Origin of the sequence: Billgrantia desiderata, from assembly GCF_900108215.1 — a bacterium.
Taxonomy (GTDB): Bacteria; Pseudomonadota; Gammaproteobacteria; order Pseudomonadales; family Halomonadaceae; genus Halomonas; species Halomonas desiderata.
On the sequence record NZ_FNVC01000030.1, the window covers coordinates 1 to 53,968 of the forward strand.

Consider the following 53,968-nt stretch of genomic DNA (forward strand, 5'->3'; position numbering starts at 1 on the left):
CCCAGCACCGAGGGGAACAGCCCTTCGGGGTCGGCGCCGGAGAGGGTGAAGGCGTCGGTGTGGCACACGCTGGTGGCCTTGATCCGTACCAGCACCTCACCGGCCCTGGGATCCTGGACGTCGATCTCGGTGAGTTCGAGGGGTTGGCCCGCGGCCATGGCAACGGCGGCGCGAGATTTCATCGGCAGGTCTCCCTGGTTTGTTGTGATATGGGGCGCTGAGGCGCCCGTCATGGGATGACGCTGATGTCAGTCTAGGTGAGCCGAGGCGAGGCGATTGTGGCGCAGTGGCATAACAGAGTTGCTGGTGGGCAACATTCTCGTAACAAGTGTTACGGGTGGGCTGCGCTCGGGTCATGCAGCCACCAGCGCTGCGCCAGGCGACCCTCGACGATGGCGCGGGCCATTGCCGTGAGTTCGTCGCCATGCAGTGAGGTCAGGGCCTGGCTTTCGGCTTCCCACGGCAGGGGCTGCCAGGCATCCGCCTGTGGCTGGCGGCGCAGCGCCTGCCACAGGCGGCTCAGGGCCTCGGCATGGGTTTCGGGCGGGCCGGCGGCGGCAAGCAGGGCGCGTTTGCGGTTTGCCATCGCCGTTTCGTCGAGGCGCGCCAGCGCTTCGCCCTGGTGGGCCAGGAATTCGCCGATGGCCTGGCGTAACGCGTCCACCCCCGTGCCTGGCGACTGCACCACGTAGCCCAGCCGCGGGTAGCCCGCCGCTTCGCGGTAGCGTACCGCCGCCACGTAGCCGAGCCCACGTTGCTGGCGCATCTCCTGATGAAAGGCGGCATCGTGACACTGGGCCAGCAACTGCAGCAGCCAGCGGCTTTGGGGCGTGTCGTCCGGGCCGGCAATCTCGAGCATCACGGCATGGTCGTCTGCCTGCGCTGTGAGCCAGTGTGTCTCTGCGGTTGCCTCGTGCGCTGTGTCGTCGTTCCGTCGGCGTGCCGCCAGCCGCCGCAGCAGGGTCTCGGCTGCCTGGGTGTCGGTGTCCCCGTACACCCAGGCGAGCGGCTGGCGGCTCTGCTGGCCGGGCGTGCCGGGCGGTGGCAGGGTTTCCAGACGTGCCAGCATACGCTGGGCCAGCAGTCCCTTGGGCGCTTCGTCGCGGGGCCGCGTCACCGTCTCGGGCCAGCATGCGACGGCCAGCTCGACCAGGGCGTCCAGCCGTTCGGCCGGGCCCGTGGCGATCAGCCAGTCGCCGCGAACGTCGCCGTCGCAGCGGAGCTGCAGGCCATTGGCGGCGGCGGCCTGACGCAGCGGCAGGGCATTCTGCCGCCACTGGGCCAGGCGTGCGGTCTGGCGTGCGAGCGAGGCGGACCAGCCCAGGCAGAACCAAGCCGGCGGTGCGCCGGGCAGCTGCAGCGGATCGCCGGCCCAGAGCTGAAATCCCACGCCCTGATTCAGCAGATGTGGGTCGGGTTCATCAGCGCTCGGTCGTAGGGTGCGGGCCGGCAGCGCGGGGGCCGCGCGCCAGGGCAACGGCAGCTCTGCCTCTGACAGCGGCTGCGGGTGCCAGACCGTGCCGGTTTCGGTCAGGCGCTTCCAACTGCCGGGGGCATGGGGAGATTGCCACAGCAGCCGGCACTGCTCGGTGGCGAGCCAGGGCAGCAGGGCTTCCGGCGGCGCTGCCTGGTCATCGCTGCCACGGTCGCTGCTGCTGCCCGAACCGGCCAGACGGCAGGCGCACCGGCGGGGCCAGACATCCAGCTCGACGGCGGCGGGGGGGCGTGTGGCCAACGGCGAGACGAGGGCCCGCTCGAGCGCCGTGCGGCAGGCGGCGAGCAGCGTCTGCACGCTCTCTTCGTCGGGTGCCGGTGCCAGGCGCAGCGCCAGGGCCGCTCCGGTGCCTTGTGGGGTGAGCGTCACGTCGAAACTGTTGAGCTCCACGGCGGCCTGCAGCGTGGCGGCCAGCCGTCCGTCGGCCAGTCGCGCGGCCACGCTGGAGAGCCAGTCGCTGTGGCTGGCATCGAGCTCGCCGGGCAGTGGCCAGAACAGCTCCAGCGCCGACGTGCCGGGCGTGGCCTGGGGCGAATGCCAGGCCACGCCGCCAGGCTCGCCCCAGCGCCAGGTGCGATGAAGCGGTGAGGGGTCGCCTATGGGTAGCGCCGCGCCGTGGCGCGCGAGCAGCTCGAGCTGTGCTGCGAGCGGCAGCGGCCCCAGCATGGCCAGCGCCATGCGGCCGCTGCGGTAGTGACGAGCGTGAAAGTCGCTGAGCCGGGAGACCAGGTGAGCCGCATCGTCGCCCAGGCTCTTGTGGTTGCCGGCGTGGCAGAGCCGGGCGGGGTGGCCTTCACGACAGAGCCGGCCGAGTGCCGCCAACCGGTGCAGGTCGGGGTCTGCCAGCCGGGCGCGGAACTCGGCGTCGAGTACCTCTACCTCCCGGGCGATGGGTTCGGGAACCAGCCGGGGCCGGGCCAGCATGTCCACCAGTCGGGCGAGGCCCTCATCGGTCTCGTCCGGCGGCAGGTGCAGGTGTACGTCGGTAACGGTGTCGTCGGTACGCGCATTGTAGCGCCCGCTCCGCTCGCCGACCCAGCGCGCCAGCTCGCCTGCCTCGGGATAGCGGGTAGAACCCAGGAACAGGGCATGCTCGAGCAGGTGGGCCAGGCCGCGGCAGTCGTCGGGCTCGTCCAGGTAGCCCACCCCCACCGCGCCGACCAGGCGCTGCAGGCGCGCGCTGGGCACTTCCGCCGCAGCGATCCACAGCCCGCTTGGCAGTTGTACCTCCTGCAAGCGGCTGCCCGGCGGCAGCCCCGCGCGGCGGGCCGCGTCGTCGTCGAGAGGGGGCGGGGCGTTCATTGGCGGCAGAACACTCGCGACTCATGCACGTTGCGCAGGGTCAGCGCCTCGATGGCGCGGGTGGCTGTGTCGGCCTCGCGGCGGGCGGCTTCGATCAAATGATGATCCGGCGACAGCGAGCAGACCGGGTCGGTGGCCGCGGCATCGCCGGTGAGCAGGTAGGCCTGGCAGCGGCAGCCGCCGACGTCCTTGTGGCGCTCGTCACAGCTGCGACAGGGCTCCTGCATCCAGGCATCGCCGCGGTAGCGGTTGAACGGCTCGCTGTCGTACCAGATCTCCCTGAGACCCTGGTCGCGCACGTTGGGAAACGTCATCGGCAGCATGCGCGCGCTGTGACAGGGCAGCACCGCGCCGTCCGGGGCCACGGTCATGAAGATCGAGCCCCAGCCGCCCATGCACGCCTTGGGGCGCTCGCCGTAGTAGTCGGGCACCACGAACAGCAGGCGCATGTCACGACCGCGCTCGGCCAGACGCTCGCGCCAGCGCGCGGTGGTGGCCTCGGCGGCCTCGAGCTGGGCGCGGCTCGGCAGCAGGCCCTCGCGGTTGAGGTGGGCCCAGCCGTACATCTGGCAGTTGGCCAGCTCCACCGCGTCGGCACCCAGCTCGTCGCACAGGGCGATGATCTCGTCGATGCGGTCGATGTTGTGCCGGTGCAGCACCACGTTGAGCACCATGGGGTAGCCGGCGGCCTTGACCGCCCGCGCCATGGCCAGCTTCTTGGCATGGGCCTTGGGCGAGCCGGCCACGGCTGCCGCCACGTCCGGGTCGGCGGCCTGCAGGCTGATCTGGATATGGTCGAGCCCGGCCTCGCGCAGCGCCTCGATGCGCGCCTCGTCGAGACCGAGCCCGGAGGTGATCAGGTTGGTATAGAAGCCGAGCCGGCGTGCCTCGGCCACCAGCTCTTCCAGGTCGCGACGCACCAGCGGTTCGCCGCCGGAAAACCCCATCTGCACCGCGCCCATGGCGCGGGCCTGGCGCAGCACCTCGATCCACTCCGCAGTGGTGAGCTCCTCCTGCACCGCGGCGAAGTCCAGCGGGTTGGAGCAGTAGGCGCACTGCAGCGGGCAGCGGTAGGTGAGCTCGGCGAGCAGCCACAGCGGCGCGCCGGTGGCGCCGTTGACGGCGGCGGTATCGGTTCGATCAGTCATGCTGGATCCACCCTTGTCGGGCGGCATCGAGCAGGAACTCGTGTACGTCCTGTTCGATCGCCGCGGCGGGGGCATCGGGGAACTGCGCCTGCAGGTTGGCCACCAGGCTGGCCACGTCGCGCTGGCCGTCGAGCTGATTCAGGATGGCACCGGCGCTGTCGTTGAGCTGCACCATGCCTTCGGGATAGAGCAGCACGTGGCGGCCCTGGGCCTGTTCCCACTGCAGGCGCCAGCCGGGGCGCAGACGATAAACGGTGGCGGAGTCGATCGTGGCCATCACAGCCCCCTGTGGTAGACGCGTCGGTCGGTGACCGAGTGGTAGGGCGGCCGCTCGAGCTGGTAGGCCAGGGTCATGGCGTCGAGCATCGACCACAGCACGTCGAGCTTGAACTGCAGGATCTCCAGCGCGCGCTGCTGGGCAGCGGCGGTGGTGCACACGGCCAGCGCCACCTCCAGGCCGTGGTCGACGTCGCGGCGGGCCTCCTTCAAGCGCTTGCGGAAGTAGCCGTAGCCGGCCTCGTCGATCCAGGGATAGTGGGTCGGCCAGGTGTCGAGCCGGCTCTGGTGTGCCTGAGGGGCGAACAGCTCGGTGAGCGAGGAGATCGCCGCTTCCTGCCAGCTCGCCCGACGCACGAAGTTGACGTAGGCATCCACCGCGAAGCGCACGCCGGGCAGCACGTGTTCCTGAGTCCAGAGCTCGTCGCGGGAGAGGCCCACCGCCTCGCCGAGGGTCAGCCAGGCCTCGATGCCGCCGCCGTCGTCGTCATGGCCGTCGTGATCGAGCAGGCGCTGGATCCAGCGGCGGCGGGTGGCGGCGTCGGGACAGTTGGCCAGCAGCGCGGCGTCCTTCTGCGGAATCATCACCTGGTAATAGAAGCGATTGGCCACCCAGCCGCGGATCTGTTCCGGCGTGGCGCGGCCCTCGGCCATGTCGACCTGGTAAGGGTGATGGACGTGGTAATAGGCGCCCTTGGCCAGCAGGGCCTCGCGGAACGCCTCGGGGGAAAGCGCCGGAGTGCCGGGTTCCACCGTCGAGGCGGCGAAGGGGGATGCGATCGAATGCATGGAGCGCTTCCTTCTGCCAGTCAGACGTGCATGTATCGTTATTGTAGTGATGCCGTCGGCGTGTTGCGGTTCATATTGCCAGGCGCATGCCGTCGAAAGCGACTTCAATGCCGGTTTCGCTGAGCGTAGCACGCTCCGGGGAGCGCTCGTCGAGGATCGGGTTGGTGTTGTTGATATGGATCAGCACCCGGCGGGTGGAAGGCGGCAAGCGCCCCAGCTCCTCCAGCAGACCGCCCGGCCCGGCTAGGGCCAGGTGGCCCATGTCAGCGCCGGTCGACTTGCCCACCCCGGCGCGCAGAAGTTCGTCGTCGTGCCACAGAGTGCCGTCGACCAGCACGCAGTCCGCTTGGCTGAGGTAGCCGCGCACTCGCTCGTCGAGCCGACCGAGCCCTGGGGCATAGAACAGCCGCGTGCCGCGGGCCCGGTCTTCCACCATCAGGCCGATGTTGTCGCCCGGGGTCGGTGCGCCGCGGCGTGGCGAATAGGGCGGTGCGTTGCTGTCGAGTGCCACCGCGGTGAAAGACAGGCCCGGACAGGCAGGCACCTCGAAGGTGGCCTCCAGATGCGCTTCATCGATACCGATGGGCCGCCAGTGCAGCCCGCCCCAGTGTTCGAGCATGGTGAACAGCGGAAAGCCGCTGCTCAGGTCCTGCTGCACGTTGGGCGTGCACCACACGTCGAAGGGGCAGCCTTCGCGCAGCGACAGCAGGCCGGTGGTGTGGTCGATCTGGGCATCCATCAACAGCACGCCCGAGATACCGCTGTCGCGGGGTATGCGCCGCGGGTGCAGCTCGGGGTTGGCGGCCAGTTGGGTACGGATGTCGGGCGAGGCGTTGCACAGCAGCCAGCGCTCACCGTCGGCGCTGATGGCAATGGATGACTGGGTACGAGGGGTTGCCTCGATGCTGCCGCTGCGCAGGCCATGGCAGAGCGAACAGTTGCAGTTCCACTGGGGATAGCCACCGCCGGCGGCGGCGCCGAGGACCAGTACGTGCATTCAGGACTCCGTGGCGAAGGTGAACCCGATAAAACGACCGGCTGACGCCCGCGAAGAGCGTCAGCCGGTCGAGTCCGTGCCGAAGGGATGGTTCAGCGATTGGAGATATATAGCGTCACTTCGAAGCCCAGACGCAGGTCGGTATAAGCAGGTTTGGTCCACATAAGAACTCCTCCACATGGGTGGATCGATGGGCATGCCCCATTCAGTAAAGCAGCTAATGGCTGCGCTACCTTGCGACCTAAGTCTAGTAAGGGCAAAGAAGATCCGTCAAAAGCCCTCGAATGAGGAGACATAGGCTCTTGAAACGCCGCGATGGCAGGGGGTTAGCACGGGTAACGCAGGATTGTTGCCCAGAGGCAATAGTCTTTTGATTGCCAGCTAAACCTAAATTAACTGATCTGACCATGCGCTTGCCGAAGTTGTGCTAGACCTGAATCTTGTCAATACCTGAAACACAACTACACAAGATGTGCCGCTTTCCCCAGGCACACCTTCAGTGAGACGGAGACAACGCCATGCTTAGGGAGACCGGTTATGCCGTAACGGCCATTAGCTTGTTGGCTGTGTCGGTGGCGCATGCCAACCAGAATCAACTCGAACTCCAGCAGAACCCGGAATACTGGGCCACTCAGCTGGGCAACTACCAGGGCAACCGCTTCAGCGAACTGGACCAGATCAACCGCGACAACGTGAGCGAGCTGCGCTCGGTGTGGCAGTTCTCCACTGGCGTGCTGCGCGGCCACGAAGGCGGTCCCCTCTATGTCGGCGATGGCCGGCTATATATCCACACCCCCTTCCCCAACAAGGTCTTCGCCCTCGATCTGGAGGACGAAGGACGTGTGGTCTGGAGCTACGAGCCGGATCAGGATTCCCGCGTCATTCCGGTGATGTGCTGCGACACGGTCAACCGTGGCCTGGCCTATGCCGACGGACGCCTGTTCCTCGGTCAGGCCGACAATACGCTGATCGCGCTGGATGCCGAGAGCGGCGAGCTGCTGTGGGACGTCAGCAACGGCGACCATACCGTTGGCGAGACCAACACCATGTCGCCGCTGGTGGTGCATGACATGGTGATCGTCGGTATCAGCGGCGGCGAATACGGTATCCGCGGTCACATGACCGCCTACAACGTCGAGACCGGCGAGATGGTCTGGCGCGGTTACTCCACCGGGCCGGACGACGAAGTGCTGATCGACCCCGAGACCACCCTGATGCTGGGCGAGCCCATCGGTGAGGCCGATCTCGGCGTCTCCACCTGGCCGGAAGATGAGTGGGAGCGCGGCGGCGGGGCGCCCTGGGGCTGGGTCACCTACGATCCCGACCTCGACCTGATCTACTACGGTACCGGCAACCCCGGCACCTGGAACCCCGATCAGCGCGCCGTCGACGGCGAGCCGGCCGACAACAAGTGGGCCATCACCGTGTTTGCCCGCGATCCCAATGACGGCTCGGTCAAGTGGGTGTATCAGAAGGTGCCGTTCGATGAGTGGGACTACGACGGCGTCAACGAGAACCAGCTGATCGACGTGGAATTCGAGGGTGAGGAGCGCAAGGGCCTGGCGATCATCGACCGCACCGGCTTCGGTTTCCTGCTCGACCGTGAAACCGGTGAGCTGCTGGTGGCCGAGAAGTTCGCTCCCGAGACCAACTGGGCCGACAGCTACGACATGGAGACCGGGCGGCCCAACGTCAACGAGGATTACAGCACCTTCCGTCAGGGGGTGAACGTCAACACCACCGACATCTGTCCTACCGCGATGGGCGCCAAGAACATGCAGCCGAGCGCCTACTCGCCGCGTACCGGCCTGATCTATGCCGGGATCAACCGCATCTGCATGAACTACGAGCCCTACGAGACCGAGTACGTGGCCGGCCAGCCCTATGTGGGCGCGACCCTGACCATGATGCCGGCGCCCACCGAGAACGGCCAGATGGAAGGCCGCATGGGCAGCTTCATCGCCTGGGACCCGGTTGCCGGCGAGACCGTGTGGGAAGTCGACGAGCGCTTTGCGGTGTGGAGCGGGGCGCTGGCCACTGCAGGTGACCTGGCCTTCTACGGCACGCTCGAAGGTCACGTGAAGGCGGTGGACATCGAGAACGGTGAGGAGCTGTGGCGCTTCAAGACGCCCTCCGGGATTATCGGCAACGTCAATACCTTCATGCACGAGGGCAAGCAGTACGTGGCCGTGCTCTCCGGGGTCGGCGGCTGGGCCGGTATCGGTCTGGCGGCGGGTCTCGAGGATCCCGAAGAGGGCCTCGGTGCCGTGGGCGTGTTCTCCGCGCTGGGTGACTACACCAAGCTCGGCGGCGTGCTGACGGTCTTCGCTCTGCCCGATTGATCGGACCTGGCCCAGGGCGGGAATGGCCGCTGCCGTTCCCGCCCGTTCTCATTCACTTCGGCAGCGCGGTTGGCGGCACGTGGCCGAAGCGGTTACCAGAAGGATGTGCTGCATGACGGTATTCGCAGGTTCTCGCTATCTTTCCGTACTCCTCCTTGCCCTGGGGCTGGCTTCCACCACCCTCGCCGACGAGCATCGCGTCACCGGCGATGGACCGGGTGCCTTCGTCGTCGAGGATGGCAAGGTGGACCCCAACACTTACGAGGGTTACCTCGTCTACACCCGGGCCTGCATGGCCTGCCATGGACCCGACGGCATGGGCTCCTCGTTCGCCCCCAACCTGATTCGTGCGGCCGAGCGGCGCGGCTGGGAGAACTTCGCCGGCACCATCGCCTCGGGACGCGAGGTGCAGCCCGGCCAGGTGATGCCCTCCTTCGCCGATGACCCCTACGTCATGGGTAACATTCCCAACCTCTTCAGCTACATGCGAGCGCGTGGCGAAGGCGGCCTGGGGCGCGGCCGTCCGCAGATCATCGAGTCGATGCAGGAGCAGGCAGAAGAGAACGGCGACGACGAGGCCGCTGAGGAAGCGAACGCCAAGGAGTGAGCCCGCTCCATTCGCGACATCATTTCCTGAAGCGGAGGATGCATGAGAGCAGCCTGTCGTAGCATGTTGCAGGTATTGGCCGTGGCTCTGGGGCTGACCGCCGTCGCGGCAGCCGTCGCCAATCCCCCCGAACGCCAGGAGCGCGAGGCCCTGCGGGTCTGCGCCGATGGCAACAATCTGCCCTTCAGCAACCAGGCCGGCGAAGGGTTCGAGAACCGTATCGCCGAGCTGATGGCCGAGGATCTCGGTGTGCCGCTGACCTACGTCTGGGCGCCCCAGGTCATGGGCTTCGTGCGCAACACCCTGGAGCTGCGCGTATGCGACGTGATGATCGGCGTCGTGGCGGGCTATGACTTCGTGCAGAACACCAACCCCTACTACCGTTCGGTCTATGCGCTGGTGGTACGTGAAGACTCCGAGCTCGACGCCGCCCGACTGAGCGATCCGGTCTTTGCCGGGCGTCGCATCGGCGTGGTGGCCGAGACCCCGCCGCTGGTGCCGCTGCGGCGAACCGGCGCGCGCGTTCAGGGCTACCCGCTGATGGTCGATACCCGCGTACGTGCCCCGGTGCGCGATGCCATTGCCGACGTCGCCGAAGGCGTGACCGATGGGGCGGTGTTGTGGGGGCCGCTGGCAGGCTACTACGCGGCGCGCCAGGACCCGCCGCTCAAGGTCGTGCCGCTGGTCGACGACGACTCCGATGCCACCCTCGACTACCGCATCACCATGGGCGTGCGCCGCGGCGAGCCCCACTGGAAGGACTGGATCAACGACTTCATCGAGCGCCGCCAGGGGGAGATCGACGCCATCCTGCGCGAGTATGACGTGCCGCTGCTCGACCGCCGCGGCCGGCTGCTGGATACGGATGAAGGAGATGGGGCATGAGCCGTGTACGACCATTCGCCCCCCTGCTGCTGGGAGTCGGTTTCACGCTGGCGCTGTTCGCTGCGACCGAGACCGAGGCCCAGCGCGCTGCGGCGGGACCTCCCGACTGGCCCTGCGTGCAGCGGCTCATCCCCGAACTGGCCTGGGGCACCATCTGGACCGGGCCCTCGCCGGAGGAGCTGGAGCAGGCCTGGTGGGAGGACGAGGAGGTCGGCCGGGTGGCGCGCTTTGCCACCTCGCGTGCGACGTCGGAAGAGCAGGCCCAGGCGCGGGTGCGCGAGTTCGTCGGGTCGCTGACCGAAGAGCAGGACGAGGCGGAAGTCGAACGGCGCCTGACCCTGCTCTTCGCCGGGCTGTTCGAGCTCACCAATCGCGAGCGGCGGCGCACCATCGAAGGGATTCGCAGCGCCTCCCGCGCCCAGCTGGCACGCCTGGCAACCATCTCGGCCATGGTCGACGAACTCGAGGAACGGCGCGCCGAGGAGAGCGCCGACGCCGCCGAGCTCGAGCGACTCTCCGAGGCGCTGTTCTGGGAGCAGCGCACTTTTCAGCAGCGTCAGCAGGCGCTGCCGGCCATGTGCGAGCAGCCCTATCTGCTCGAGGAGAAGCTGTCGCGCATGGTGCGCACGATCATGGCGCGGATGCCATGAAGCATCGGCTAGAGCAGCATGACAACGACAACAGCGGCAGTGCGGCTGCCTGAGGAGTCTTTATGAGTACGCTACCGCGAGCCTTTCGCTGGCTGGCGCTGGGAGGGCTGGCGCTGGGCCTGGGGTGGTCGCCCCTGGTGCCGGCCGATACGCCGGCGTCCATCGTCGTGGGGTATCTGGGTATGGAGCGCCCCGACGACCAGGAGCCGCTCTCGGTGCTCGATCCCGTGATCGACGACGAAGGGCTGCAGGGCGCTCGTCTGGGCCTCAACGACAACAACGCCACGGCCCAGTTTCTGGGTCAGGAGTTCGTGCTGCACGAAGCGGTGGTGGCTCAGGGCGGCGACGTCGGCGAGGCGCTGGAGAGCCTGGTCGAGCAGGGCGTCGAGTGGATCGTCAGTGGCCTGCCCGCCGCGGCGCTCAATGAGGTGATGGCGCACCCCGCCCGCGGTGACCGGGTGGTGTTCAACGCCTGGGCGCCGGACGACGAGCTGCGCGGCGAAGCGTGCCACCCGGAGCTCTATCACACCACGCCGAGCCGGCGCATGCTGGCCGACGCCCTGGCCCAGTTCCTTGGCTTCAAGCAGTGGGACCGCTGGGCGCTGGTCTACGGCAACACCGACGAGGATCGCATCCTGGCCGACGTGCTGCGCGCCTCGGCCGAGCGCTACGGCCATCGCGTCGTGGGCGACAGAATGTGGCCTCACGACCCCATGGCACGCCGCGCCGAGGGCGGTTTCCACGCCATCCAGCGCGAGATCCCGGTGTTCCTGCAGGACCTGCCCGAGCACGACGTGCTGGTGATCGCCGACGAGACCGACTACTTCGGCGAATACTTCCCCTTCCAGACCTGGGCGCCGCGCCCGGTGGTCGGCACCCAGGGGCTGATGGCCACGCCCTGGCATCGGGCTCACGAGTCGTGGGGCGCGGTGCAGCTGCAGCGCCGCTTCGAGAAGCTCGCCGACCGCTGGATGACGCCGCGGGACTTCGGCGCCTGGCTGGCGCTGCGCTCGCTGGGCGAGGCGGCGGCCCGCACCGGCTCCGTCGAGCGCGACGCCGTGCTCGACTACATGCTCAGCGATGAGTTCGAGCTCGCCGGCTACCTGGGCTTCCCGGTCAGCTATCGCACCTGGAACCACCAGCTACGCCAGCCCATCCTGATCACCGGACCGCGCATGGTGGCCTCGGTGTCGCCACAGGAGGGCTACCTGCATCCACGCACGCCGCTCGATGCACTCGGCGCCGACGAGGGGGAATCACAATGCCGCTTCTGAACCGCATGATCTCGCCCGGCCTGCTCGGGCTGGCGCTGGGGGCGCTGACGCTGCTGCCCGCCAGTGCTCTGGCGGAGCGAATCTTCGTCTCCAACGAGAAGGACAACACCATCTCGGTCATCGACGGGGCGAGCCTCGAGGTGGTGGAGACCATCAGCGTGGGGCGGCGGCCGCGGTCGATGGCCTTCAGCAGCGACGGCAGCGAGCTGTTCGTGGCGGTGGGCGACGACGAGGCCATCGACATGATCGACCTGGAGACGCTGCAGGTGGTGCGCAGCCAAGCCTCGGGCGACGACCCGGAGGTGATCCGTGTCGACCCCAACCGGCCCTACATCTATGTCTCCAACGAGGACGACAACATCGTCTCGGTGCTTGACTACGAGCGGCGCACGCTGGTCACCGAGATCCCTGTAGGGGTCGAGCCGGAAGGGCTCGGCATCAGCCCCGACGGGCGCTGGCTGGTCTCCACCACCGAAACCTCCAACATGGCCCACATCATCGACACCGAGACCATGGAAGCGGTGCATCACCGCCTGGTGGGCGCCCGCCCGCGCCACGCCGAGTTCACCCACGACGGCCGTGAGGCCTGGGTCTCGGCGGAGATCGCCGGCACCGTGTCGATCCTCGACATGGAAGAGACCTTCGACGTCAAGCACGTGATCCGCTTCGAGGTGCCCGGCGTGCCCCAGGAAACCGTGCAGGCGGTGGGCATAGCGCTGACTTCCGACGGTCGCTACGGCTTCGTCGCCCTGGGGCCCTCCAACCGGGTGGCGGTGGTCGACCAGCAGACCTACGAAGTACTCGACTACATCCTGGTTGGCCAGCGGGTCTGGCATCTGGCGCTCAACGGCGACGAAAGCCGGCTCTACACCACCAACGGGGTCAGCGGCGACGTCACCATGATCGAGGTGGATAGCCTGCGGGCCGTCAAGTCGATACCGGTGGGGCGCTTCCCCTGGGGCGTGATCGTCGAGCCGTGAGCGAGGCTAACGACGCAGCCGCACTGGCGCTGGAGGTGAGCGGGCTGAGCTTCGCCTATGCCGGCAGGCCGGCGCTGGACGACGTCTCCCTGGCCGTGAAGGCCGGGGAGTTCGTCGTGCTGCTCGGACCCAACGGCGCCGGCAAGACCACGCTGTTCTCGCTGATCACCCGACTGCACGATCGCCGCCGTGGCGAGATCCGCATCGGCGGCTTCGACGTGCGCCGCCAGGCGGTGCAGGCCCACGCCCGCATCGGCGCGGTGTTCCAGCAGCCGACCCTGGACCTCGATCTCAGCGTAATGCAGAACCTGGCCTACCACGGCGCCCTGCACGGCATGTCGAGCGGGGAAGCGAAGCGGCGCGCGCTGGTTCAGCTCGAGCGGGTGGGGCTGGCCGATCAGCGCCGCACACGGGTACGTCGTCTCTCCGGAGGCCAGCGACGGCGAGTGGAGATCGCCCGGGGCCTGATGCACGAGCCGCGCCTGCTACTGCTCGACGAACCCACCGTGGGGCTCGACATCGCTTCGCGCCGCGACCTGGTCGAGCATGCCCACCGGCTGTGCGCCGAGGCGGGCGTGGCGGTGCTGTGGGCCACGCACCTGATCGACGAGGTGCGCCCCGGCGATCGGGTCGCGGTGCTGCACCGCGGGCGGCTGCTGGCCGACGAGCACGGCGAGAGGCTGACCGCCCGGCTCGGCGTCGCGACCCTGGGCGAGGCCTTCGACCGGCTCGTCGGGGACAAGGAGACCGCATGCGAGTGATGCCCTGGCTGCACTGTCTGCGCGGCGTGGTGGGCCGTGAGCTGCTGCGCTTCCTGCACCAGCGCAGCCGCTTTCTCGCCGCGCTGGTGCGCCCCCTGGTGTGGCTGTTCGTGTTCGCCGCCGGCTTTCGCATGGCGCTGGGGGTGGCCATGACCGAGCCCTACCAGACCTACATCCTCTACGAGGTCTACATCGTGCCGGGGCTGGTGGGCATGATTCAGCTGTTCAACGGCATGCAGAGCTCGCTCTCCATGGTCTACGACCGCGAGATGGGCAGCATGCGGGTGCTGCTGGTCAGCCCCTTCCCGCGCTGGTACCTGCTGGTGTGCAAGCTGCTGGCCAGCACCCTGGTGTCGGTGGTGCAGGTCTACGTCTTCCTGGCCATCGCCTGGGCCTACGGCATCCAGGCGCCGGCGATGGGCTATCTCTACCTGCTGCCGGCGCTGCTGGTCACCGGTTTTATGGTCGGCGCGCTGGGGCTGCTGCTTTCGTCATTCATCCGCCAGTTGGAGAACTTCGCCGGGGTGATGAACTTCGTCATCTTCCCGATGTTCTTCCTTTCCTCGGCGCTCTACCCGCTGTGGCGCATCCGCGAGGGCAGCTATCTGGTCTATCAGATCGCTGCGCTCAATCCCTTCACCCACACCGTGGAGATGATCCGCTTCGCCATGTACGAGCGCTTCAACGCCGAGGCGGTGGCGATCAGCGTGGCGGTGGCGGCGGTGCTGCTGGTGCTGGCGATCGTGGGTTATAACCCGTCCCGCGGCATGATGGCGCGCAAGGGAAGCTGAAGTTGCAGCGCTTGCGAAGGGCGCAGTGGCGGCTGAACGTCAGGGAGTGCCCTGGCTCTCCTGGTCCTGGCTTTCCAGGCTGCGGTACTCCAGATAGTCGATGATGCGCTGGCGGGTGCGCGGGTCGAGCTCCCACAGCACCATGCGATTGCCGGGCAGGAAGGTGGCGGGCCCGGCCAGGAAGGCGTCGAGGGTATCGCGATCCCATACCAGCTCGGCCTGCTCGAAGGCCGAGGAGTAGTCGAACTCCTCGATGCTGCCCGCCGGACGCCCGAACACGTCGTGCAGACTGGGGCCGGCCAGATGGCGACCGGGCTCGATGCTGTGGCAGCCGACGCACTGGGCGCGGAACAGTCGTTCGCCTTCGGCGTGGGCGTCAGCCAGGGCCGCCAGCGGAACGGTCGCGAGCGTGGCAAGCGCCAGACCGAGGGCATGGCGGGCGCTGGCGAAGCGGGGGCGGAACATCAGAAGCAGCGCAGGTTGGCGTCGGCCTGGGCCTGATGCAGGGCCTGCACCTGGTCCTGCATGCCCCGCTCGGTGCGGAACAGCACACCCAGCTCGCCGCGCTGGTCCTGCATGCCCAGCACCGTCTCGACCTGCTCGTAGGTTTCGTAGGGCAGATGCTCGGCGATCACGTCGATGCTGCAGGAGCACTTCTGCATGGTCAGGTAGCTGTTGCCGTTGGCCGCCATGCAGGCCAGCACGTAATCGACACGCGCTTCGGTGGGGTAGTCGTTGGCCAGGCCGGGCACGGCGAAGGCTATGAGCAGGCAGGCCAAAAGCGAGGGGCGCAGCAGGCGTGCCGCCGTGGTCCGAAGTCGAGGCATTGTTGTTGTCCTCCGGAAGGTGATGGCGCTTTGAGTCATCGCAGCGTATGGCTTCAAGGTATGGCAGTCGGCAGCGTTTTTCCACCGCGAGCAAGGACCTATCGCGCCAATGAAGAAAGCCTATGAGCCGTTGACGGACGGCACCGGTAATCTGCACAGGTCGGCTCAGGCCGATTGCCTGCATTCCCTGCATGGCATTTTCGGCCCGCCGCCCGGCGGGCTTTTTCGTGGACGAGCGGCTCCAGGGAGCCGATCAGCTCTTGTGCTTCTCGTCGCGCACCTCGTAATCCCCTTCCAGCAGTTCCGGCTCGCTACTGCGATAGTGGGCTTCGCCAGAGTAGGTCTCACGAGTGTGGGTCTCGCGATAGTGGTAGCCGCCGCCGGCATCCTTGGCCTGCTCGGCGCGGAGCTGTTCAAGGCGTTTCTTCATGCGGTAGCGCACGATCGGCAGCATGGCCCAGCCGAGCAGCAGAAAGAACAGGCCGAGCACGGTGCCGACGATCAGCAGCACGCCGAACAGCAACCAGGTCAGGATCAGCTTGAGTCCGCTCAAGGGACCACGGTGCGGCTGGCTGGCCCGGGTGCGCCACTGCTGGGCGGCCTGCCAGGCGGCGTTGCGGCGTAGGTCGTTGGGATCGAACATGATCGTCTCCGGGCGGAGCGGCTCCGCCTCACGGGGGTGGTCGGTATTTGTTGGAGACCGCGATGCGGCAAACGTTCCAGGGCCTCAGGCTATCACAGCCATAGCCGCCACAGGGCGGCGGTGACGATACCGGCAGCGATTGCCGCCAGGGCCTTCTGCGTTGTCAGCATCACACCGAGCGTGGCGACCAGCGCCAGGCGGGCGCCCCAGTCGCCCTGTACCGCCATGGGGGTGATCACCGCCACCAGCACCGAGCCTGCCATGGCGTTGATGAAGCGCTCCACCTTGGGGCCGATGGGCACCCGCGACATCACGAACACGCCGCCGGCGCGGGTCAGGTAGGTGACCAGCGCCATGATCGCGATCGCGGCCAGTGCCCCCATGGCCGTGGATGGCAGGCTCATGCGATCGCCTCCTGTGTCGGCCTGGCCGGCAGCAGCAGGCCGGCTAACCCGCCGGCCAGGGCGCCGACGATCACGTGGGAGTGTGGCGGCAGCCAGGCCATGGCGGCCAAGGCAGCCAGGGCGGCAGCACCCCAGGGCACGAGCATGGAGAGGTCGCGGCGCCCGCCCAGCAGCATGGCGAAGAGGAAGCAGCCCATGATCACGTCGAGACCGAAGCGCTCGGGCTCGGCGATGCCGCTACCGAAGATCACGCCGAGCAGCGTTCCTGCCAGCCAGGTCAGCCACAGGGCGATGCCGCCACCCACCAGCATGCCGACATTGGTCTCGCCGCGCTGACGGTCCGCCACCGCCATGGCCCAGTTGGAGTCGCTCATCACTACCAGGCTGGCGTAGCGCTGAGCCGGGGGCAGGTGGGCCAGCCAGGGCTGGATGGCGGCCCCCATCAGTAGATGGCGGGCATTGATGGCAAAGGTGGTGGCGATCAACGGCAGCAGCGGGATCTCCGGCCCCCACAGCTCCAGGGCGGCGAACTGCGAGGCGCCGGCGAACACCAGAGCGCTCATCAGCATGGCTTCGAGCCCCGACAGGCCGCGTGAGAGGGCGGCCACACCGAAGGCCAGGCCGAAGATCACCACGAACAGCGACAGCGGCGCCATGCGCCGGATGCCGACGAGAATGCCGGCGAGATCGAGTCGGGCGCCGGGGGCGGGGGTGTTCATGTCCGCCACACCTCGGCGACGATCTCGTAGCTGCGCAGCCGGTCCGCGCTGGCGTAGGTATCGGTATTGAGCATCAGCTCGTCGGCGCCGGTCTGCTCGAGAAAACGCTCGAGGCCCGCCCGTACGGTCTCGGGGCCGCCGATCACCGCCGCGCCCAGGAACTGCTCGACCTGGACCCGTTCCATGGGCGTCCAGTCGAGGCTCTCGACCGGCGGCAGCGCGCGGGTGCGTTTGCCCCGCACCATGCCGAGAAACTTCTGGCGGGCGGTGGAGGCGAGGAACTCGGCGCGCTCGTCGCTCTCGGCAGCGATCACCGGCAGGCCGACCATGGCGTAGGGCCGTTCGAGCAGGGCCGAGGGGCGGAAGTTTTCGCGATAGAGGCGCAGGGCCTCGTGCAGGTAGCCCGGGGCGAACTGGGCGGCGAAGGCGAACGGCAACCCCTCACGAGCGGCGAGCTGGGCACTGTAGCCGCTGGAGCCGAGCAGCCAGAGCGGCACTCGGGTGCCCTGGCCGGGCACCGCGCGCACCCGCTGGCCGGGACGTTCGTCGTCGAGAAAGCCCTGCAGCTCGGCGAGCAGCTCGGGAAAGTTCTCGGCCCCGGCATAGGGGTCGCGGCGCAGCGCCGCCATGGTGGCGGCATCGGAGCCCGGCGCGCGGCCCAGGCCCAGGTCGATGCGCCCCGGGTAGAGGGTCTCGAGGGTGCCGAACTGCTCGGCGATCACCAGCGGCGCATGGTTGGGCAGCATGATGCCGCCGCTGCCCACGCGGATGCGTGAGGTGGCCCCGGCGATGTGGCCGATCAGCACCGCGGTGGCGGCACTGGCGATGCCGTCGAGGCTGTGATGCTCGGCCAGCCAGTAGCGGGTGAAACCGAGCCGCTCGGTCAACTGGGCCAGGGCGACGCTTTCGGCGAAGCTGTCGGCGATGGTGCCGCCCTGGCGGATGGGCGCCAGGTCGAGCACGGACAGGGGCGTCCGGGAGAGTCGGGACATGTTCGGTACTCGAAAAAATGTTTAGCCTGCTTGGTTTTCCTAGAATCCTCCTGTCGACGCTTTGATGCAATGCCCAAACGTCGCAAGTGAGGCAGGCCGATGGCGGATTGTGTGCCGTTGCGGTCGGACTGCTAGCATGAAAACCCCAAGGACGAATAAGGAAATTCAGTATGGCCAACCATGGAGGGCAGCGGGTCTTTGCCGTGTCGGCCCTGATCATCCTGGCGCTGGTGGTGACCGGCGCCGGCTTTCCCGAGGCGTTTGGCAACGCCGCCGATACAGCGCTGGCCGGCGTGACCCGGCTGTTTGGCTGGTTCTACCTGATCTCGGTGTTCGGCTTCGTCATCTTCCTGGTGGTATTGGCCTTCAGCAAGTACGGCAAGATTCGCCTGGGGCCGCAGGACAGTACGCCGAGCTTCAGCTTCTTCTCCTGGGTCAGCATGCTGCTGGCGGCGGGCTTCGGCGTGGGGCTGGTGTTCTACGGCATGGCCGAGCCGATGCTGCATTACCTCGAGCCGCCCTACGGCGACGTGCCGGCCGAGTCCACCGAGGCGGCGCGCTATGCCATCCAGTACAGCTACTTCAACTGGGGCATACACCAGTGGGCCGCCTTCTCGGTGGTGGGCCTGATCATCGCCTACTTCCAGTTTCGCAAGGGGCAGGCCGGGCTGGTCTCCTCGGTGCTGTCGTCGATCTCGGCGAAATACCCCCGGGTACGCCCCTATGCGCCGACCCTGGACGTGTTCGCGGTGGTGGCCACGGTGATGGGGGTGGCCACTTCGCTGGGCCTGGGCGTGCTGCAGCTCAACGGCGGCTTCAACGCCGTGTTCGGCCTGCCGGAAAGCGTGCTGTGGCAGTTCGTCATCCTGTTCGTGATGTTCCTGGCCTACATGGCCTCGACCTGGTCGGGGCTGGACAAGGGTATCCGGCGCCTCTCCAACCTCAACATGATCCTGTGCATCGGGCTGATGCTCTACGTGCTGATCACCGGGCCCACGGTGATGATTCTCGAAACCATCACCCTCGGTATCGGCGACTACCTGCAGAACTTCATCGGCATGAGCCTGCGCATTTCGCCTTTCACCGACAACACCTGGGCGGCCAACTGGACGATCTTCTACTGGGCCTGGGTGATCGCCTGGTCGCCCTTCGTCGGTACCTTCGTCGCCCGGGTCTCGCGTGGCCGTACCATCAAGGAGTACGTGTTCGGCGTGCTGATCGTGCCGCCGCTGCTGGCCTGCCTGTGGATCGGCGTGTTCGGCGGCGCCGCGCTGCACATGGAACTGACCGGTGACGCCGGCCTGGCGGCGGCCACCGAGGCCAACATCACCGTGGCCCTGTTCGAGATGTTCGAGCGTATGCCGTACAGCGGCGTGCTGTCGGTGATCGCCATGCTGCTGATCTTCATCTTCCTGGTCACCTCGGCCGACTCGGCGTCCTACATCGTGGCCCAGATGACCGACAACGGTTCGATCAATCCGCCGCTGTTCAAGCGGGTGATCTGGGGCGTGCTGATCGCCGCCATCTGCCTCACCCTGATCGCCGCCGGCGGGCTGACCGGGCTGCAGTCGGCCGCAGTGCTCTCGGCGCTGCCGTTCACCTTCATTCTCTACGGCATGATCGTGGTACTGATCCGCGAGCTTCGCGCCGACCGTCAGGCCATGCTGACCCAGCTCTACCGCCGTCACGGCGAAACCCCGGTGGGGGCCGACGCCTTCGAGGCCGAGGCGCTGGGCGAGCAGGAGCGCCTGCGGCGGGCGCCCAACGTGGTCAATCGGCGTATCCATCGGCGTGAGGGAGGCTAGATGGTTGACAACTGCGGTAGCCAGGCGTGGTGACAGGTCGTAAGCTTGAGAAAGAATCGGGTATCGGATGCCTACCATGTCTCTCATCGGCTCACGCCAACGTCCGCTGCAGCGCGGCGCCACCCGGCGCCGCCAGCCGCGTCGCCGTTCTCCGGGCGGCTTCGACCGCTGGCTCGACCGTGCGGTGGACATCGCCGTGATCACGGCCCTGGCGGTGGGGGGCGTGGCGCTGCTCTTGCATCTGCTGCTCTAGGCTCTGTACGAAAACTGTCTGCGCTCGCCCATACGGCGTTAAAAATCGGCTCAAAGTACTCATTTACACCCCGTAAACTCCGTCTTTTCGCCGATTTTTGCCTTGTCTGGCCATCGCTCGCCGACTTTTCGTGCAAAACCTAACGTCGAGGTGAGATGCGCTTTCTGCTTGTCCTGATCGTGCTGACTGCCCTCGCCGCGGCCGCCTGGTGGCAGTTCGAGGAGCGCATTCCCCGCCACTGGCACCCTTGGGCGCCGTTGCACGTCGACGACCCCCTGACCCCGGTGACCAAGTGGAAGCTGCACCGCCTGGCCGAGGATCGCGAAGGCTGTCTGGCGGCACTGGCGACGGTGCCCGAGGGTGCGCTGCGCATGACCCCGCTCGACGATCACGAGCCGGTGAGCGGCTGCCCGCTGGAAAACGTGGTTCGGGTGCATGGCAGCGAGGTCGAGTTCAACGCCAGCTTCGTGGCGCGCTGCCCGCTGGCGCTGGCCTGGGTGATGTACGAGCGGCAGCGTCTGCAGCCTGCCGCCGAGGCCCACTTCGATACGCGTGTGGCGCGGGTCGAACATTTCGGCAGTTTTGCCTGTCGTAACGTCTACGGTCGCGAGGGCGGACGCCTGAGCGAGCATGCCACCGCGGAGGCGCTCGACGTGGCGGCTTTCCACCTGGCCGATGGACGACGTATCACGCTGATCGACCACTGGGACGACGCGAATGCGCGGGGCGACTTCCTGCGTGACGCGCGTGACGGCGCCTGCGATCTCTTCGGCAACGTGCTGGGGCCGGAGTACAATCGCGCCCATGCCGATCACTTCCACTTCGGCATGCGCGGCTTCCGGCTGTGCCGCTGAGGCCGTCAGGCTCGCACCGCGTCGCCGGCCCCCGTACACTCAGAAGCATCTACCCGCTGGCGCACGAGGCTTATGCTGGGATTTTTGCAGGGATTCGCTTACGGGCTGTTCGTCACCTGCCTGCCGTGGTGTCTGGTCGGGCTGGCCAACCCTAGGCTGGCGGTGCCCACCGAGAACCCCAACCGTTTTCAGGTGCTGTTTCGCTACTGCCTGCTGGTACCGTTCATCAGCATGGTGCTGTGGCTGACCTCGCTGTGGGGCGGCTTCGGCCCCAGCCTGGGCGGCTGGTTGGCCGGGCTGGTGGCGGTGGCGGTGGCACTGCCGGTAGAACGGGGCTGGCGTCGCTGGCGCAGCCGGCGACATCAGCAGCGCCTGCAGGCGCGGCTTGCGGCCGAGGCCGAGCGCCAGCGCGCCGACCGTGAGCGTGCCGCCAGGGAGGCGGGGGTGGCCGAGCTGGATCCGGCCCGGCCGCCGGTGGGAGCCGATGAGCTGACCCTGGCGCTGTGCCGGGCCAAGCAGCAGCTGCTCGACGTCAGGCGTGGCGATCTGGCTAGCCAGGTCGATCGTTTCTATACCCGCTACAGCCATGTCATGGAACTGCTCGCCGCCCGTTTCGACAAGAGCGAGCTGGCCTTCGAGCGCTCGCGCAGTCTGATCACCGAGGTCTGCCTCGGGGCGGTGGATACCTTCACCTCCATGGCGGCCCAGGCGCGGGGGGTGATGGGCCTGGATGACGAATACGTGCGCCGCCGCCTGACCCAGGAGGGCAGCCAGCTCTCCGTCGAGGAGCGCATCGCGCTCAAGCGCCGCCTGGAGCTGATCGAGGAGACCGACCGGCGCCTGCGACGCCTGGTGGCGCGCAACGAGTCGGCGCTGACCCTGCTCGACGATACCGCAGTGGCCCTGGCGCGGGTCGAGACCGGGCGCCCGCAGGCATCGCTCGCCACCGACCGGGCGCTGGAAGAGTTGCGTCGCTTCATCGAGGGGGCAGAGCGCTACAGCCGTAGTGAACGTCGTTGAATGCGTGGTCAGCCTGCTCGCGCAGTATCAGGAGCGGAGTTGCTATGGTGGGGGAAAGGCCTGAATGGGGAAGTACTCATGAAGCAGTCGTCCGAACGTGGCTCGCCGCTCTCGCTGCCGCCGGTGGAGCAGATCGCCAGCGAACTCGAGGAGGTGGCGCCCGAGCCGAAGGATAGCGAGGAGATCGTCATCGACGACCCGGAGCTGGAGCAACTGGCGAATGCCTTCGTCGATGACGTGCTGTCCAGCGAAGGCGCCGAGCTCGATCGTCAGCGGCGTGCGGTGGACGAGATGGGCCTCGAGCTGCAGCAGCAGGCAGCGCATCACAGCGAGATGCTGCAGGCTCCGCTGCACAAGCTGGCGCACCAGGGCGACGAGGGTGGCCCGGTGGCCAAGGCGTTGATCGACCTGCGCGGCCACATGCAGGAACTCGATCCGCACCAGCACCGTCTGGCCTCGGGGCCGTTCGACCGGCTGCTGGCGCGTATCCCGGGCGCCGGTAGCCGCATTCAACGTTACTTCCGCAAGTTCGAAAATGCCCAGCAGGCGCTGGACGCCATCATTGCCGACCTGGAAGGCGGCCGCGACATGCTGCGCCGCGACAACATCACTCTCAGCGACGATCAGGAGAGCCTGCGCCAGCTGCTTGGCCGGCTGCAGCGCCAGATCGATCTGGGCCGCCTGATCGACCGGCGTCTGATACAGGCGCTGGAGCGGTTGGGCGACGAGCACCCACAGCGGACCTTCATCGAGGAGGAGCTGCTCTTCCCGCTGCGCCAACGCATCGTCGATCTGCAGCAGCAGCAGGCGGTCAGCCAGCAGGGCGTGCTGGCCCTGGAAGTGATCATCCGCAACAACCGCGAACTGATTCGCGGCGTCGACCGGGCGATCCACGTTACCGTGTCGGCGCTGACCGTGGCGGTAGCGGTGGCGCTGGCGCTGGCCAATCAGCGCCTGGTGCTGGATCGGGTGGAATCACTCAACACCACGACCTCGGAGATGATCGCCGGGACGGCCAAGGCGTTGCGTCAGCAGGGGGTGGAGATCCAGACCCGTGCCGCCTCGGCCCAACTCGACATGCAGGCGCTGGAGCAGGCCTTCGATGACGTGCTGGGTGCCATCGACGATCTGTCGCGCTATCGTCAGGAGGCGCTGCCCCAACTGGATGCCCAGATCGACCGCCTGGCGCAGCTGACGCGCCAGGGTGGCGAGTCGATCGACAGGCTGCAGCGCGGCAACGAGGTCCACTCCCAGGGTGCGGAAGGGAAGCAGCTGCCACCCAAGGACAAGGGCGAGACAGAAGGCTAAGGAGAACCGCCAGGCGATCGGGTGCCTGGGCTATCGTCATCCGCTTCGTTGACGTCCCTGGGCGGCGGCTCGTGGCGCTGAGCGTCGCTCAGCGCCTTGCGTAGCAGCTCCCAGGCCTCGTCGAACCCCTGCTGCAGCGAATCCCAAGCCGCCTCGCCGGCGTACTGCAACTCCTCGAGGCGGCGCTGGGTTTCGTCGCGGCGCCGCTTGAGGCGCTCGATGTCATCCTGGTAGCGATTCTGTGCCTCGGCGCTGGCCTGGCGTGCGCGGGCGACCATGGCTTCTATCTCGGCGTTCCATTCGTCCAGTTGGGCCTTCATCTGCTCGACGAACTCGTCGCGTCTGCTCATACGCTTGCTCCGCCTCCGGCTGGGTCTACTCTATCGATTCTTCGCTACCGGGCCGGTTCCCCGACCGTGCTCAGGTCTGGGTGACGACCCGGTCACGCCCCTGGCGCTTGGCGCGATAGAGCTGGTGATCGGCCTCGGCCAGCAGCGCCTCGTAACCGTCTTCGTCCTGGGCGGGGTCGCTGCTGGCCACGCCGAGGCTGGCGGTGACCCGGCCCGAGCGAGTGGAATGCACATGGGGAATCTCCAGGGCGCGAATCTCCTGATGGATGCGTGCGGCCACCCGCTGGGCACCCGACAAGTCGGTTTCCGGCAGCACGCAGACGAATTCCTCGCCGCCATAGCGTGCGACCAGGTCCGAGGCGCGGTGGACCACACGCGTGAGCGCCTTGGCGATGGCTCTCAGGGTGTCGTCGCCGGCCACGTGTCCATAGTGATCGTTGAATTCCTTGAAGTGGTCGATATCGATGAAGATCACCGAGATGGCATGGCCGCCGCGCTGGGCGCGCTGCCACTCCCGGCTGAGGAACGCATCGAAGTGGCGACGGTTGGCAATGCCGGTCAGGCCATCCATGGTGGAGATCTGCTGCAGCTGGTCGCGCTGGTCGAGACCGTGCTGAAAGGCTTGCAGCAGCCGGTCGACGCTTTCCACCAGGTGGCCCAGCTCGTCGTTGGCATGACGGTCCATGGCCGGCTTGGGCCAGAGGCCCGGACGGCTCGGGTCGGTGTCGGCAATAGCCGCATGAACCTTGAGCAGGGGGCGGGTGACGAACCAGTGGAACGCAACGGCCAGCAGCGCCGCGATGGCCAGCGCCTTGACCACGCCCAGCGAGAAGATCAGCAGGCCGCGCTGGCTGAAGTCGTGCGCCAGGCTGTCGAGCGCCAGGCTCAGCGAGAGTTCGCCGACGGGCTGAGGAGAGGCATTGGCATCGGCCTGGTAGTACAGGGTCTGGTGATAATCGAGGATGTCGCCGAACAGGGCGTGGGCAACCCGGCTGCTGGCCTTGTCCGTCTCGCGCTGCCGTTCCGCCATGCTGCGCCCGAAGTCGTCGCGAAGGGAAACGTGAGCCACGGCACCACCGTAAAACAGCCCTTCGACGACTTGGGTCGCCAGCTCCGGGTTGAGCTGGAAGGCGGCCTCGGCCGCCGTGCCGTGCACCAAGTCGAGGCGATGGCGGGTGTCATCCTGAACCTCACGCTGCATGGCACGGGCGTCCAGGGCCAGCTCGACGATGCCGGCGAGAATGCTCAGCAGCAGTGCGATGGCCAGGGTGAGCCCGGCTTGTTTGGCGGTCAGGCTGCGCCTGAGCAGTTGGCGTTCCATGCCAATGAGTGGGTTCACAAGGGCCTCTCTGTGTTGTCTTTCCGGTCGAGCGCTGCCTGCAGCCGGGCAATGAAATAATCGGGAACCGAGGGGTGGCAGGCGAGATAGAGTTCCACTTCGTTGAAGACGAACAGGCGGCGCAGCGGCAGATTCGCCTCTTCGGCCAGGTAGCGGGCCGCCTGTTCGCCGGTGACCCAGGCGTCGATCACACCGGCCCGCAGGCGGGCGATGTTCTCACGCTCGGCGCTGGCTACGACGATGGGAACGCCCTGGCTGGCGGCATACTGCCCGACGGCGTCCTCGCGAAAGCTGCCCACGCGCAGCTCCGCGAGCTCTTCGAGCGAGCTGGCCTCGATTTCGGCATCCTCGAGGGTGAAGGCGGCCCAGGTGCTCGAGGTCAGCGGCCCCACCCAGGTGAACAGCGCTTCACGCTCGGGCGTGCGAGTGGTCGAGTAGACGCAGTGGCGCTCGCGCAGCTGCGCTTCGGTATAGGCCCTGGCCCAGGGCAGCAGCCTGAACTCTGCGTCGAGCTCGGCGGCGCTGAGGGCGGCGCGTAGCAGCTCGGTGGAGCTGCCGGTGATGGTGCCGTCTGCACCGCGATAGTTGTAGGGTGGATACTCCTCGGTGTTGAAGGCAATGGTGCCGCCAAGAATCTCGCCCACCACGCCCCGCTCGCGCAGACGATCCAGCGCCGCCTGCATGCGTTCGATCAGGTCGGGGTCGGTGTCGCGGTGCAGCGCGTAGTAGAGGTCGGATTCGCTGATGGTCAGGGCCGGGGTGTAGTCAGTGGTCGGCATGCCCTCTTCGTTCATCAACCAGAAAGCCACGTCCTCACCGTAGGCCCACAGATCGACCCGCCCCCGCTCGAGCATGCGCAGCGCGCTGGCGCCTGACATTGCTGCATGGATCTGGGCTTCCGGCACTTCGGCTTCCTGCAGTCGCTGGGCGCCGATGTCCTCGCGGATCACGGCAATACGGTAGTCGCCGGCGATCACGTCCTCGATATCGTTCAACTGGATGCCGCTGTCGCGACGGGCCAGCAGCGATACCCTGTCGGTGGCAATCGGACCCACCCACTGGAACAGCTGCTCGCGCTGCTCGGTGCGCGTGGTGGAGAACAGTACCGTGTTCGGCTCGGACAGGACCGTTTCGTACCCCCGGGCCCAGGGATAGTAGCGCACGTCCTCGCGGGACATGGTGCTACCGGTTTCGGCGAAGATCCGCTCCAGCAGCTCGATGGAGATCCCCTCGAGCCTCTCATTCTGTCGGTAGTTGTAGGGAGGGTACTCTTCGGTGATGAAGGTCAAGGCTTCCAGCTCGGCGGCTGCCGGCAGAGGAAACAGAGCGAGCAACAGTGTCGGCCACCATCTCTTCATACGTCCTGCCCCCTTGCGGCTTGTTCTTCTTGCGATCCTTATCGCTGCCGAGCCGGCATCACCCAGCCTTACCTGGCGCTCATGGATGAGGCTGCCCGACAGAGGGCTTAACCTAGGTTAATCCCGATAATGCCCGGGGGAGCGTGAGAAGTGAAGGTACTGCCTGTCCACGCAAGGGCGACAGCTGACGGCCCGCAGAGGCTGCGGGCCGGGCGACGACTCACTCTTCCGGCTCGAGTCGGTAGAGCGTGCCGTTCTCGTCGCCGATGAGCGCATACAGATAGCCCTCGGGGCTCTGGCGGATGTCACGCACCGGACCCAGCGGCTCCTCGAGCAGTTCCTCCATCTCCATCACCTCATCGCCATTCACTTCGAAGCGATAGATCTGGCCGTTCTCCAGACCGCCCACCAGCAGGTTGCCCTGCCACTGTGGGTAGTGCTCGCTGTCGACCACGGCCAGACCTGACGGGGAGACATCCGAGGAGAAGCGATACGCAGGCTCGATGACCACCTCGTCGGTGAACAGCTCGCCGCTGGCGATGTCGTCGAGCAGGTCCGCGCCGGCGGCCTCGTCGCTGTCGTCGCCCTCCGGCCAGCCGTGATTCTCTCCGCTGCGGATCAGCAGCAGCTCGTCGTGTCCGTTGCCGCGGGCTTCCACGGCCCAGACGTCGCCGCGGCTGCGGTCCACGGCCAGCCCCAGCACGTGGCGATGTCCCCAGGAGTAGATCTCGGGCAGGTAGCCCACGTCCTCGAAGCGTGGGTTGTCCTCGGGCGCCAGACCTTGAGGGTTGAGCCGCAGGATCGAGCCGGCATGATCGTTGGTGTCCTGAGCGCGCTCTGGCGAGCCGCGGTCGCCGACCGACATCAGCAGGCTGTCGTCATCCATCCAGGCCAGGCGTGAGCCGGAATGGGGGCCGGGCTCGGAGCGACGGTTCTGCTCGAACAGCTCTTCCACATCCGTCAAGCGATCGCCAGCCAGGCGCCCGCGGGCCAGCGCCGTGGCCGTTGAGTCGGCGTCGCCGCTGGAGTAGGTGAAGTAGATCCAGCCCGTGTCGGCATAGTCGGGCGAGGCGGCAATGTCGAGCAGCCCGCCCTGATTCTCCACATGAATGCCGGGCAGGCCTTCTACGGTCTGACGCTCGTCATTGTAGAAGCTCTGAATCTGCCCGCTGCGTTCGCTCACCATGTACAGCCCACCGGGCAGGATGGCCACACCCCAGGGGCGCTCGAGATCTTCCGCCACTGCCGCCAGTCTCAGCGTCTGATGCTCGGTTTCCAGCGTCATTTCGTCGGCGCTGGCTGCCGTGGCTACCACGGCCAGCGCCAGCAGAGGAGTACCGTTCCAGCGTCCTTTCATGATTCACCTCCGGTCCATGTGTGACCCTCAGTGTAGTGAAAGCCGCTCCAGCGTCATCTCGGCAGCGAATTGCTGGTAGGCTAGCGCTGCGGGAGGGTCCCGCAGGCAAAGGAGAGGGGGATGAGCGTGATACCGGCGGCGGGCAGCGCGGGCGCCAGGCAGCGGGCATCGAAGAAGGAGATCCTGGGCTGGGCGATGTTCGACTTCGCCAATCAGGCCTATACGCTGCTGATCATCACCGTGGTGTTCGGCGAGCTGTTCACTACCGTCATCGTCGGGGATCGCGGCGACGGCTTTCGTCTGGCCAACCTGCTGTGGAGCCTGGCGCTGGCGACGAGCTACCTGCTGGTGGTGATCACGGCACCGCTGTGCGGTGCGGTGATGGACTACCGGGCGGCCAAGAAGCGCTTTCTGTTCATCAGCTACATCGTCACCGTGATCGCCACGGCGCTGCTCTATTTCGTGGCCCCGGGCTACGTCATGCTGGGCGTGCTGCTGATCGTGGTGTCCAACTACGCCTATTCCATGGGCGAGTCGTTCATTGCCGCCTTCCTGCCGGACCTCGGCCCGCCCCAGGATCTGGGCAAGATTTCCGGCTTCGGTTGGGCGCTGGGCTACGTCGGTGGCCTGTTCGCGGCGGGCTTCACGCTGGTGGCGCTGGGGGAGGCCAGCGCCGACAACTTCGAGCGCATTCGCTGGGTCGGCCCTTTTGCCGCGGCGTTCTTCCTCATCACCGCCATTCCCACCTTTTTATGGGTGAAGGAGCGCGGCACGCCCCAGCCGCACCGCAAGAGCTATCGCGAGATCGCCTGGGAGCGGGTTTCGACCACGCTGCACGAGCTGCGGCACTTTCGCGATCTGGGCATCTTCCTGGTGTCGCTGCTGTTCTCCATGGCCGGGGTCTACATCATCATTGCCTTCGCCTTCATCTACGGCGCCCAGGTAATCGGCTGGGACGAGGCGGTGCGCAACATCATGTTCATCATCGTGCAGATCACGGCGGCAGCCGGAGCGCTGGGCTTCGGCTTCATCCAGGACCGTATCGGCACCAAGTTCACCTACCAGCTGACCCTGATGCTGTGGGTCGCGGCGATTCTGGCCATCTGGGCCACACCGGAGGTCACCGCCTTCCTCAATGCCGCCTTCGGCCTCGACTGGGAGGCCCAGCACCTGTTCCTGTTCGTCGGCTGTCTGGCGGGGCTCTCACTGGGCTCCAGCCAGTCGGCCAGCCGCGCCCTGGTGGGGCTGTTCTCGCCGACGCGCAAGGCGGCGGAGTTCTTCGGCTTCTGGGGGTTGGCCAACAAGCTGGCCGGGGTCTTAGGCATCATCGCGCTCGGATTGCTGCAGTCCGTGGTGGGGCTGCAGGCCTCGATCCTGCTGTGTGCGGCGCTGTTCATCGTGGCCATGCTGATCTGCCTGGCGGTCAACCAGGCCCGCGGGCAGCGGGCGGCGGCCGAGTGGGAGGCGCGCAACGGCGCCGCCGTGGCCGACAGGGAAGCGACGACATGACCCTAGATCCCTTCCTGCTGGTGCTGGTCACCATCACCTTCGTCGTGGCCGGTTTGGTCAAGGGGGTGATCGGCATGGGCATGCCCACGGTGTCGCTGGCGCTGCTCGCGGCCACGGTGGGGCTGCCCTCGGCCATGGCGCTGCTGCTGGCTCCCACCATCATCACCAACGTCTGGCAGGCGCTGGTGGGAGGCTACTTGACGCAGATCGTGCGGCGCCTGTGGCCCTTTCTGCTGGCGTCGGTGGTCACCGTGTGGCTGGGCGTGGCCATTCTGGCCCGGGTCGACGTGCGCTGGCTCTCCGGGCTGCTCGGGGTGCTGATCGCCTTCTACGCCCTGGCCGGGTTGTTCAACCTCGGCCTGGGCAAGCTGGTCAGCCGCGGCCGACATGCTGCGCCGGTCAACGGCGCCCTGACGGGCCTGCTCACCGGCATGACCGGCTCTTCGGTATTTCCCGGCGTGGCCTATCTGCAGTCTCTCGGCCTGCCGCGGGACATGCTGATCCAGGCCATGGGCGTGCTGTTCGTGGCGACCACCATGGCGCTGGGCCTCTCCATGGGAGGGCAGCGTCTGCTCAGCGTGGAGCTGGGCCTGCTCTCGCTGGGGGCGGTAGTGCCGGCGCTGGTGGGCATGCAGCTCGGCCAGCGGCTGCGTCAACGGCTGTCGGAAACCACCTTCCGGCGGGTCTTCCTCAGCGGCCTGCTGGCCATGGGGGTCTACCTGCTGATGCGCTCCCTGACGGGCTGACATGCCAGGGCATGGCCAACTCACTCGGTGAGTGGCACGGATTTCGCTTGTACTCGGTATCGTGTTGGATAGCCAGCCAGGAGAAGCCGATGCCAAGTGACGTTACTGCTCCACGTTTAGATGCTCCCCCCAAACCGCTCGCCCGGCCGATACAGGCCGACCTTTCGGGGGAGGTATTCGCCGGCCTGATCAACCTGTCGGGGCGCCGGCGCTTTACTTCCCAGCGTCTGGTGCTCTATGCCGTACTGGCCGCCCAGGGGCACCCGGAAGCGCTGGATACGGCGCGCGATGCACTAAAATTGTTCCGCGATGCGCACCTTGCCCTTATCGAAGGCAAGAATGGACATCCCGGCGTCTTCTGTGAGGAGCTGCACGAGGCCTATTACGGGGCCTTGGACGGCGAACGCATCATCGCTGAGTTCATTGCTCTGGCCGAGCGCGTGCTGAACGCTCTCGCAGCTGGCGGTGAGGTGCAGACCTGGCTCGATGAGCTGATCCGTTCGGCCACGCCGCTGCTTGCGGTGCTCAACCAGTTGACCCAGATCTACGAGGAGCTCTCTCAACGCCATTCCATGGCCCTGCGGGGCCAGGCGCATGAGCTGCTCGGCACGATCACCGCCATTGCGCGCCAAGCGCGTATCGTCTCCTTCAATGCGCAGATCGTCGCCTCGAGTGCCGGTCAGGCCGGCCGGGCATTCTCGGTGATTGCGACCGAGCTGTCCGGGATCACCGGCGAGATCGACAAGTTGGCCCGAGAGGCGCTGGGCAATGCTGCCTCCTGAGGCGCAGGCATCTGCCATTCGGCTCGCTGGCCATGGGGGTACCTGCTGATGCGGTCGCTACTCGGCTAGGCGGATAACGACCGCGTGCTTCACTCGGCCAGGAAGGCGCGGATGCGTTCACCGGCCTGGTCGATGGCGAGTATGCCGTCCAGGTGGCCGCGCTTGCCCTCGAGGGTGACCAGCTCCACGTCAGCCCCACCGTCCTCGATCAGCTCGGCGGTCTGGCGTACGCCTTCCGGAGCGAACACCAGATCGTTCTCGCTGTAGAGGATCAGGGTGGGCGCCTCGATGCGGCCAAGCCCCTCCTCCAGGCTCCCGCCGTGCCCGGCGATGAACGACTGGTTGGCCTTGACCAGATAGAGCAGGTGGTTGGCGTCGGCCAGTTCGGCCCGGGCGGCGGCGATGTCGTCGAGGGTCTGTTCGATGGCGTAGCGCGCGTCGAGCTCACGGGTCGGGTCGGCGTCCTCGTCGGCCCAGCTGCGGTCGAAGGTCTCGTTGGCCCACAGCCAGTGGTTGGCGTTCAGTGTCACCAGCTTGAGCGCTTCGCGCAGCCCGTCCAGCGGCGGCTCGCTGTCGTAGTAGTCGCCTTCGTTCCAGTTGGCATCCAGGCGAATGGGGGCGGCCCAGGCGCTCAGGGTCGCCAGTAGCCAGGGGTCGGCAACACCGCCGCCGATCACCGGGATCAACCGCTCGACCCGCTCAGGATAGGTGCTGGCCCACTCGTAGGCCTGCAGCGCTCCCATGGAGGGGCCCATCACGGCATGCAGCCGTTCGATGCCCTGGCTCTCGAGCAGGGCCTTCTGCACCTCGACGAAGTCGCGAATGGTGACCAGCGGGAAGTCGGTGCCCCAGGGCTCGCCGGTCTCGGGGTTGGGAGTGGCCGGCCCGGTGGTGGTGACGTTGGGGTCGTGGACGTTGAGGTTGACCAGGGTATCCGAGGCGATGATGTAGTACTCGTCGGTGTCCAGCGGCTTGCCGGGGCCGATGATCGCGTCCCAGTAGCCGGGTGCCGCATCGTCTTCGGCGTAGCGGCCCGCGGCATGGCTGGTGCCGGAGAAGAAGTGGGTGATCAGGATGACGTTGTCCCGCTCCTCGTTGAGCGTGCCATAGGCCTCCCAGCCGATGCGCACCGGCGCGATGGTGTCGCCGCTCACGGTGGTGTATTCGTCCAGCTCGAATACCTGCTTTTCCACCAGCCCGTCCCATGCCGTTGCCGGCGTGCTGGTCAGCAGGGCCGTGATCAGCGCCGCGCCGAGCAGGGCCGGGGCGAGGGGGGAATGACGCTGAGCAATCATGGTCGAATGTTCGATGCGATCATGCATGTGGCTATCCTTGTCGTTATTGAATCGATAGACGTCATTGAAGCGATAGTCGTCGAAGCGCAGCCAAGGGAGGCGCAGCGCCGTTCAGTACAGACAGCCAGACCCAAAGTGTCAAAGCGGGCTAGGCCTGCCAACCGGGAGATAAGACATGAACCGACAGCGCGGTTCGATCAGGCGTGCCGGCATGGGCATGATGCTGCTGTTCTGGGTGTCGTTCATCGGCGTTGGCAGCTGGTGGTTTCACGGGTTCCTGGAAACTCAGCGCAATCCCAACGCGCACCTGGTCAATGCCGTGAGCGGCTCCGACGAGCCGATCGTGCTGGAGCGCAACCGCTCCGGCCACTTCGTCGCCACCGGACGGATCAACGGCGAACCGATCGAGTTCCTGCTCGATACCGGTGCCACCTACGTGGCCGTGCCCGCCGAGTTCGCCGAGCGGCTTGGCCTGCAAAGTGCCGGCTCGGCCTGGTTCAACACCGCCAACGGGCGTGTACGCGGCGACCTCACCCGGCTCGACGAGGTCAGCCTGGGCGGCTTTACTGTCACCAACGTCAACGGCTCCATCAGCCCCGGGCTCGAGGGCGAGGTAGCCCTGCTGGGGATGAGTTTCCTCAACCGTTTCGACATCGAGATTCGCGATGCACGCATGATACTGCGCCCGGCGCAGCAGCCCTGAGGATGTCATGGCAAAGGAACTGAGAGGTCGCAAGGCCGGCAAGCCGAACCAGATACCCGCTCCGGGGTGGCTGGACGTGACCTGGCGGGTCAAGGAGCAGCTAGCGGACGATCACGTCAACATGCTGGCGGCCGGCATCGCCTTCTATTCGCTACTGTCGCTGTTTCCCGCCATGGCGGCGGTCATCTCGCTGTGGGCGCTGGCCTTCGATCCGGTGGAGCTGGCCGAGCAGATCGCTGAGCTGAGCCGCTTCATGCCGCCCGGCGGGGCTCGCTTGATTACCGAACAGGCCGAGGAGGTCGGCGCCAATACCGATACCGGGCTCAGTCTGGCAGCGCTGTTCGGCCTGGCGGTAGCGATGTTCGTGGCATCCAAGGGGGTGCGCGGTCTGCTGGTCGGGCTCAACGTGGTGTATGGCGAGGAGGAGCGGCGCGGTTTCGTGCATCGCATGCTGGTGGTGGCCACGCTGACCATCGGGCTGATCGTGATCTCGCTCGGGGCGATCGGCGTCGTCGCGCTGTTTCCGCTGGTCGTTGGCTGGTTGGCCCTGGAGGGGCCCGTGGTCACCTTGATCAACTGGCTACGCTGGCCGGCCCTGCTGCTGTTGATGATGTTCGTGATTGCGGTGCTCTACCGCTTTGGCCCCTATCGGCGCTCGCCGCGATGGGAGTGGGTCAGCGTGGGCACCGTGGTGGCGACGCTGCTGTGGCTGCTCGGCTCCGGCGGTCTGTCGCTCTATGTCAGCCAGTTCGCCAACATGGACGAGCTGTATGGCTCGCTCGGCGCGGTGGTGATCCTGATGCTGTGGTTCTGGCTCTCCTCGTTCGTCGTATTGCTGGGCGCCGAGATCAACGCTGAAATGGAGCGTCAGACCAAGCGCGATACCACGGTAGGCGAGCCCCGGCCCATGGGCCAGCGGGGCGCCTACGCCGCCGACACCCTGGGGCCGAAACGCCCTTGGCAGCGCAACAAACGACAGCAGGGGGAGCAGGGAGAATGACCGTGAATCTGACTCGCCGGCTCGGCATCGAGCTGCCCATCCTTCAGGCGCCCATGGCCGGTGTACAGGGCGCCGAGCTGGCCGTGGCCGTGAGCGAGGCGGGGGCGCTCGGTGCCTTGCCCTGCGCCATGCTCACGCCGGAAGCCATGGTGGACGAGCTCCAGCGTATTCGTGCCGTTACCGCACGGCCCCTCAACGTCAATTTCTTCTGCCATGCACCGCCGGTGCCGGACGCGGCGCGGCTGGCGCGCTGGCACCAGGTGCTGGCCCCCTATTACGCCGAGTACGGCCTCGATATCGACAGCGTGCCTGCCGGCGCCGGACGGCGTCCCTTCGACCAGGTGGCATGCGATGCCCTGGAGCCCTTCCGTCCCGAGGTGGTCAGCTTCCATTTCGGCTTGCCGGAGGCGGCGCTGATCGAGCGGGTCAAGGGCTGGGGGGCCGTGGTGCTCTCGTCTGCCACTACCGTCGAGGAGGCGCGCTGGCTCGAGGCCCATGGAGTCGATGCGATCATCGCTCAGGGGCTGGAAGCGGGCGGCCATCGCGGCATGTTCCTCAATGATGACGTCACCACTCAGCTCGGCACCTTTGCGCTGCTGCCGCAGGTGGTGGTGGCCGTGTCGCTGCCGGTGATCGCCGCCGGGGGCATCGCCGATGCGCGCGGGGTGGCGGCGGCGCTGGCGCTGGGCGCCTCGGCCGTGCAGGTCGGCACCGCCTTCCTGTGCTGCCCCGAGGCCACCACCTCGACGCTGCATCGCCGTGCGCTACAGAGCGAGGCCGCGCGCCATACGGCGCTGACCAACCTGTACACCGGGCGTCCTGCCCGCGGCATCGTCACCCGTCTGATGTGCGAGCTGGGCCCGCTCAGCGAGGCGGCACCGGCCTTCCCCCTGGCCACCGCCGCCATCGCACCGCTGCGCGGTGCCGCCGAGGCTGCGGGCAGCGCCGACTTTTCGCCGCTGTGGGCCGGGCAGAACGCCAGCAGCTGTCGTGAAGTGCCGGCGGCCGAGGTGGTGCGCGCCCTCGCCGCAGGCTTGGGTTGAGGCAGAGCTGGCAGGCGGCGATAGGGCTGTTATCATGGATGCATGAACAGTATCTCGCCTGCCGAGGCGGTCACCGCCCCCCTTGACGATCCCTTCTACTACCTGGCGAACTTCCGCTTCGTCCTGGACTGGGTGGGCAAGCATCATGCCGACCTGCTGACCCGGGAAGAGCGCGGCCTGCTCGCCGCGTTCGACGTTTTTCCTCGGGCGTCCCAGGCGCTGTTGGTGCGCATGGTGATGCGCAAGGGAGAGCTCTTTCGTACCGACAGGCTCGTCTATGCCGAGATCGGCGATACCGAGTGCGCTCTGGCGCCGCTGGTGGAGGCCGGCTGGGCCGAGGCGGATCCGGTGCTGACCCAGGGCGAGCTGTTTCGCCTGCTGCGTCTGGCCGAACTGCGCCGGGCGCTGGCGGGGGAGATCGCCGCGGCCGGTCTTGCTCCCGGAGCGAGCAAGACGGCGATCAGCGAGGCGTTGTCGGTGCAGGAACTCCAGGCGAAGCGCCTGGCGGAGTGGTGGCCCCAGGCGAACGACGTTCTGGACGGCGAGCGCATCGTGCGGCTGACGGTCATGCCCTGGTGCGACCGCCTGCGGCTGATGTTCTTCGGCAACCTGCGCCAGGACTGGGCCGAGTTCGTGCTCGCCGAGCTTGGCCTGCAACGCTTCGAGCGAGTCGAGCTGACGCCGGGCTCCCGCGCCTTCCAGCATCGCGAAGAGGTCGATGCCTACCTGGCACTGCACGCGCTGCGCGAGCGCCTGGAGCAGGGTGAACCGCTCGCGGCGCTGGTGGCCGAACTGCCGAGCGTGCCGGAAAAGAACGTTTGGCTGGCGCAGCGGCGAGGCAAATTGGCGTTCCTGCTGGGCCAGGCCGCCGAACGAAGCGGCCAGGAAGCCTTGGCCCTGAGGCTTTATGCCGAAAGTGGCGAGGGCGCGGGCGGCCAGGTGGAGGCGCGCATACGCCGCCTGCGGCTGCTGGAGCGGCTGGGTGAATATCGTCAGGCTCATGCGCTGGCCAGCCGGGCATGGGCAGCGGCAGTCGATGAGCAGGAGCGCCAGGCGCTGGCACGCCTGCTGCCCAGGCTGTGTCGGCGGTTGGAGCTGGCGCCACCGAGCCGCGAGCCCGACGCTGCCGTTCGGCGTCTCGATCTCTGTTTGCCGATGGCCGGTGCGATCGGCGTCGAGCGGGCCGTGGCCGAACACCTGAACCGCCCCGAAGCACCGGTTCATTACGTCGAGAACGCGCTGCTCACCGGCCTGTTCGGCCTGCTCTGCTGGCCGGCACTGTTCGCCCCGCTGCCGGGTGCCTTCTTCCACCCCTTCCACATCGGCCCGGTGGATCTCTATCGCGACGACTTCGTCGCGCGCCGGCGCGAGCGCTTCGACGCCTGCCTGGCGCGTCTCGACGACGGCAGCCACGGTGAGGCGATATGGCGCGTCTGGCACGAGAAGCGCGGTGTGGCCTCGCCCTTCGTCTACTGGGACGTGCTCGACGAGGGGCTGCTGGAGCAGGGGCTGGCCTGTATTCCGGCGACTCACCTGCGGGCCTGCTTCGAGCGCCTGCTCGCCGATCTCAAGGCCAATCGCGCCGGCCTGCCCGATCTGATCCAGTTCCTGCCCGGCGCGGCCAGCGGCGAGCCTCGCTATCGCCTGATCGAGGTGAAGGGGCCCGGCGACAGGCTGCAGGACAACCAGCGGCGCTGGCTGGCGTTCTTCCAGGCCCAGGGTATCGAGGCGATGGTCTGTCACGTCACCTGGCAGCAGGGCGGGGCGTCATGAGCGCTGTCGTGACGAGCGGTGAAGCGCCGCTCTATCGCGTGGCGGTGCGGGCGCTGTGCGACTTCACCGCCCGCGAGGGCGATCTCGACCTCCGCTTCACTCCTTCGCCCAGCGCTCGCGAAGGCATCGCCGGCCACGCCCTGGTGGCGGGGCGTCGCGGCGAGCGTTACGAGCGCGAGCTGGCCCTGAGCGGGCATTACCGCGGCCTTGCGGTCAGCGGTCGCGCCGACGGCTTCGACCCGGCGCTGAACCGCCTCGAGGAGATCAAGACCCATCGCGGCGATCTCTCGCGCATGCCCGCCAACCAGCGCGCTCTGCACTGGGCCCAGGTCAAGGTCTACGGGGCGCTGCTGTGCGCCGAGCGGGGGCTCGCTTCGCTGACCCTGGCGCTGGTCTATTTCGATATCGGCAGCGAGCGCGAGACCCTGCTGACCGAGGAGGCCAGCGCCACCGAGCTCAGCGCCTTCTTCGAGGCCCAGTGCGAGCGCTTCCTGAGCTGGGCCGAGCAGGAGGCAGGCCATCGCCAGGCACGCGATACCGCCCTGGCCGGGCTGAGCTTTCCCCACGACGAGTTTCGCCCCGGGCAGCGCGAGCTGGCCGAGAGCGTCTACAAGGCGGCGGCCACCGGACGCTGCCTGCTGGCCCAGGCGCCTACCGGCATCGGCAAGACCGTGGCCACGCTGTTCCCGACCCTGAAGGCGATGCCGCGCCGGCGGATCGACCGGCTTGCCTTCCTGACCATGAAGACCCCGGGACGGCGTCTGGCGCTGGAGGCGCTGGCGCGGCTGGGGGCGGCCAGCGACTGCGGTGAGGGCGGGGAGGGGCGCCTGCCGCTGCGGGTGCTGGAGCTGACGGCGCGCAGCAAGGCCTGCGAACACCCCGACAAGGCGTGCCACGGCGATGCCTGTCCGCTGGCCGCCGGCTTCTACGACAAGCTGCCCGCCGCGCGCCAGGCCGCGGCCGAGCGTGGCTGGCTCGACCGCGAAGCGCTGCGCGAGGTGGCCCTCGAGCATGACGTCTGCCCCTACTACCTGGGTCAGGAGCTGGCACGCTGGAGCGACGTATGCGTGGGCGACGTCAACCACTACTTTGATGTCTCGGCGCTGCTGCACGGTCTGGCCCAGGCCAACGGCTGGCGCCTGGCGCTGCTGGTGGACGAAGCCCACAACCTGGTGGAGCGGGCCCGGGGCATGTACAGCGGGGAGCTGGATCAGCACGCTTTCGCGACGCTGCACCGCAGTGCCCCTGCGCCGCTGGTGAAGCCCCTCGGCCGGCTGATGCGCCAGTGGCAGGCGCTGGTGCGCGAGCAGGGCGGCGCCGACGAAGGGCAGCGGGGCCGCCCCGCCTACCAAGTACTCGATGACCTGCCCGGCCGCCTGGTCGGCGCGCTGCAGCAGGTGGCGACGGCGATCGGCGACTATCTGGCCGAGCATCCTGGCGGCGCCGACCCGATGCTGCAGGAGCGGCTGTTCGATGCCCTCGGCTTCGGCCGTCTGGCCGAGTCGTTCGGCGAACACTCGCTGTGCGACCTCTCACGCCATGGCCGCGGGCGCGCGGTGCTGGGGCTGCGCAACCTGATACCGGCCGACTTCCTGGCCCCGCGTTTCGCCCAGGCACACAGCTGCGTGCTGTTTTCGGCCACGCTGTCGCCGGCCCACTATCATCGCGACCTGCTCGGGCTGCCGGACGACTGTGTGTGGCAGACGGTGGCCTCGCCGTTTCGCAGCGATCAGCTCGAAGTGCGCATCCCGGGCGGTATCTCGACCCGTCTGCGCGACCGCGAGGCCTCGCTCGAGCCCATCGTCGCCGAGCTGGCCGGGCAGTACCGCAGACGGCCGGGACTCTACCTGGCCTTCTTCAGCAGCTTCGCCTACATGGCGGCGGCGGCGGAGCGACTGGCGCGGCTCCACCCCGAACTGCCTCATTGGTGTCAGACCCGCGGCATGCGCGAAGACGAGCGCGACGCCTTCCTGGCCCGCTTTCGCGCGGGCGGGCAGGGCATCGGCTTCGCGGTGTTGGGCGGGGCCTTCGGCGAGGGTATCGACCTGCCCGGCGAGCGGCTGATCGGGGCTTTCATCGCCACCCTCGGCTTGCCACCGTTCGATCCCTTCAACGAGACCCTCAAGGTCAGGCTCGAGGCGCGGTTCGGCAGCGGCGATGCCTACGCCTATCGCATACCGGGGCTGATCAAGGTCACTCAGGCCGCCGGTCGGGTGATTCGCAGCCCCGAGGACCGCGGCACGCTGGTGCTGATGGACGATCGCTTTCAGCGTGCGGAGGTGCGCCGGCTGCTCCCCGACTGGTGGCAGCTCGGCTGAGATGAGTTACCTGATATTACCTGGCGTAACAGTTTCGGATTGTTACCCTTACCGCTGCGTGCTACTTCTTGAACAACACCGACCGCTGGACAAGGAGATGTCTGATGGGAATCGAAGTAGGCGGCCTTTTGGGTCTGATCTGGCTGATCATCCTGGTCTGGGCTATCGTCAAGGTGGCCAAGAGCCCGGCCGGCCCCATTGCCAAGCTGTTGTGGATCATCGTATTGCTGTTGTTCCCGCTGGTGGGGCTGATCATCTGGCTGCTGATGGGACCCAAGGGGTAGCGGGCTCTATGAGGAGCGGTCCCATGGGGCGGGGCCGGGTCATGGATTGTCCCGTGGTTCGCCCCGTTCGCATTTCAGGCATTCGAGCTCGAGGCCTAGGCGTGTACGCCGCCCGGCCTCGGTCGTGACCCAGGGGCGCTCTATCCAGGGCGGCTTATGGCGCACGTGCTGGTTGTGCCCGCGTGCCAGCTCCGCGACCCAGTGCCCTTCGTCGTCCCGGTGGTAACCTACGATGGCTTGTCGCATCTCTCTGCTCATCAGATGTGGCAGGGTCAGCAGTCGATGGCGTTGCCTGCGCGCGCTCTGCCGAAATTGCTCAGTACCAGCTCGGCACCTTGCCCATGCCGGCCGCAGATGCGGAAGGTGCCGTTGTGTCCCGACGACCGGCCCAACGGAGTGAAGCGCACCGGCTTGCCATCCTGACGATAGCTGACGCTGACGCCGCGACCGCCCTCCAGCACCCTGAGCAGGGCATCCGGGGCGAAGTCGTCACCCGACAGCGGGCCGAGCACGATGACCAGCGAGGCGCTCCAATCGTCCATATGGCAGCGCTGCCGGTCCGGGCTGGGGCAGACGACGACCGTGCTGCGTCGGGTAATGGCACTGTTGCGTGCCAGCGAGAGCGCCATGCGCAGACGGTGCGCTTCGGCCACCACTTCCTGGCGGGCGTTCATCGCCTGCAGGCCGGGCACCGCCCAGCCCATCAGGATACCGGCCACGACGATGACGACCAGCAGTTCGATCAGGGTCAGGCCACGTTGGCGTGGGGCGGTGAAAACCGGGGCGTGAGCCGCTTCCATGGCGCTCTCTAGGGTGGTCTCCTCGATGAGGCATCCACTCTAGTCGAGCTGGGCAGAGCGTCTATCAGTCATCGCCGATGAAAACTGTAGGCGATTGCCGCTATGGCCTGACAGCTTACTCCTCGGGGCGCTGTTCCTGCAGGTAACGGTCGCGATGAGCGCTGCTGCAGAACCATTCGCCCTGGTCGCGCAGCGCCTCGCTCTCCGGCACGTGCACCTGGCACCAGCTGCAGCGCACCATCTGATTGCCTTCCTGGTGCGATGCATCCTCCAATTGCCCTTCGCGGTCGAGCTTCCACTCGCGGTACATGCGATAGAGTTTGAGGCCGGCGAAGAACAGCACGGCGAAGATGATCAGGCGAATGAGCAATAGGTTCATCCTTTTCTGGCTCCCTTCTGGGTTGGCGGCTTTGCCAGCCGGACGCCCTTGCGGGACAATGTCATGACATCGATTCTCAAGAGATTCCTACGCCCATGCAAGACTTGACGCTGGTGATGGCGCAGCTGGACCCGCTGGTGGGTGACATTCCCGGCAACGCCGAGCGTGCCATCGAGGCCGTGCGCGAGGCACGCATCGAACACGGTGCCGACATCGTGGTGTTTCCCGAGCTGTTCCTGAGCGGTTATCCGCCCGAGGATCTGCTGCTGCGTCCTTCCATGGAGACCCGCCTGCGTGAGGCGCGCTCGCGCATGGCGGCCAAGATGTCCCGCGACGTGCTGGTGATCATCGGCTATCCCGGCCGCCGCGAGGGACTCGGCTACAATCTGGCCGGGTTGCTCTACAACGGTGAGTGGGTCGGCGAATACGCCAAGCAGGTGCTACCCAACTATCAGGTCTTCGATGAGCGGCGCTACTTCGCCACCGGCGAGCAGAGCCTGGTACTCGAGCACAAGGGAGCCAAGCTCGGCGTGCTGATCTGCGAGGATCTGTGGGACGGTGCGCCGGTGCGTGCCGTGCGCGATGCCGGCGCCGACATCGTCGTCACCTTGAATGCCTCGCCCTATCACCAGGACAAGCCGGCCGAACGCCTGCGCCTGCTCGAGCAGCGTGCCGCCGAGGTGTCGCTGCCGCTGGTCTACGTCAACACCATCGGCGGCCAGGACGAGCTGGTGTTCGACGGCGGCTCGGCCTGCGTCGATGCCGGTGGCCAGGTGCGGGTGGTGGCGCCTTACTGGCAGGCGGGCCTGATGCCGGTGCAGTTCGTGCAGGAGAACGGCGCCTGGGCGCCGGTGGAGGGCGAGATCGAGCCCCTCGAGGAGCCCGAGGAGAGCCTCTACTGTGCGCTGGTCAGCGGGGTGCGCGACTACGTCAACAAGAGCGGCTTCGAAGGCGTGGTGCTGGGGCTATCCGGCGGCATCGATTCGGCCCTCACCCTCGCCATCGCCGTGGATGCGCTGGGGCCGCAGCGGGTGCATGCGGTGATGATGCCCTATCGCTACACCGCCGACATGTCCCAGGAGGATGCGGCCGAGCAGGCCCGGCTGCTCGGCGTGCACTACGAGGTGCTGCCGATCGAGCCGATGGTCGACGCCTTCATGGCCACGTTGGCCGATACCTTCGCCGGCACCGAGCGCGACACCACCGAGGAGAACCTGCAGTCGCGCTGTCGCGGCGTGCTGCTGATGGCGATCTCCAACAAGAAGGGCCTGATGGTGCTGACCACCGGCAACAAGAGCGAGATGGCGGTGGGCTATGCCACGCTCTACGGCGACATGGTGGGTGGCTTCAATGCGCTCAAGGACGTCTACAAAACCTGGGTCTATCGTCTGGCCCGCTGGCGCAACGCCCAGGCCCCGGCCATTCCCGAGCGGGTGATCACCCGACCGCCCTCCGCCGAGCTGGCGCCGGGGCAGCAGGATACCGACTCGCTGCCCGACTACGACACGCTGGATGCCATTCTCATGCGTTATATCGAGGGTGACATGAGCGCCGAGGCGATCATCGAGGCCGGCTTCGAGCGCGACGACGTCTATCAGGTGGTCAAGCTGGTCGATCGCAACGAGTACAAGCGGCGGCAGGCGCCTGTCGGCGTGCGGGTGACCCCGCGCGGTTTCGGACGCGATCGTCGCTATCCCATCGTCAACGGCTGGCAGCCCGGCGATTGACCGAGCCGGGGCGGCCAACGCAGAACCCGCGAGCAAGCTCGCGGGTTCTGCGTTTCGGCCGGACGGTTGAATCAGGCGGAGAGCGACTGGGCGCGCACGTGCTGCGGCTGGAAGGTGCGTCCCCGCAGGCGCTCGTTGCCGGGGTCGTTCTCGATCAGCACCTGCAGCACTTCGCGGGCGCGGTCGCGCATGTCGAGCCCCAGGTAGCCCTCGACCATCACGGCCAGCGCATCGCGGGTGGCCTCGGCTTCGGGATAGTTCTCGATGACCCAGCGGCCGCGCTCCACGGCAGCCAGATAGGCGCCCTTGCGCAGGTAGAAGTCGGCCACGTGCAGCTCGTGGCGGGCCAGCACGTTACGCAGGTAGACGATGCGCTGCTCGGCGTCGGGCGCGTACTCGCTGGCCGGGTAGCGCGATACCAGCTCGCGGAAGTCGTTGTATGCATCGCGGGAAGCACCCAGGTCGCGCTTGGAGATGTCGATCAGGCGCAGGCGCTCGAGGCTGAAGCGGCCCGCCTGCCACGAAGCCAGCCCGCGCATGTAGAGCGCATAGTCGGCCTGCGGGTGGGTGGGGTGCAGACGGATGAAGCGGCTGGCTGCGGCGCGGGCGGCCTCCCAGTCCTGGGTCTGGTAGTAGGCGTATATCAGCTCGAGCTGAGCCTGTTCGGCATGACGGCCGAAGGGATAGCGCGTATCGATAGCCTCGAGGCGCGTAATGGCGGTGGTGTAGCGCCCGCCTTCGAGTGCGTCGCGCGCCTCGTCGTAGAGCTGCTGTTCGGCGACACCTTCGAATTCGTCTTGTTCGTCCGTAGCAGACCTGCCGGCACAGCCACTGATCAAGGCAGCGGCCAGAAGCAGGGCGACAAGGCGTGTGGCGATGGGGGAAACGCGCATCGTGATCCTCGTATCTAACAACTCGTGTCGGCCATGGTAGAATTGGCCATAACCCGTCCACTATAAAGCACCTCGCGCCAAAACGCAGTCCGAGGATGCCCTTCAACGACAGTCCATCATGCCCCAGACCGTGGAAGCCCAGCAGCGTGTGCCCATCTCCCTGGCCGGGAGCCGTCTCGATCAGGCCGCCGCCGAACTCTTTGCCGACCATTCCCGCGAGCGGCTCAAGGGCTGGATCAAGGCGGGCGCGCTCACCGTGGACGGCCGGCCGGGCAAGCCCAAGGACAAGATGGCGGGCGGCGAGTGGCTCGAGCTGGTGGCCACGCTCGAAGAGGAGACCCGCTTCGAGGCCGAGGACATCCCCCTCGACATCGTCCACGAGGACGATGAGGTGCTGATCATCGACAAGCCGGCCGGCCTGGTAGTTCACCCTGCCGCCGGAAATCCCGACGGCACCCTGCTCAACGCCCTGTTGCACCACTGCCCGAGCCTTGCCGCCGTGCCGCGTGCCGGTATCGTGCACCGGCTGGACAAGGACACCACCGGTCTGATGGTGGTGGCCAAGACCCTGGCGGCCCAGACCGCCCTGGTGGAGCAACTGCAGGCCCGCACCATGTCGCGCGAGTACGATGCGGTGTGCGTCGGCGTGATGACCTCCGGTGGCACCGTGGATGCCCCCATCGGCCGTCATCCCAAGGATCGCAAGCGCCAGGCGGTCCATCCCAGCGGCAAGCCGGCGGTGACCCACTATCGGGTGGTCGAGCGTTTCCGCACCCATACTCACGTGCGCTGTCGGCTCGAGACCGGGCGCACTCACCAGATCCGTGTGCACCTGGCCCATCGACGCTTCCCGCTGGTGGGCGATCCGGTATACGGTGGGCGGCTCAAGCTGCCGGCCGGGGCCAGCGAGGAGCTCAAGACGCTGCTGCGCGAGTTTCCCCGGCAGGCGCTGCATGCCCGCAAGCTGGCTTTTCTGCATCCTGCCAGCGGCGAGGCGGTGGAATTTCGGGCGCCGCTGCCCGACGATCTGCTGCTGTTGATCGACTATCTGCGTGACGACCACGAGGTCATGCGCTGAGGAGCCCGGATGAGCGATGCCCCCCATCTGCAACCGACCCTGATCGAGCCCGACTGGCCGGCGCCGGCCAATGTCGGCGCGTTCGTCACCACCCGCGAGAGCGGCCCCAGCCAGGGCGAGTTCGCCTGCTTCAATCCGGCCGACCAAGTGGGCGACAACCCGGCTCACGTGGCGCTGTGCCGCCGTCTGCTGGCCGATGAGATCGAAGACGAGCGGCCGCTGCTGTGGCTGCGCCAGGTGCATGGCGCCAGGGTGCAGTCGAGCTACAGCGACAGCGTACCCGAGGCAGATGCCTCGGTGGCCTTCGACCGCGGCCACGCCTGCGTGGTGCTCACCGCCGACTGCCTGCCGGTGTTCTTCTGCGACCGTATGGGAACCCGGGTGGGGGTAGCCCATGCCGGCTGGCGCGGCCTGGCCGGCGGCGTGCTCGAGGCGGCGGTGGCTGCGCTCGGCGTGCCCTCGGAAGAGATCATGGTCTGGCTGGGGCCGGCAATCTCCAACGCCCAGTTCGAAGTCGGCCCCGAGGTGCAGCGGGCGTTCGTCGGCATCCATCCCGAGGCGGCGGCGGCATTCGACCCCAGCCCCTATCGTCTGGGCCATTACATGGCCGACCTCTACAAGCTCGCCCGCCTGCGCCTGGAGCGGCTGGGGGTCGCCCATATCAGCGGCGGCCACTTCTGCACCGCCTGCGAGCCGCGCTTCTACTCCTACCGCCGCGACAACGGCAAGACCGGACGCATGGCCAGCGTGATCTGGCTACGCTGATCCAGATCAAGGACGGTTCGCTTTCCCTGGCCGGCGACTTGAAAGCCGGCCACGCTGACTCCATTGAATCTGTCAACGATACGACAGGGCCGAGCGGCGCGTCCGAACGCGCCGCCACCCCGATGGAGGAAAGCGAATGCGTTTCGACAAGTTCACCGCCAAGCTGCAGAACGCCGTGGCCGATGCCCAGTCGCTGGCCGTGGGCCGTGGCCACAACCAGCTCGAGCCCGGCCACCTGCTGTTGGCGCTGCTCGATGCCCGGGACACCGGCATCAAGGCAATGATCCAGAAGGCAGGCGGCGACGCTGCCCGCCTGCGCGATGCCCTGGCCGGACATCTCGACGACCTGCCCAAGGTCGGCCAGTTCACCGGTGAGGTGCAGCCCTCGCGGGATCTGATCAAGCTGTTCAACCTCACCGACCGTGAGGCGCAGAAGCGCGGCGACCAGTACATCGCCAGCGAGCTGGTGCTGCTCGCCGCGCTGGAGCTGAACCATGCGGTGACCAAGCTGCTGACCCAGGCCGGCGTGACCCGCAAGGCGCTGGAGCAGGCCGTCGACAGCGTGCGTGGCGGCGAGCGGGTCGACGACCCCAACGCCGAGGAGCAGCGCGAGGCGCTGGAGAAGTACACCCTCGACCTCACCGCGCGTGCCGCCGAGGGCAAGCTCGACCCGGTGATCGGCCGTGACGACGAGATCCGCCGCACCATCCAGGTGCTGCAGCGGCGCACCAAGAACAACCCGGTACTGATCGGCGAGCCCGGCGTGGGCAAGACCGCCATCGTCGAGGGCCTGGCCCAGCGCATCGTCAACGGCGAGGTGCCGGAAGGGCTCAAGGACAAGCGCGTGCTGTCGCTGGACATGGGCTCGCTGCTGGCGGGAGCCAAGTTCCGCGGCGAGTTCGAGGAGCGCCTGAAGTCGGTGCTCAAGGAGCTGGCCCAGGAAGAGGGCCGGGTGATCCTGTTCATCGACGAGCTGCACACCATGGTCGGCGCCGGCAAGGCCGAGGGCGCCATGGACGCCGGCAACATGCTCAAGCCGGCGCTGGCCCGGGGCGAGCTGCACTGCGTGGGCGCCACCACCCTCGATGAGTACCGCAAGTACATCGAGAAGGACGCCGCCCTGGAGCGGCGCTTCCAGAAGGTGCTGGTCGACGAGCCTTCCGAGGAGGACACCGTGGCGATCCTGCGTGGGCTCAAGGAGCGCTATGAGGTGCACCACAAGGTCGACATCACCGACGGCGCCATCATCGCTGCGGCCAAGCTCTCGACCCGCTACATCACCGACCGCCAGCTGCCCGACAAGGCCATCGACCTGATCGACGAGGCGTCGTCGCGCATTCGCATGGAGCTCGACTCCAAGCCCGAGGAGATGGATCGCCTCGACCGCCGGCTGATCCAGCTCAAGATGGAGCGCGAGCACCTCAAGAAGGAGACCGACGAAGCCTCCAAGAAGCGCCTCGAAAGCCTGCAGGAACAGATCGACGAACTCGAGCGCGAGTACGCCGACCTCGACGAGATCTGGAAGGCCGAGAAGGCCAGCATCCAGGGGGCGGGGCAGTTCAAGGAGGATCTCGAAAGAGCCAAGATCGAGCTGGAGCAGGCACAGCGCAAGGGCGACCTGACGCGCATGTCCGAGCTGCGCTACGGGGTGATACCCGAGCTGGAGAAGAAGATCGCCGAGTCCAGCGAAGCCGAGGCCGATACCTCGCAGCACAAGCTGCTGCGTTCGAACGTCACCGAGGAGGAGATCGCCGAGGTGGTGTCGCGTTGGACCGGCATCCCGGTAGCCAAGATGCTCGAGGGCGAGCGCGACAAGCTGCTGCGCATGGAAGAGGCGCTGCACCAACGGGTGATCGGTCAGGAGGAGGCGGTCACCGCGGTGGCCAACGCCGTGCGTCGCTCACGCGCCGGGCTCGCCGATCCCAACCGGCCCAACGGTTCGTTCCTGTTCCTCGGCCCCACCGGGGTGGGCAAGACCGAGCTGTGCAAGGCGCTGGCGAGCTTCCTGTTCGACACCGAAGAGGCCATGGTGCGTATCGACATGTCGGAGTTCATGGAGAAGCACTCCGTGGCGCGGCTGATCGGTGCGCCGCCCGGCTACGTCGGCTACGAGGAGGGCGGCTATCTGACCGAGGCGGTGCGGCGCAAGCCCTACTCGGTGCTGCTGCTCGACGAGGTGGAGAAGGCCCATCCCGATGTCTTCAACATCCTGCTGCAGGTGCTGGAGGACGGGCGCCTGACCGACGGCCAGGGACGCACGGTGGACTTCCGTAACACCGTGATCGTGATGACCTCCAACATGGGCTCGGACATCATCCAGCGCCTTGGCGGAGACGACACCAAGTACGACGAGATGAAGCAGGCGGTGATGGACGTGGTGGGTATGCACTTCCGTCCCGAGCTGATCAACCGCATCGACGAGGTCGTGGTGTTCCACGCCCTGCGTCAGGCGCAGATCGAGGCCATTGCCGGCATTCAGCTCGACCGGCTGCGGGCACGTCTGGCCGAGCACGGCATGCAGCTCGAGGTCAGCGACGAGGCGATGGCACAACTCGCCCTGGCGGGCTTCGATCCCGTATTCGGTGCGCGACCGCTCAAGCGGGCGATCCAGAGCCGTATCGAGAACCCGCTGGCGCAGGATCTGCTGGCCGGCCGCTTCGCTCCCGGCGACACCATTCACGTCGAGGTGGAAGAGGAAAAGCTGGTGTTTCGTCGCTGATACATAACGTTACGCATTGGCCGCTGCTCGATCCGGCAAACGGCTACACTACTAGTAGGTTGCGTCCTGTAACCCCCTTGCCCGCCCGCGCAAGCCGGCGGGTTTTTTTATCGACCCGGCGCCCGTGTGGCGGCTCACGGTTGACACTACCGCAAGGCTGTTGGAATCTTGAGCGTTCCTGATTTGCGGGCGCGGATTCCAGCGGGCAACCCCCCATCCCCGCGCGAAGGGTAGGCCACATTGGCCTCTACCCGCCGAAGGACTACCGGAATGCGGCCAACCGCCGCTTCTGGCCAATGCCCCGACGCGGCGATCCGCCGTGATGGGAATGCCGGGCTACCGCGAGCGCGGTCGCCGCTGTGCGTTCCCGATGAGAGTGCAGGCCCCAACAGGGCTAAATGCCAGGGTTTGGCATCAGGTGTCGGCTCGGCCGACAGCGGCATACCGCCGCACTCGAACCCGTGCCCATCAACGGGCGCGGATCGCACTCGAGACCTCCAGGGGAGATACACTAGTGGAATTGCTTTCCGGCGCGGATATGATCGCCCGATTCCTGCAGGATGAAGGCGTCGAATACATCTATGGCTATCCGGGCGGCGCGGCGCTGCACATCTACGACGCGCTGTTCCGTCAGGACAAGGTCAAGCACATCCTGGTACGCCACGAACAGGCGGCCACCCATGCCGCCGACGGCTATGCCCGGGCCTCCGGCAAGCCCGGCGTGGTGCTGGTCACCTCCGGCCCCGGCGCCACCAACGCCGTCACCGGCATCGCCACCGCCTACATGGATTCGATACCCATGGTGGTGCTGTGCGGTCAGGTGATGAGCCACCTGATCGGCGACGACGCCTTCCAGGAAACCGACATCATCGGCGTGACGCGCCCGATCGTGAAGCACAGCTTCTCGATCAAGCATCCGACCGAGATTCCCGAAGTGCTGAAGAAGGCCTTCTACCTGGCCTCGACGGGTCGGCCCGGCCCGGTGGTGGTGGACATTCCCAAGGACATGACCGCTCCCACCGAGCGCTACGAATACGTCTATCCGAAGAAGGTCAAGCTGCGCTCCTACAACCCGGTGGCGCGGGGTCATACCGGCCAGATCAAGAAGGCCGTGGAGATGATGCTCAAGGCCAAGCGGCCGGTCTTCTATACCGGTGGCGGGGTCATCACCGGGCGTGCCTGCGAAGGGCTCACCGACCTGGTCAAGCGGCTCGGCTATCCCATCACCACCACGCTGATGGGTATCGGCGCCTACCCGCAGAGCGATCGGCAGTGTCTGGGCTGGCTCGGCATGCACGGCTCCTATGAGTCGAACATGGCCATGCACCATGCCGACCTGATCATTGCCATCGGCGCGCGCTTCGACGACCGCGTGACCAACAACACCTCCAAGTTCTGCCCCACGGCCAAGATCATCCATGTCGACATCGACCCCAGCTCCGTGTCCAAGACGGTGCGCGCCGACGTGCCCATCGTCGGGCCGGCGGCCAGCGTCATCGATGAGATGATCAGCCTGGTGCAAGGCAAGGAGATCGCTCACCCCGAGGCGTTGACCGAGTGGTGGCAGAAGATCGACGGCTGGCGCGAGGAGCGCCGCGGCAAGCTCTACGAGCCCTCGAAGCCCGGCGAGCAGCTCAAGCCTCAGGAGGTGATCGAGGCGCTGTGCGAAATCACCCGCGGTGAGGCCTATGTGACCACCGACGTGGGCCAGCATCAGATGTTCGCCGCCCAGTACTACAAGTTCGACAAGCCCAACCGCTTCATCACCTCGGGCGGGCTCGGCACCATGGGCTTCGGCTTCCCGGCGGCCATGGGCATCAAGCAGAACTTCCCCGAGGAGACGGTGGTCTGCGTCACCGGCGAAGGCAGCTTCCAGATGATGATGCAGGAACTCTCCACCTGTAAGCAGTTCGGCGGTGGGGTCAAGATCATCAACCTGAACAACGCCTCGCTGGGCATGGTGCGCCAGTGGCAGGACCTCAACTACAAGTCCCGCCACGCCCACTCCTACATGGAGTCGCTGCCCGATTTCGCCAAGCTGATCGAGGCCTATGGCTTCACCGCGCTGCGGGTGGAGACGATGGACGAGCTGCGCCCGGCGCTGGAACGCACCTTCGCCGACAAGCACGAGCTGGTGTTCGTCGATGTCATCGTCGACCCGCGCGAGCACGTTTATCCGATGCAGGTGCCCCTCGGCTCCATGCGTGACATGCTGCTTTCCAAGACGGAGCGGACCTGATGCGCCATATCATCTCGATTCTCATGGAAAACGAACCGGGCGCACTGTCTCGCGTGGTAGGGCTGTTCTCGCAGCGCAACTTCAACATCGAGACGCTCAACGTGGCGCCCACCGAGGACCCGTCGCTGTCGCGGCTGACCGTGACCACCGTCGGTGACGACCGGGTGATCGAGCAGATCACCAAGCACCTCAACAAGTTGATTGACGTGATCAAGCTGGTCGACCTCACCGAGGGTAACCACATCGAGCGCGAGCTGATGCTGGTGAAGGTCAAGGCGCTGGGAGCGGCCCGCGATGAGGTCAAGCGGACCGTCGACATCTTCCGTGCGCAGATCGTCGACGTCACGCCGAGCCTCTACACGGTGCAGATTACCGGCGATGCGCCCAAGCTCGATGCGTTCCTGCAGGCCATGGGGCCGGTGGGTATCCTCGAGGTGGCGCGGACCGGGGTGTCGGGCATCGCCCGCGGCGATAAAGTGCTCAGCCTTTGAGCTACTGCCAGTCGTATCGACTAGCCGCCCTTCGGGGCGGCTTTTTCGTCGCTAGCGTTCGCTGACCGTTTCCCACAGCGCCTGAATCAGCGGACTCTTGAGCTGCCGATGCAGCACGCAGAGCCCGACGTCGTAATGGGGCAGCTCGGGCTTCACCGGCAGTACCCGCACCCGCTGGGCCAATGGGCTGTTGTCGAGCACGATCCGCGGCACCACGCCGATGCCGAAGCCGAGCCCCACCATACTGACGATCGCCTCGTGACCGGCCACCTGGGCGTAGATGCTGGGCGGCACGCCCAGGGCGCGGAACCACGTATCGGCATATTCCCGTGACAGACCCGCCTCGGAGAGAATCATCGGCACGTTGCGCCACTGCTCGATGGAAGGGGAGTCGGGCGTGGCGGGGACCCATTCGGCCTGGGCCATCGGGGCAATGAACACCAGCGGCGAGCGGGTCAGCGACTTGAAGGCCAGGCCGGCCGGCATGCTGCGTGGGCGCGGTGTGATGGCCATGTCCTCCTCGCCGGCCAGCACCCGGCCCATCGACTCCGCCGGATCGCCGGTATGCAGCTTGAGTTCGATGCGTGGATGGCGCTGGCGCACGTCGCTGAGCAGATCGTAGAGGAAGCTGTAGCTGGCGGTGACCGAGCAGTAAATGCTGATTTCGCCGGCAAGCTCGCCGGCCTGGCTGCCCAGAGCGTGGCGCAGCATCTCCCATTGGCCGAGCGCCTCACGGGCGTACTGCTGGAAGAGGTGGCCCTGACGGGTCAGGGCGACATGCCGGTTGTCGCGCACGAACAGCGGTGCATCGAGCGCCTCTTCGAGCTGGCGAATGGTCCGCGAGAGCGTCGAAGGGCTGACGTGGCACAGCTCGCTGGCACGACCGAAGTGCAGCGTATCGGCCAGGGCGAGAAACTGCTTGAGGGGGCGCATGTCCATCGAGCCATTATTGCATATCTCGGCATGTCGTGTTGCAAATATCGCGTTTTACGCAACGTGCGTGCGGCGTTATGGTAGCCACATCGAAAGAGCCGACTCCCAGCGCCGCGACAGACGGCGCGGGTGGCCGTCAACGCTGACACGACACTTCGCCAACCTTCGCTTCAGGAGCAACACACATGCACGTCTACTACGACAAGGACTGCGACCTCTCCCTCATTCAGGGCAAGAAGGTCACCATCGTGGGCTACGGCTCCCAGGGTCACGCCCATGCCAACAACCTCAAGGAGTCCGGTGTCGACGTCACCGTCGCACTGCGCCCGGGTTCGTCCTCCGCGGCCAAGGCCGAAGGGGCCGGCCTCAAGGTCGCGTCCGTCGAGGAGGCGTGCAAGGCGGCCGACGTGGTGATGGTGCTGGCGCCTGACGAAAACCAGAAGGCGATCTACGAGAACCAGATCGAGCCGAACCTGAAGCAGGGTGCCACCCTGGCCTTCGCCCACGGCTTCAATATCCACTACAACCAGATCGAGCCGCGCAAGGATCTCGACGTGATCATGGTGGCGCCCAAGGCACCGGGCCACACCGTGCGCTCCGAGTTCGTCAAGGGCGGCGGTATCCCGGACCTGATCGCCATCCATCAGGATGCTTCCGGCAAGGCCAAGGAGCTTGCACTCTCCTATGCCGCAGCCATCGGCGGCGGTCGCAGCGGCATCATCGAGACCACCTTCAAGGACGAGACCGAAACCGACCTGTTCGGTGAGCAGGCCGTGCTGTGTGGCGGTGCGGTCGAGCTGGTCAAGGCGGGCTTCGAGACCCTCACCGAAGCGGGTTATGCCCCGGAGATGGCCTACTTCGAGTGTCTGCACGAGCTCAAGCTGATCGTCGATCTGATGTACGAAGGCGGTATCGCCAACATGAACTACTCCATCTCCAACAACGCGGAGTATGGCGAGTACGTTACCGGCCCCGAGGTGATCAACGAGCAGTCCCGTCAGGCCATGCGCAACGCACTCAAGCGCATCCAGACCGGTGAGTACGCCAAGATGTTCATCCAGGAAGGCAACACCAACTACCCCTCGATGACCGCCCGTCGTCGCCTCAACGCCGAGCACGAGATCGAGCAGGTCGGCGCCAAGCTGCGCGGCATGATGCCGTGGATCGCGGCCAACCAGCTGGTGGACAAGACCAAGAACTGATTGTCCGTTTGGCGCATCTGTATCACCCAAGGGCGCGGACTTTCCGCGCCCTTGGCGTTGCTGCGGTCAGTATGCGCACTGTCCGCTTCGGTATCTCGGTGTAGAATGTGATGACAACCTTCGGGTGAACCCATTCTGGCAACGGACGAGACGAATGAGTCAGGAGCCCCGCAACACCGAGCACGATGTTTCCCAAGATGCCCCGGAGGCTGGCCCTGCTGATGGCAAGCGAGAGCAGCCAGCCGAAGAGGATCTGGCTGCCGCCTTCGTACGTGAGACGGAGGTGATCGAGGAATCGATCGAGAATGGCAAGAAGGTACGGCGCAAGGGCATCTACCTGTTGCCCAACCTCTTCACTACCTCCGCCCTGTTTGCCGGCTTCTTCTCGGTAGTGGCGGGTATCAACGGCGACTTCACCGCCGCTGCCGTGGCCATCTTCATCGCCATGGTGCTGGACGGCCTGGATGGCCGGGTGGCTCGTCTGACCAACACCCAGAGTGCTTTCGGCGCCGAGTACGACAGCCTGTCCGACATGCTCTCCTTCGGTGTAGCACCGGCGCTGGTGGCGTTTACCTGGATACTTCAGGACATCGGCAAGACCGGCTGGGTGGTGGCCTTCCTCTACGTCGCCTGTGCGGCGCTGCGGCTGGCGCGCTTCAACGTCCAGCTCGGTAGCGTCGACAAGAAGTGGTTCATCGGCCTCCCCAGTCCTTCGGCGGCAGCCTTCGTGGCCGCCAGCGTGTGGACCTTCCACAGCTTCGATGCCGAGGCCTTCGGCTTCAAGCTGCTGATGCTGTTCGTGGTGGCGACCGCCGGTATCCTGATGGTCAGCAATATTCGCTACTACAGCTTCAAGGAAATCGATCTCAAGGGGCCGGTGCCTTTCGTGGTACTGCTGGCCATCGTGCTCGGCTTCGTAGTGATCTCGGTCGAGCCTTCGGTCATGCTGCTGCTGCTGTTCGGCGCTTACGTGGCATCCGGCCCGACGCTTGCCGCCATGCGCAAGATGAAACACTCTCCACCCTCGAGTTGAGTGGCTGTCCGATCTTCGACGCCCGCCCCGTGCGGGCGTCGTCGTCTTCGCCCCGGGGGCAAACCATCCACAGCCCCTGGCCGCCGAGCGCCTGTGGATAGCTCGCTCGCCCGCGTCTCGTCACCGCGTTGCCATCATCCTGAAATTTTTTTACAGCCGCCCCTTGCGGGGCTCAGGGGAAAACCGTAAAGTACGCATCCGCTGCCGGTGACGGGCAACGTCGCAGGCGGTGCTAAGAGTGGTAAGTGGTTGTCGTTGTTTGAGTTTTTCGATTCGTTTCGCAAAATTCTCACTTGACGCCCACGGCGGATTCGGTAGAATGCGCCCACTCGAAAGCGGGTCCGGCAACGGGCTTGCGGCCGCCGGCTCCGGCTGGTCTTCGCGGTCAGGATCACCTCGGTGACGGCCCCGAAGAGAGTTGACAAACTCCGGCGCTTCAGTAGAATACGCCTTCCTCGCAGGGCGCTGGCGAGGCCCCTCGATCACTGGATCGACGGCCGCGACAGCAAGCGAGACGCTCCGCGCTTCAGGCTGAGGCTTGAAGAGAAAAGGAGCCGCTCTTTAACAATCGATCAGGTAATTCATGTGGGCGCTTGTCGATGAGGTGGTGAGAAGTCACACCATTTCAAGGCAAGCGACTCGTCGAGACCTTCGGGTCTTTTGAGAAGCTTTGACCTTGAGCCAAGTTTGGTCCGCTTTCTGCTCCTGTTTCGGCAGGGGTCAGGGTAAG

52 protein-coding genes and 1 pseudogene are annotated in these 53,968 nt (G+C 66.7%); 30 read left to right on the forward strand and 23 right to left on the reverse strand.

Features of this window, described 5'->3' with window-relative positions:
• The 7 genes and pseudogenes from C4S71_RS19855 to pqqA form a co-directional block, all read right to left on the reverse strand.
• Nucleotides 1–182, reverse strand: a pseudogene (locus C4S71_RS19855) (alcohol dehydrogenase catalytic domain-containing protein); the annotation flags it as partial.
• A 149-nt stretch (nt 183–331) separates the two neighbouring features.
• Entirely contained in the window at nt 332–2,797 is a 2,466-nt protein-coding gene (locus C4S71_RS19860; RefSeq protein WP_103970303.1) for an insulinase family protein, read from the reverse strand.
• A complete protein-coding gene (gene pqqE, locus C4S71_RS19865; protein WP_103970304.1) occupies nt 2,794–3,945 on the reverse strand; it encodes a pyrroloquinoline quinone biosynthesis protein PqqE in 1,152 nt (383 codons plus the stop codon). The genes C4S71_RS19860 and pqqE overlap by 4 nt, the downstream gene beginning before the upstream one ends.
• Nucleotides 3,938–4,222: a pyrroloquinoline quinone biosynthesis peptide chaperone PqqD gene (gene pqqD, locus C4S71_RS19870; protein ID WP_086511534.1), complete on the reverse strand. Its 285-nt coding sequence runs from the start codon at nt 4,220–4,222 to the stop codon at nt 3,938–3,940. Before pqqD ends, pqqE begins: the two co-directional genes overlap by 8 nt.
• Nucleotides 4,222–5,010 carry a pyrroloquinoline-quinone synthase PqqC gene (gene pqqC / locus C4S71_RS19875; RefSeq protein WP_103970305.1) on the reverse strand — a complete coding sequence of 263 codons (789 nt, stop codon included), beginning with the start codon at nt 5,008–5,010 and terminating at the stop codon, nt 4,222–4,224. Before pqqC ends, pqqD begins: the two co-directional genes overlap by 1 nt.
• A 70-nt stretch (nt 5,011–5,080) precedes the next feature.
• The gene (pqqB, locus tag C4S71_RS19880; protein WP_103970306.1) at nt 5,081–6,007 is read right to left on the reverse strand and encodes a pyrroloquinoline quinone biosynthesis protein PqqB; all 927 of its coding nucleotides are present in this window, start codon (nt 6,005–6,007) and stop codon (nt 5,081–5,083) included.
• A gap of 92 nt (nt 6,008–6,099) precedes the next feature.
• On the reverse strand, nt 6,100–6,171 hold the full coding sequence (pqqA, locus tag C4S71_RS19885; RefSeq protein WP_081786101.1) for a pyrroloquinoline quinone precursor peptide PqqA: 72 nt from the start codon (nt 6,169–6,171) through the stop codon (nt 6,100–6,102).
• Nucleotides 6,172–6,525: 354 nt separating this feature from the next.
• Here pqqA and C4S71_RS19890 point away from each other — a divergent pair, with 354 nt between their 5' ends.
• The 8 genes from C4S71_RS19890 (at nt 6,526) to C4S71_RS19925 (ending at nt 14,297) form a co-directional block, all read left to right on the forward strand.
• A complete protein-coding gene (locus C4S71_RS19890; protein WP_086511538.1) occupies nt 6,526–8,349 on the forward strand; it encodes a methanol/ethanol family PQQ-dependent dehydrogenase in 1,824 nt (607 codons plus the stop codon).
• Between the two features lie 112 nt (nt 8,350–8,461).
• Entirely contained in the window at nt 8,462–8,956 is a 495-nt protein-coding gene (locus tag C4S71_RS19895) for a c-type cytochrome (protein ID WP_160113418.1), read from the forward strand.
• A 42-nt stretch (nt 8,957–8,998) separates the two neighbouring features.
• Nucleotides 8,999–9,841 carry a quinoprotein dehydrogenase-associated putative ABC transporter substrate-binding protein gene (locus C4S71_RS19900; RefSeq protein WP_086511540.1) on the forward strand — a complete coding sequence of 281 codons (843 nt, stop codon included), beginning with the start codon at nt 8,999–9,001 and terminating at the stop codon, nt 9,839–9,841.
• Nucleotides 9,838–10,491: a hypothetical protein gene (locus C4S71_RS19905; protein WP_086511541.1), complete on the forward strand. Its 654-nt coding sequence runs from the start codon at nt 9,838–9,840 to the stop codon at nt 10,489–10,491. Before C4S71_RS19900 ends, C4S71_RS19905 begins: the two co-directional genes overlap by 4 nt.
• Nucleotides 10,492–10,553: 62 nt before the next feature.
• A complete protein-coding gene (locus C4S71_RS19910) occupies nt 10,554–11,765 on the forward strand; it encodes an ABC transporter substrate-binding protein (protein WP_086511542.1) in 1,212 nt (403 codons plus the stop codon).
• Complete coding sequence (locus C4S71_RS19915) at nt 11,753–12,745, forward strand: PQQ-dependent catabolism-associated beta-propeller protein (RefSeq protein WP_086511543.1); 993 nt, start codon at nt 11,753–11,755, stop codon at nt 12,743–12,745. Before C4S71_RS19910 ends, C4S71_RS19915 begins: the two co-directional genes overlap by 13 nt.
• Entirely contained in the window at nt 12,742–13,506 is a 765-nt protein-coding gene (locus C4S71_RS19920; RefSeq protein ID WP_235014661.1) for an ABC transporter ATP-binding protein, read from the forward strand. The genes C4S71_RS19915 and C4S71_RS19920 overlap by 4 nt, the downstream gene beginning before the upstream one ends.
• Entirely contained in the window at nt 13,497–14,297 is an 801-nt protein-coding gene (locus tag C4S71_RS19925; RefSeq protein WP_103970308.1) for an ABC transporter permease, read from the forward strand. The genes C4S71_RS19920 and C4S71_RS19925 overlap by 10 nt, the downstream gene beginning before the upstream one ends.
• 39 nt (nt 14,298–14,336) lie before the next feature.
• Here C4S71_RS19925 and C4S71_RS19930 read toward each other — a convergent pair whose 3' ends face one another.
• The 6 genes from C4S71_RS19930 to C4S71_RS19955 form a co-directional block, all read right to left on the reverse strand.
• Nucleotides 14,337–14,762 carry a c-type cytochrome gene (locus tag C4S71_RS19930; protein WP_103970309.1) on the reverse strand — a complete coding sequence of 142 codons (426 nt, stop codon included), beginning with the start codon at nt 14,760–14,762 and terminating at the stop codon, nt 14,337–14,339.
• The gene (locus C4S71_RS19935) at nt 14,762–15,124 is read right to left on the reverse strand and encodes a hypothetical protein (RefSeq protein ID WP_010627646.1); all 363 of its coding nucleotides are present in this window, start codon (nt 15,122–15,124) and stop codon (nt 14,762–14,764) included. The genes C4S71_RS19930 and C4S71_RS19935 overlap by 1 nt, the downstream gene beginning before the upstream one ends.
• Before the next feature lie 253 nt (nt 15,125–15,377).
• Nucleotides 15,378–15,767, reverse strand: a complete 390-nt coding sequence (locus tag C4S71_RS19940; RefSeq protein WP_103970310.1) for a hypothetical protein — start codon at nt 15,765–15,767, stop codon at nt 15,378–15,380.
• A 92-nt stretch (nt 15,768–15,859) separates the two neighbouring features.
• Nucleotides 15,860–16,171 carry an AzlD family protein gene (locus C4S71_RS19945; RefSeq protein ID WP_103970311.1) on the reverse strand — a complete coding sequence of 104 codons (312 nt, stop codon included), beginning with the start codon at nt 16,169–16,171 and terminating at the stop codon, nt 15,860–15,862.
• Nucleotides 16,168–16,890, reverse strand: coding sequence for an AzlC family ABC transporter permease (locus C4S71_RS19950; protein ID WP_103970312.1), 723 nt, complete (start codon nt 16,888–16,890; stop codon nt 16,168–16,170). Before C4S71_RS19950 ends, C4S71_RS19945 begins: the two co-directional genes overlap by 4 nt.
• Nucleotides 16,887–17,882 carry an LLM class flavin-dependent oxidoreductase gene (locus C4S71_RS19955; protein ID WP_103970313.1) on the reverse strand — a complete coding sequence of 332 codons (996 nt, stop codon included), beginning with the start codon at nt 17,880–17,882 and terminating at the stop codon, nt 16,887–16,889. Before C4S71_RS19955 ends, C4S71_RS19950 begins: the two co-directional genes overlap by 4 nt.
• 170 nt (nt 17,883–18,052) lie before the next feature.
• Between C4S71_RS19955 and C4S71_RS19960 the strand changes: the two genes are divergently transcribed.
• The 5 genes from C4S71_RS19960 to C4S71_RS19985 all read left to right on the forward strand — a co-directional run bounded on the left by C4S71_RS19960 (nt 18,053) and on the right by C4S71_RS19985 (nt 23,122).
• The gene (locus tag C4S71_RS19960) at nt 18,053–19,687 is read left to right on the forward strand and encodes a BCCT family transporter (protein WP_103970314.1); all 1,635 of its coding nucleotides are present in this window, start codon (nt 18,053–18,055) and stop codon (nt 19,685–19,687) included.
• Nucleotides 19,688–19,763: 76 nt separating this feature from the next.
• Entirely contained in the window at nt 19,764–19,940 is a 177-nt protein-coding gene (locus tag C4S71_RS22640; protein WP_176342941.1) for a hypothetical protein, read from the forward strand.
• Nucleotides 19,941–20,095: 155 nt separating this feature from the next.
• The gene (locus tag C4S71_RS19975) at nt 20,096–20,794 is read left to right on the forward strand and encodes an extensin-like domain-containing protein (RefSeq protein ID WP_103970316.1); all 699 of its coding nucleotides are present in this window, start codon (nt 20,096–20,098) and stop codon (nt 20,792–20,794) included.
• A 72-nt stretch (nt 20,795–20,866) separates the two neighbouring features.
• Nucleotides 20,867–21,814 carry a cobyrinic acid a,c-diamide synthase gene (locus C4S71_RS19980; RefSeq protein ID WP_086511557.1) on the forward strand — a complete coding sequence of 316 codons (948 nt, stop codon included), beginning with the start codon at nt 20,867–20,869 and terminating at the stop codon, nt 21,812–21,814.
• A gap of 78 nt (nt 21,815–21,892) precedes the next feature.
• Complete coding sequence (locus C4S71_RS19985) at nt 21,893–23,122, forward strand: toxic anion resistance protein (RefSeq protein ID WP_086511558.1); 1,230 nt, start codon at nt 21,893–21,895, stop codon at nt 23,120–23,122.
• On the opposite strand, the gene C4S71_RS19990 is transcribed toward C4S71_RS19985, so the two are convergent.
• The 4 genes from C4S71_RS19990 to C4S71_RS20005 all read right to left on the reverse strand — a co-directional run bounded on the left by C4S71_RS19990 (nt 23,119) and on the right by C4S71_RS20005 (nt 27,526).
• Nucleotides 23,119–23,472 (reverse strand): sll1863 family stress response protein, encoded by a 354-nt coding sequence (locus C4S71_RS19990; protein WP_086511559.1) that lies wholly within the window; start codon nt 23,470–23,472, stop codon nt 23,119–23,121. The two genes, C4S71_RS19985 and C4S71_RS19990, sit on opposite strands and share 4 nt — an antisense overlap.
• Nucleotides 23,473–23,542: 70 nt before the next feature.
• Nucleotides 23,543–24,811, reverse strand: coding sequence for a GGDEF domain-containing protein (locus C4S71_RS19995; protein WP_235014687.1), 1,269 nt, complete (start codon nt 24,809–24,811; stop codon nt 23,543–23,545).
• The gene (locus C4S71_RS22815) at nt 24,808–26,169 is read right to left on the reverse strand and encodes a substrate-binding periplasmic protein (RefSeq protein WP_235014690.1); all 1,362 of its coding nucleotides are present in this window, start codon (nt 26,167–26,169) and stop codon (nt 24,808–24,810) included. Before C4S71_RS22815 ends, C4S71_RS19995 begins: the two co-directional genes overlap by 4 nt.
• A 220-nt stretch (nt 26,170–26,389) precedes the next feature.
• Nucleotides 26,390–27,526, reverse strand: a complete 1,137-nt coding sequence (locus tag C4S71_RS20005; RefSeq protein WP_103970317.1) for a PQQ-dependent sugar dehydrogenase — start codon at nt 27,524–27,526, stop codon at nt 26,390–26,392.
• A gap of 120 nt (nt 27,527–27,646) precedes the next feature.
• Here C4S71_RS20005 and C4S71_RS20010 point away from each other — a divergent pair, with 120 nt between their 5' ends.
• From C4S71_RS20010 to C4S71_RS20020, 3 genes are all read left to right on the forward strand, one after another.
• Complete coding sequence (locus C4S71_RS20010; RefSeq protein ID WP_086511562.1) at nt 27,647–29,035, forward strand: MFS transporter; 1,389 nt, start codon at nt 27,647–27,649, stop codon at nt 29,033–29,035.
• The gene (locus C4S71_RS20015; RefSeq protein ID WP_086511563.1) at nt 29,032–29,781 is read left to right on the forward strand and encodes a sulfite exporter TauE/SafE family protein; all 750 of its coding nucleotides are present in this window, start codon (nt 29,032–29,034) and stop codon (nt 29,779–29,781) included. Before C4S71_RS20010 ends, C4S71_RS20015 begins: the two co-directional genes overlap by 4 nt.
• Nucleotides 29,782–29,870: 89 nt before the next feature.
• Complete coding sequence (locus C4S71_RS20020) at nt 29,871–30,563, forward strand: type IV pili methyl-accepting chemotaxis transducer N-terminal domain-containing protein (protein ID WP_103970318.1); 693 nt, start codon at nt 29,871–29,873, stop codon at nt 30,561–30,563.
• Nucleotides 30,564–30,652: 89 nt separating this feature from the next.
• Here the strand turns inward: C4S71_RS20020 and C4S71_RS20025 are convergent, their stop codons facing one another.
• Nucleotides 30,653–31,885, reverse strand: a complete 1,233-nt coding sequence (locus C4S71_RS20025) for an E22 family MetX-like putative esterase (RefSeq protein WP_103970319.1) — start codon at nt 31,883–31,885, stop codon at nt 30,653–30,655.
• Between the two features lie 148 nt (nt 31,886–32,033).
• Between C4S71_RS20025 and C4S71_RS20030 the strand changes: the two genes are divergently transcribed.
• The 6 genes from C4S71_RS20030 (at nt 32,034) to C4S71_RS20055 (ending at nt 38,979) form a co-directional block, all read left to right on the forward strand.
• A complete protein-coding gene (locus C4S71_RS20030; RefSeq protein ID WP_103970320.1) occupies nt 32,034–32,561 on the forward strand; it encodes a retropepsin-like aspartic protease family protein in 528 nt (175 codons plus the stop codon).
• A 7-nt stretch (nt 32,562–32,568) separates the two neighbouring features.
• Entirely contained in the window at nt 32,569–33,561 is a 993-nt protein-coding gene (locus C4S71_RS20035) for a YihY/virulence factor BrkB family protein (RefSeq protein WP_086511567.1), read from the forward strand.
• The gene (locus C4S71_RS20040) at nt 33,558–34,604 is read left to right on the forward strand and encodes an NAD(P)H-dependent flavin oxidoreductase (RefSeq protein ID WP_103970321.1); all 1,047 of its coding nucleotides are present in this window, start codon (nt 33,558–33,560) and stop codon (nt 34,602–34,604) included. The genes C4S71_RS20035 and C4S71_RS20040 overlap by 4 nt, the downstream gene beginning before the upstream one ends.
• A gap of 42 nt (nt 34,605–34,646) precedes the next feature.
• Nucleotides 34,647–36,377, forward strand: coding sequence for a VRR-NUC domain-containing protein (locus tag C4S71_RS20045; RefSeq protein ID WP_103970322.1), 1,731 nt, complete (start codon nt 34,647–34,649; stop codon nt 36,375–36,377).
• The gene (locus tag C4S71_RS20050; RefSeq protein WP_103970323.1) at nt 36,374–38,695 is read left to right on the forward strand and encodes an ATP-dependent DNA helicase; all 2,322 of its coding nucleotides are present in this window, start codon (nt 36,374–36,376) and stop codon (nt 38,693–38,695) included. Before C4S71_RS20045 ends, C4S71_RS20050 begins: the two co-directional genes overlap by 4 nt.
• Nucleotides 38,696–38,799: 104 nt before the next feature.
• Nucleotides 38,800–38,979, forward strand: a complete 180-nt coding sequence (locus tag C4S71_RS20055) for a PLDc N-terminal domain-containing protein (RefSeq protein ID WP_010627671.1) — start codon at nt 38,800–38,802, stop codon at nt 38,977–38,979.
• 39 nt (nt 38,980–39,018) lie between these two features.
• Here C4S71_RS20055 and C4S71_RS20060 read toward each other — a convergent pair whose 3' ends face one another.
• The 3 genes from C4S71_RS20060 to C4S71_RS20070 all read right to left on the reverse strand — a co-directional run bounded on the left by C4S71_RS20060 (nt 39,019) and on the right by C4S71_RS20070 (nt 40,158).
• Nucleotides 39,019–39,237, reverse strand: a complete 219-nt coding sequence (locus C4S71_RS20060) for a DUF3565 domain-containing protein (RefSeq protein ID WP_307718948.1) — start codon at nt 39,235–39,237, stop codon at nt 39,019–39,021.
• 14 nt (nt 39,238–39,251) lie between these two features.
• Nucleotides 39,252–39,779 carry a GspH/FimT family pseudopilin gene (locus tag C4S71_RS20065; RefSeq protein ID WP_086511572.1) on the reverse strand — a complete coding sequence of 176 codons (528 nt, stop codon included), beginning with the start codon at nt 39,777–39,779 and terminating at the stop codon, nt 39,252–39,254.
• Between the two features lie 115 nt (nt 39,780–39,894).
• Nucleotides 39,895–40,158 carry a PP0621 family protein gene (locus C4S71_RS20070; RefSeq protein WP_086511573.1) on the reverse strand — a complete coding sequence of 88 codons (264 nt, stop codon included), beginning with the start codon at nt 40,156–40,158 and terminating at the stop codon, nt 39,895–39,897.
• Between the two features lie 95 nt (nt 40,159–40,253).
• On the opposite strand from C4S71_RS20070, the gene C4S71_RS20075 reads away from it, so the two are divergent.
• Nucleotides 40,254–41,885 carry an NAD+ synthase gene (locus tag C4S71_RS20075; RefSeq protein ID WP_103970325.1) on the forward strand — a complete coding sequence of 544 codons (1,632 nt, stop codon included), beginning with the start codon at nt 40,254–40,256 and terminating at the stop codon, nt 41,883–41,885.
• 71 nt (nt 41,886–41,956) lie between these two features.
• Here C4S71_RS20075 and C4S71_RS20080 read toward each other — a convergent pair whose 3' ends face one another.
• Nucleotides 41,957–42,778 carry an outer membrane protein assembly factor BamD gene (locus C4S71_RS20080; RefSeq protein ID WP_086511575.1) on the reverse strand — a complete coding sequence of 274 codons (822 nt, stop codon included), beginning with the start codon at nt 42,776–42,778 and terminating at the stop codon, nt 41,957–41,959.
• Nucleotides 42,779–42,896: 118 nt separating this feature from the next.
• On the opposite strand from C4S71_RS20080, the gene rluD reads away from it, so the two are divergent.
• The 5 genes from rluD to ilvN all read left to right on the forward strand — a co-directional run bounded on the left by rluD (nt 42,897) and on the right by ilvN (nt 50,070).
• On the forward strand, nt 42,897–43,856 hold the full coding sequence (gene rluD / locus C4S71_RS20085) for a 23S rRNA pseudouridine(1911/1915/1917) synthase RluD (protein WP_103970326.1): 960 nt from the start codon (nt 42,897–42,899) through the stop codon (nt 43,854–43,856).
• A 9-nt stretch (nt 43,857–43,865) separates the two neighbouring features.
• Nucleotides 43,866–44,621: a peptidoglycan editing factor PgeF gene (gene pgeF, locus C4S71_RS20090; RefSeq protein ID WP_086511577.1), complete on the forward strand. Its 756-nt coding sequence runs from the start codon at nt 43,866–43,868 to the stop codon at nt 44,619–44,621.
• A gap of 136 nt (nt 44,622–44,757) precedes the next feature.
• A complete protein-coding gene (gene clpB, locus C4S71_RS20095; protein WP_086511578.1) occupies nt 44,758–47,340 on the forward strand; it encodes an ATP-dependent chaperone ClpB in 2,583 nt (860 codons plus the stop codon).
• A 514-nt stretch (nt 47,341–47,854) separates the two neighbouring features.
• Complete coding sequence (locus C4S71_RS20100) at nt 47,855–49,579, forward strand: acetolactate synthase 3 large subunit (RefSeq protein WP_086511579.1); 1,725 nt, start codon at nt 47,855–47,857, stop codon at nt 49,577–49,579.
• Nucleotides 49,579–50,070 carry an acetolactate synthase small subunit gene (gene ilvN, locus C4S71_RS20105; RefSeq protein ID WP_010627682.1) on the forward strand — a complete coding sequence of 164 codons (492 nt, stop codon included), beginning with the start codon at nt 49,579–49,581 and terminating at the stop codon, nt 50,068–50,070. Before C4S71_RS20100 ends, ilvN begins: the two co-directional genes overlap by 1 nt.
• Nucleotides 50,071–50,121: 51 nt before the next feature.
• Here the strand turns inward: ilvN and ilvY are convergent, their stop codons facing one another.
• Nucleotides 50,122–51,009: an HTH-type transcriptional activator IlvY gene (ilvY, locus tag C4S71_RS20110; RefSeq protein ID WP_086511935.1), complete on the reverse strand. Its 888-nt coding sequence runs from the start codon at nt 51,007–51,009 to the stop codon at nt 50,122–50,124.
• Nucleotides 51,010–51,188: 179 nt separating this feature from the next.
• Here ilvY and ilvC point away from each other — a divergent pair, with 179 nt between their 5' ends.
• Nucleotides 51,189–52,205, forward strand: a complete 1,017-nt coding sequence (gene ilvC / locus C4S71_RS20115) for a ketol-acid reductoisomerase (RefSeq protein WP_086511936.1) — start codon at nt 51,189–51,191, stop codon at nt 52,203–52,205.
• A gap of 154 nt (nt 52,206–52,359) precedes the next feature.
• The gene (pssA, locus tag C4S71_RS20120) at nt 52,360–53,238 is read left to right on the forward strand and encodes a CDP-diacylglycerol--serine O-phosphatidyltransferase (RefSeq protein WP_103970327.1); all 879 of its coding nucleotides are present in this window, start codon (nt 52,360–52,362) and stop codon (nt 53,236–53,238) included.
• Nucleotides 53,239–53,968: the final 730 nt, after the last annotated feature.

Coding starts and splice junctions, on each gene's coding strand:
- C4S71_RS19860 (WP_103970303.1), bottom strand. CDS start 2,797: ATGAACGCCCCGCCCCCTCTCGACGACGACGCGGCCCGCCGCGCGGGG.
- pqqE (WP_103970304.1), bottom strand. CDS start 3,945: ATGACTGATCGAACCGATACCGCCGCCGTCAACGGCGCCACCGGCGCG.
- pqqD (WP_086511534.1), bottom strand. CDS start 4,222: ATGGCCACGATCGACTCCGCCACCGTTTATCGTCTGCGCCCCGGCTGG.
- pqqC (WP_103970305.1), bottom strand. CDS start 5,010: ATGCATTCGATCGCATCCCCCTTCGCCGCCTCGACGGTGGAACCCGGC.
- pqqB (WP_103970306.1), bottom strand. CDS start 6,007: ATGCACGTACTGGTCCTCGGCGCCGCCGCCGGCGGTGGCTATCCCCAG.
- C4S71_RS19890 (WP_086511538.1), top strand. CDS start 6,526: ATGCTTAGGGAGACCGGTTATGCCGTAACGGCCATTAGCTTGTTGGCT.
- C4S71_RS19895 (WP_160113418.1), top strand. CDS start 8,462: ATGACGGTATTCGCAGGTTCTCGCTATCTTTCCGTACTCCTCCTTGCC.
- C4S71_RS19900 (WP_086511540.1), top strand. CDS start 8,999: ATGAGAGCAGCCTGTCGTAGCATGTTGCAGGTATTGGCCGTGGCTCTG.
- C4S71_RS19905 (WP_086511541.1), top strand. CDS start 9,838: ATGAGCCGTGTACGACCATTCGCCCCCCTGCTGCTGGGAGTCGGTTTC.
- C4S71_RS19910 (WP_086511542.1), top strand. CDS start 10,554: ATGAGTACGCTACCGCGAGCCTTTCGCTGGCTGGCGCTGGGAGGGCTG.
- C4S71_RS19915 (WP_086511543.1), top strand. CDS start 11,753: ATGCCGCTTCTGAACCGCATGATCTCGCCCGGCCTGCTCGGGCTGGCG.
- C4S71_RS19925 (WP_103970308.1), top strand. CDS start 13,497: ATGCGAGTGATGCCCTGGCTGCACTGTCTGCGCGGCGTGGTGGGCCGT.
- C4S71_RS19930 (WP_103970309.1), bottom strand. CDS start 14,762: ATGTTCCGCCCCCGCTTCGCCAGCGCCCGCCATGCCCTCGGTCTGGCG.
- C4S71_RS19935 (WP_010627646.1), bottom strand. CDS start 15,124: ATGCCTCGACTTCGGACCACGGCGGCACGCCTGCTGCGCCCCTCGCTT.
- C4S71_RS19940 (WP_103970310.1), bottom strand. CDS start 15,767: ATGTTCGATCCCAACGACCTACGCCGCAACGCCGCCTGGCAGGCCGCC.
- C4S71_RS19945 (WP_103970311.1), bottom strand. CDS start 16,171: ATGAGCCTGCCATCCACGGCCATGGGGGCACTGGCCGCGATCGCGATC.
- C4S71_RS19950 (WP_103970312.1), bottom strand. CDS start 16,890: ATGAACACCCCCGCCCCCGGCGCCCGACTCGATCTCGCCGGCATTCTC.
- C4S71_RS19955 (WP_103970313.1), bottom strand. CDS start 17,882: ATGTCCCGACTCTCCCGGACGCCCCTGTCCGTGCTCGACCTGGCGCCC.
- C4S71_RS19960 (WP_103970314.1), top strand. CDS start 18,053: ATGGCCAACCATGGAGGGCAGCGGGTCTTTGCCGTGTCGGCCCTGATC.
- C4S71_RS22640 (WP_176342941.1), top strand. CDS start 19,764: ATGTCTCTCATCGGCTCACGCCAACGTCCGCTGCAGCGCGGCGCCACC.
- C4S71_RS19975 (WP_103970316.1), top strand. CDS start 20,096: ATGCGCTTTCTGCTTGTCCTGATCGTGCTGACTGCCCTCGCCGCGGCC.
- C4S71_RS19980 (WP_086511557.1), top strand. CDS start 20,867: ATGCTGGGATTTTTGCAGGGATTCGCTTACGGGCTGTTCGTCACCTGC.
- C4S71_RS19985 (WP_086511558.1), top strand. CDS start 21,893: ATGAAGCAGTCGTCCGAACGTGGCTCGCCGCTCTCGCTGCCGCCGGTG.
- C4S71_RS19990 (WP_086511559.1), bottom strand. CDS start 23,472: ATGAGCAGACGCGACGAGTTCGTCGAGCAGATGAAGGCCCAACTGGAC.
- C4S71_RS22815 (WP_235014690.1), bottom strand. CDS start 26,169: ATGAAGAGATGGTGGCCGACACTGTTGCTCGCTCTGTTTCCTCTGCCG.
- C4S71_RS20005 (WP_103970317.1), bottom strand. CDS start 27,526: ATGAAAGGACGCTGGAACGGTACTCCTCTGCTGGCGCTGGCCGTGGTA.
- C4S71_RS20010 (WP_086511562.1), top strand. CDS start 27,647: ATGAGCGTGATACCGGCGGCGGGCAGCGCGGGCGCCAGGCAGCGGGCA.
- C4S71_RS20015 (WP_086511563.1), top strand. CDS start 29,032: ATGACCCTAGATCCCTTCCTGCTGGTGCTGGTCACCATCACCTTCGTC.
- C4S71_RS20020 (WP_103970318.1), top strand. CDS start 29,871: ATGCCAAGTGACGTTACTGCTCCACGTTTAGATGCTCCCCCCAAACCG.
- C4S71_RS20025 (WP_103970319.1), bottom strand. CDS start 31,885: ATGCATGATCGCATCGAACATTCGACCATGATTGCTCAGCGTCATTCC.
- C4S71_RS20030 (WP_103970320.1), top strand. CDS start 32,034: ATGAACCGACAGCGCGGTTCGATCAGGCGTGCCGGCATGGGCATGATG.
- C4S71_RS20035 (WP_086511567.1), top strand. CDS start 32,569: ATGGCAAAGGAACTGAGAGGTCGCAAGGCCGGCAAGCCGAACCAGATA.
- C4S71_RS20040 (WP_103970321.1), top strand. CDS start 33,558: ATGACCGTGAATCTGACTCGCCGGCTCGGCATCGAGCTGCCCATCCTT.
- C4S71_RS20045 (WP_103970322.1), top strand. CDS start 34,647: ATGAACAGTATCTCGCCTGCCGAGGCGGTCACCGCCCCCCTTGACGAT.
- C4S71_RS20050 (WP_103970323.1), top strand. CDS start 36,374: ATGAGCGCTGTCGTGACGAGCGGTGAAGCGCCGCTCTATCGCGTGGCG.
- C4S71_RS20055 (WP_010627671.1), top strand. CDS start 38,800: ATGGGAATCGAAGTAGGCGGCCTTTTGGGTCTGATCTGGCTGATCATC.
- C4S71_RS20060 (WP_307718948.1), bottom strand. CDS start 39,237: ATGAGCAGAGAGATGCGACAAGCCATCGTAGGTTACCACCGGGACGAC.
- C4S71_RS20065 (WP_086511572.1), bottom strand. CDS start 39,779: ATGGAAGCGGCTCACGCCCCGGTTTTCACCGCCCCACGCCAACGTGGC.
- C4S71_RS20070 (WP_086511573.1), bottom strand. CDS start 40,158: ATGAACCTATTGCTCATTCGCCTGATCATCTTCGCCGTGCTGTTCTTC.
- C4S71_RS20075 (WP_103970325.1), top strand. CDS start 40,254: ATGCAAGACTTGACGCTGGTGATGGCGCAGCTGGACCCGCTGGTGGGT.
- C4S71_RS20080 (WP_086511575.1), bottom strand. CDS start 42,778: ATGCGCGTTTCCCCCATCGCCACACGCCTTGTCGCCCTGCTTCTGGCC.
- rluD (WP_103970326.1), top strand. CDS start 42,897: ATGCCCCAGACCGTGGAAGCCCAGCAGCGTGTGCCCATCTCCCTGGCC.
- pgeF (WP_086511577.1), top strand. CDS start 43,866: ATGAGCGATGCCCCCCATCTGCAACCGACCCTGATCGAGCCCGACTGG.
- clpB (WP_086511578.1), top strand. CDS start 44,758: ATGCGTTTCGACAAGTTCACCGCCAAGCTGCAGAACGCCGTGGCCGAT.
- ilvN (WP_010627682.1), top strand. CDS start 49,579: ATGCGCCATATCATCTCGATTCTCATGGAAAACGAACCGGGCGCACTG.
- ilvY (WP_086511935.1), bottom strand. CDS start 51,009: ATGGACATGCGCCCCCTCAAGCAGTTTCTCGCCCTGGCCGATACGCTG.
- ilvC (WP_086511936.1), top strand. CDS start 51,189: ATGCACGTCTACTACGACAAGGACTGCGACCTCTCCCTCATTCAGGGC.
- pssA (WP_103970327.1), top strand. CDS start 52,360: ATGAGTCAGGAGCCCCGCAACACCGAGCACGATGTTTCCCAAGATGCC.